Annotated in this window: 47 protein-coding genes and 2 pseudogenes; 36 read left to right on the top strand and 13 right to left on the bottom strand. The window is 69.3% G+C overall.

Features of this window, described 5'->3' with window-relative positions:
• Positions 1 to 420: 420 nt before the first annotated feature.
• Both ACFXJL_RS29585 and ACFXJL_RS29580 read left to right on the top strand, forming a co-directional pair.
• Positions 421 to 4,623 (top strand): Pls/PosA family non-ribosomal peptide synthetase, encoded by a 4,203-nt coding sequence (locus ACFXJL_RS29585; RefSeq protein ID WP_384697368.1) that lies wholly within the window; start codon positions 421 to 423, stop codon positions 4,621 to 4,623.
• On the top strand, positions 4,620 to 5,999 hold the full coding sequence (locus ACFXJL_RS29580; protein WP_384697365.1) for a M1 family metallopeptidase: 1,380 nt from the start codon (positions 4,620 to 4,622) through the stop codon (positions 5,997 to 5,999). Before ACFXJL_RS29585 ends, ACFXJL_RS29580 begins: the two co-directional genes overlap by 4 nt.
• A gap of 172 nt (positions 6,000 to 6,171) precedes the next feature.
• On the opposite strand, the gene ACFXJL_RS29575 is transcribed toward ACFXJL_RS29580, so the two are convergent.
• Positions 6,172 to 6,375 carry a cold-shock protein gene (locus ACFXJL_RS29575; protein WP_003967102.1) on the bottom strand — a complete coding sequence of 68 codons (204 nt, stop codon included), beginning with the start codon at positions 6,373 to 6,375 and terminating at the stop codon, positions 6,172 to 6,174.
• A 317-nt stretch (positions 6,376 to 6,692) separates the two neighbouring features.
• On the opposite strand from ACFXJL_RS29575, the gene ACFXJL_RS29570 reads away from it, so the two are divergent.
• The 5 genes from ACFXJL_RS29570 to ACFXJL_RS29550 all read left to right on the top strand — a co-directional run bounded on the left by ACFXJL_RS29570 (position 6,693) and on the right by ACFXJL_RS29550 (position 12,177).
• The gene (locus tag ACFXJL_RS29570) at positions 6,693 to 7,568 is read left to right on the top strand and encodes a menaquinone biosynthetic enzyme MqnA/MqnD family protein (RefSeq protein ID WP_384641874.1); all 876 of its coding nucleotides are present in this window, start codon (positions 6,693 to 6,695) and stop codon (positions 7,566 to 7,568) included.
• A gap of 169 nt (positions 7,569 to 7,737) precedes the next feature.
• Complete coding sequence (locus tag ACFXJL_RS29565; protein WP_384697362.1) at positions 7,738 to 9,495, top strand: protein kinase; 1,758 nt, start codon at positions 7,738 to 7,740, stop codon at positions 9,493 to 9,495.
• Between the two features lie 128 nt (positions 9,496 to 9,623).
• The gene (gene mqnC, locus ACFXJL_RS29560) at positions 9,624 to 10,823 is read left to right on the top strand and encodes a cyclic dehypoxanthinyl futalosine synthase (RefSeq protein ID WP_358880196.1); all 1,200 of its coding nucleotides are present in this window, start codon (positions 9,624 to 9,626) and stop codon (positions 10,821 to 10,823) included.
• A 36-nt stretch (positions 10,824 to 10,859) separates the two neighbouring features.
• Positions 10,860 to 11,450, top strand: a complete 591-nt coding sequence (locus ACFXJL_RS29555) for a hypothetical protein (protein ID WP_358880195.1) — start codon at positions 10,860 to 10,862, stop codon at positions 11,448 to 11,450.
• 31 nt (positions 11,451 to 11,481) lie between these two features.
• Entirely contained in the window at positions 11,482 to 12,177 is a 696-nt protein-coding gene (locus ACFXJL_RS29550) for a demethylmenaquinone methyltransferase (RefSeq protein ID WP_358880194.1), read from the top strand.
• Between the two features lie 207 nt (positions 12,178 to 12,384).
• On the opposite strand, the gene ACFXJL_RS29545 is transcribed toward ACFXJL_RS29550, so the two are convergent.
• Positions 12,385 to 12,891: a GNAT family N-acetyltransferase gene (locus ACFXJL_RS29545; protein WP_358880193.1), complete on the bottom strand. Its 507-nt coding sequence runs from the start codon at positions 12,889 to 12,891 to the stop codon at positions 12,385 to 12,387.
• A gap of 100 nt (positions 12,892 to 12,991) precedes the next feature.
• On the opposite strand from ACFXJL_RS29545, the gene ACFXJL_RS29540 reads away from it, so the two are divergent.
• Positions 12,992 to 14,278, top strand: a complete 1,287-nt coding sequence (locus tag ACFXJL_RS29540; protein WP_358880192.1) for a geranylgeranyl reductase family protein — start codon at positions 12,992 to 12,994, stop codon at positions 14,276 to 14,278.
• A 186-nt stretch (positions 14,279 to 14,464) separates the two neighbouring features.
• On the top strand, positions 14,465 to 14,767 hold the full coding sequence (locus tag ACFXJL_RS29535) for a hypothetical protein (protein WP_358880191.1): 303 nt from the start codon (positions 14,465 to 14,467) through the stop codon (positions 14,765 to 14,767).
• A gap of 77 nt (positions 14,768 to 14,844) precedes the next feature.
• Here ACFXJL_RS29535 and ACFXJL_RS29530 read toward each other — a convergent pair whose 3' ends face one another.
• Together ACFXJL_RS29530 and ACFXJL_RS29525 are read right to left on the bottom strand one after the other, a co-directional pair.
• Positions 14,845 to 15,039, bottom strand: coding sequence for a DUF397 domain-containing protein (locus ACFXJL_RS29530; protein ID WP_384697355.1), 195 nt, complete (start codon positions 15,037 to 15,039; stop codon positions 14,845 to 14,847).
• Between the two features lie 12 nt (positions 15,040 to 15,051).
• Positions 15,052 to 15,888: a helix-turn-helix domain-containing protein gene (locus ACFXJL_RS29525; RefSeq protein ID WP_384697352.1), complete on the bottom strand. Its 837-nt coding sequence runs from the start codon at positions 15,886 to 15,888 to the stop codon at positions 15,052 to 15,054.
• A gap of 242 nt (positions 15,889 to 16,130) precedes the next feature.
• Between ACFXJL_RS29525 and ACFXJL_RS29520 the strand changes: the two genes are divergently transcribed.
• The gene (locus ACFXJL_RS29520; RefSeq protein WP_384697349.1) at positions 16,131 to 16,598 is read left to right on the top strand and encodes an ATP-binding protein; all 468 of its coding nucleotides are present in this window, start codon (positions 16,131 to 16,133) and stop codon (positions 16,596 to 16,598) included.
• Positions 16,599 to 16,877: 279 nt separating this feature from the next.
• Here ACFXJL_RS29520 and ACFXJL_RS29515 read toward each other — a convergent pair whose 3' ends face one another.
• Positions 16,878 to 17,720 carry a C40 family peptidase gene (locus tag ACFXJL_RS29515; RefSeq protein WP_329022010.1) on the bottom strand — a complete coding sequence of 281 codons (843 nt, stop codon included), beginning with the start codon at positions 17,718 to 17,720 and terminating at the stop codon, positions 16,878 to 16,880.
• A 1,049-nt stretch (positions 17,721 to 18,769) separates the two neighbouring features.
• On the opposite strand from ACFXJL_RS29515, the gene ACFXJL_RS29510 reads away from it, so the two are divergent.
• From ACFXJL_RS29510 to nuoN, 14 genes are all read left to right on the top strand, one after another.
• Entirely contained in the window at positions 18,770 to 19,129 is a 360-nt protein-coding gene (locus ACFXJL_RS29510; RefSeq protein ID WP_030494815.1) for an NADH-quinone oxidoreductase subunit A, read from the top strand.
• Positions 19,130 to 19,147: 18 nt separating this feature from the next.
• Positions 19,148 to 19,702 (top strand): NADH-quinone oxidoreductase subunit B family protein, encoded by a 555-nt coding sequence (locus ACFXJL_RS29505; RefSeq protein WP_351499170.1) that lies wholly within the window; start codon positions 19,148 to 19,150, stop codon positions 19,700 to 19,702.
• Between the two features lie 88 nt (positions 19,703 to 19,790).
• Positions 19,791 to 20,519, top strand: a complete 729-nt coding sequence (locus tag ACFXJL_RS29500; protein ID WP_358880188.1) for an NADH-quinone oxidoreductase subunit C — start codon at positions 19,791 to 19,793, stop codon at positions 20,517 to 20,519.
• Positions 20,516 to 21,838 carry an NADH-quinone oxidoreductase subunit D gene (locus ACFXJL_RS29495; RefSeq protein ID WP_358880187.1) on the top strand — a complete coding sequence of 441 codons (1,323 nt, stop codon included), beginning with the start codon at positions 20,516 to 20,518 and terminating at the stop codon, positions 21,836 to 21,838. Before ACFXJL_RS29500 ends, ACFXJL_RS29495 begins: the two co-directional genes overlap by 4 nt.
• Positions 21,835 to 22,722, top strand: a complete 888-nt coding sequence (nuoE, locus tag ACFXJL_RS29490; protein ID WP_358880186.1) for an NADH-quinone oxidoreductase subunit NuoE — start codon at positions 21,835 to 21,837, stop codon at positions 22,720 to 22,722. The genes ACFXJL_RS29495 and nuoE overlap by 4 nt, the downstream gene beginning before the upstream one ends.
• Positions 22,722 to 24,098, top strand: a complete 1,377-nt coding sequence (gene nuoF, locus ACFXJL_RS29485) for an NADH-quinone oxidoreductase subunit NuoF (RefSeq protein ID WP_358880185.1) — start codon at positions 22,722 to 22,724, stop codon at positions 24,096 to 24,098. The genes nuoE and nuoF overlap by 1 nt, the downstream gene beginning before the upstream one ends.
• 85 nt (positions 24,099 to 24,183) lie before the next feature.
• Complete coding sequence (locus ACFXJL_RS29480) at positions 24,184 to 26,694, top strand: NADH-quinone oxidoreductase subunit G (RefSeq protein ID WP_358880184.1); 2,511 nt, start codon at positions 24,184 to 24,186, stop codon at positions 26,692 to 26,694.
• Positions 26,691 to 28,073 carry an NADH-quinone oxidoreductase subunit NuoH gene (gene nuoH, locus ACFXJL_RS29475; RefSeq protein WP_329022024.1) on the top strand — a complete coding sequence of 461 codons (1,383 nt, stop codon included), beginning with the start codon at positions 26,691 to 26,693 and terminating at the stop codon, positions 28,071 to 28,073. Before ACFXJL_RS29480 ends, nuoH begins: the two co-directional genes overlap by 4 nt.
• Complete coding sequence (gene nuoI / locus ACFXJL_RS29470; protein WP_358880183.1) at positions 28,066 to 28,704, top strand: NADH-quinone oxidoreductase subunit NuoI; 639 nt, start codon at positions 28,066 to 28,068, stop codon at positions 28,702 to 28,704. The genes nuoH and nuoI overlap by 8 nt, the downstream gene beginning before the upstream one ends.
• Entirely contained in the window at positions 28,701 to 29,594 is an 894-nt protein-coding gene (locus ACFXJL_RS29465) for an NADH-quinone oxidoreductase subunit J (RefSeq protein WP_358880182.1), read from the top strand. Before nuoI ends, ACFXJL_RS29465 begins: the two co-directional genes overlap by 4 nt.
• Positions 29,591 to 29,890 (top strand): NADH-quinone oxidoreductase subunit NuoK, encoded by a 300-nt coding sequence (gene nuoK / locus ACFXJL_RS29460; protein ID WP_329022030.1) that lies wholly within the window; start codon positions 29,591 to 29,593, stop codon positions 29,888 to 29,890. The genes ACFXJL_RS29465 and nuoK overlap by 4 nt, the downstream gene beginning before the upstream one ends.
• A 15-nt stretch (positions 29,891 to 29,905) precedes the next feature.
• Entirely contained in the window at positions 29,906 to 31,807 is a 1,902-nt protein-coding gene (gene nuoL / locus ACFXJL_RS29455) for an NADH-quinone oxidoreductase subunit L (RefSeq protein ID WP_358880181.1), read from the top strand.
• A 5-nt stretch (positions 31,808 to 31,812) separates the two neighbouring features.
• On the top strand, positions 31,813 to 33,384 hold the full coding sequence (locus tag ACFXJL_RS29450; protein WP_358880180.1) for an NADH-quinone oxidoreductase subunit M: 1,572 nt from the start codon (positions 31,813 to 31,815) through the stop codon (positions 33,382 to 33,384).
• The gene (gene nuoN, locus ACFXJL_RS29445) at positions 33,381 to 35,030 is read left to right on the top strand and encodes an NADH-quinone oxidoreductase subunit NuoN (RefSeq protein WP_358880179.1); all 1,650 of its coding nucleotides are present in this window, start codon (positions 33,381 to 33,383) and stop codon (positions 35,028 to 35,030) included. Before ACFXJL_RS29450 ends, nuoN begins: the two co-directional genes overlap by 4 nt.
• Before the next feature lie 65 nt (positions 35,031 to 35,095).
• Here nuoN and ACFXJL_RS29440 read toward each other — a convergent pair whose 3' ends face one another.
• The 4 genes from ACFXJL_RS29440 to ACFXJL_RS29425 all read right to left on the bottom strand — a co-directional run bounded on the left by ACFXJL_RS29440 (position 35,096) and on the right by ACFXJL_RS29425 (position 39,978).
• Positions 35,096 to 35,710 (bottom strand): Uma2 family endonuclease, encoded by a 615-nt coding sequence (locus ACFXJL_RS29440; protein WP_384697338.1) that lies wholly within the window; start codon positions 35,708 to 35,710, stop codon positions 35,096 to 35,098.
• Positions 35,711 to 35,821: 111 nt separating this feature from the next.
• Complete coding sequence (locus ACFXJL_RS29435) at positions 35,822 to 36,523, bottom strand: hypothetical protein (RefSeq protein ID WP_384697335.1); 702 nt, start codon at positions 36,521 to 36,523, stop codon at positions 35,822 to 35,824.
• 56 nt (positions 36,524 to 36,579) lie between these two features.
• Positions 36,580 to 37,812 carry a fumarylacetoacetase gene (gene fahA, locus ACFXJL_RS29430; protein WP_358880176.1) on the bottom strand — a complete coding sequence of 411 codons (1,233 nt, stop codon included), beginning with the start codon at positions 37,810 to 37,812 and terminating at the stop codon, positions 36,580 to 36,582.
• Positions 37,813 to 37,896: 84 nt separating this feature from the next.
• Complete coding sequence (locus ACFXJL_RS29425; protein ID WP_384697332.1) at positions 37,897 to 39,978, bottom strand: CocE/NonD family hydrolase; 2,082 nt, start codon at positions 39,976 to 39,978, stop codon at positions 37,897 to 37,899.
• Positions 39,979 to 40,125: 147 nt separating this feature from the next.
• On the opposite strand from ACFXJL_RS29425, the gene ACFXJL_RS29420 reads away from it, so the two are divergent.
• From ACFXJL_RS29420 to ACFXJL_RS29395, 6 genes are all read left to right on the top strand, one after another.
• Positions 40,126 to 41,136, top strand: a complete 1,011-nt coding sequence (locus ACFXJL_RS29420) for a polyprenyl synthetase family protein (RefSeq protein WP_358880175.1) — start codon at positions 40,126 to 40,128, stop codon at positions 41,134 to 41,136.
• Between the two features lie 257 nt (positions 41,137 to 41,393).
• The gene (locus ACFXJL_RS29415) at positions 41,394 to 42,419 is read left to right on the top strand and encodes a CHRD domain-containing protein (RefSeq protein ID WP_384697330.1); all 1,026 of its coding nucleotides are present in this window, start codon (positions 41,394 to 41,396) and stop codon (positions 42,417 to 42,419) included.
• A gap of 189 nt (positions 42,420 to 42,608) precedes the next feature.
• The gene (locus ACFXJL_RS29410; RefSeq protein WP_358880173.1) at positions 42,609 to 42,758 is read left to right on the top strand and encodes a hypothetical protein; all 150 of its coding nucleotides are present in this window, start codon (positions 42,609 to 42,611) and stop codon (positions 42,756 to 42,758) included.
• A 24-nt stretch (positions 42,759 to 42,782) separates the two neighbouring features.
• Positions 42,783 to 44,039, top strand: coding sequence for an outer membrane lipoprotein carrier protein LolA (locus ACFXJL_RS29405; RefSeq protein WP_384697327.1), 1,257 nt, complete (start codon positions 42,783 to 42,785; stop codon positions 44,037 to 44,039).
• A 105-nt stretch (positions 44,040 to 44,144) separates the two neighbouring features.
• Positions 44,145 to 45,080 (top strand): ABC transporter ATP-binding protein, encoded by a 936-nt coding sequence (locus tag ACFXJL_RS29400; protein ID WP_384697324.1) that lies wholly within the window; start codon positions 44,145 to 44,147, stop codon positions 45,078 to 45,080.
• The gene (locus tag ACFXJL_RS29395) at positions 45,067 to 46,056 is read left to right on the top strand and encodes an ABC transporter permease (protein WP_384697321.1); all 990 of its coding nucleotides are present in this window, start codon (positions 45,067 to 45,069) and stop codon (positions 46,054 to 46,056) included. The genes ACFXJL_RS29400 and ACFXJL_RS29395 overlap by 14 nt, the downstream gene beginning before the upstream one ends.
• Before the next feature lie 195 nt (positions 46,057 to 46,251).
• Here the strand turns inward: ACFXJL_RS29395 and ACFXJL_RS29390 are convergent, their stop codons facing one another.
• Entirely contained in the window at positions 46,252 to 47,574 is a 1,323-nt protein-coding gene (locus ACFXJL_RS29390; RefSeq protein WP_384697318.1) for a M28 family metallopeptidase, read from the bottom strand.
• A 373-nt stretch (positions 47,575 to 47,947) separates the two neighbouring features.
• Complete coding sequence (locus tag ACFXJL_RS29385) at positions 47,948 to 48,397, bottom strand: VOC family protein (RefSeq protein WP_358880168.1); 450 nt, start codon at positions 48,395 to 48,397, stop codon at positions 47,948 to 47,950.
• Positions 48,398 to 48,623: 226 nt separating this feature from the next.
• Here ACFXJL_RS29385 and ACFXJL_RS29380 point away from each other — a divergent pair.
• The 3 genes and pseudogenes from ACFXJL_RS29380 to ACFXJL_RS29370 form a co-directional block, all read left to right on the top strand.
• Positions 48,624 to 49,214, top strand: a pseudogene (locus tag ACFXJL_RS29380) (CGNR zinc finger domain-containing protein); the annotation flags it as partial.
• 45 nt (positions 49,215 to 49,259) lie between these two features.
• Positions 49,260 to 49,661, top strand: a complete 402-nt coding sequence (locus tag ACFXJL_RS29375; protein WP_358880238.1) for an SRPBCC domain-containing protein — start codon at positions 49,260 to 49,262, stop codon at positions 49,659 to 49,661.
• A gap of 222 nt (positions 49,662 to 49,883) precedes the next feature.
• Complete coding sequence (locus ACFXJL_RS29370; RefSeq protein WP_384697315.1) at positions 49,884 to 50,348, top strand: hypothetical protein; 465 nt, start codon at positions 49,884 to 49,886, stop codon at positions 50,346 to 50,348.
• A gap of 28 nt (positions 50,349 to 50,376) precedes the next feature.
• Here ACFXJL_RS29370 and rarD read toward each other — a convergent pair whose 3' ends face one another.
• Positions 50,377 to 51,420 carry an EamA family transporter RarD gene (rarD, locus tag ACFXJL_RS29365; protein WP_384697312.1) on the bottom strand — a complete coding sequence of 348 codons (1,044 nt, stop codon included), beginning with the start codon at positions 51,418 to 51,420 and terminating at the stop codon, positions 50,377 to 50,379.
• Between the two features lie 401 nt (positions 51,421 to 51,821).
• Between rarD and ACFXJL_RS29360 the strand changes: the two genes are divergently transcribed.
• From ACFXJL_RS29360 to ACFXJL_RS29350, 3 genes are all read left to right on the top strand, one after another.
• Positions 51,822 to 52,640, top strand: a complete 819-nt coding sequence (locus ACFXJL_RS29360; protein WP_384697309.1) for a hypothetical protein — start codon at positions 51,822 to 51,824, stop codon at positions 52,638 to 52,640.
• On the top strand, positions 52,637 to 54,829 hold the full coding sequence (locus ACFXJL_RS29355; protein ID WP_384697306.1) for a bifunctional serine/threonine-protein kinase/ABC transporter substrate-binding protein: 2,193 nt from the start codon (positions 52,637 to 52,639) through the stop codon (positions 54,827 to 54,829). Before ACFXJL_RS29360 ends, ACFXJL_RS29355 begins: the two co-directional genes overlap by 4 nt.
• A 74-nt stretch (positions 54,830 to 54,903) precedes the next feature.
• Positions 54,904 to 57,333 (top strand): bifunctional serine/threonine-protein kinase/ABC transporter substrate-binding protein, encoded by a 2,430-nt coding sequence (locus tag ACFXJL_RS29350; RefSeq protein WP_384697303.1) that lies wholly within the window; start codon positions 54,904 to 54,906, stop codon positions 57,331 to 57,333.
• Between the two features lie 84 nt (positions 57,334 to 57,417).
• Here ACFXJL_RS29350 and ACFXJL_RS29345 read toward each other — a convergent pair.
• Positions 57,418 to 57,671, bottom strand: a pseudogene (locus ACFXJL_RS29345) (2-oxoacid:ferredoxin oxidoreductase subunit beta); the annotation flags it as partial.

Raw genomic sequence — 57,671 nt, 5'->3', positions numbered from 1 at the left:
CGTGGGGCGGGACATCGTCTGGGGCGGGCGGGCATCAGGGGGAGCGAGGGCTCCTGCCGGGGGTCCTGTAGGGGGCTGTCGGCCCGGCTGGTCAGCCGGGCCCGACGCATGGGCCGCGGGGCTCTCGTCCCTGCACAGCCGTGTCGGGCCGTCTTGTGGATGTGGGGCCGGGGTGAACTGCTGCCCGGCGGCTCCCACACAGAGGGGCTCATGTGTCGCCCCCGGACTGTCCGCTCGCCCTCCTCAGAACAGGCAAATAGCTACATAGCCCAATAAACTCCCCGTCTGTCGTCTGTGGAGCAGCCCTCCGCAGCATGCGTTGGACGACGGACGGGAGCGAGACATGCAGCCGAAGCGGCTCCGGACCGCCCGGTACGAGCCGGATCGCCCCTGGCCGACGGCCAACCTTCGGTGCGACACATGACCGTCGCCCCGAACACGCCGATCGACCCCGCGCCCCTCCGCGGCGCCATCGCACACCCCGCGCTCTTCACCGGTGGACCCGCAGCCCCGCCCCGGACCCTCCTGGACGTCTTCGACGAGACCGTCCGCCGTCACCCCGATGGGCTCGCCATCGACGACGGTGTGGAGCGGTTGACCTACCGGACCCTGCGGGCACGGGTGCACGCACTGGGCCGACGGCTCGCCGCCATCGGGGTCGGCCGAGGAGACCGGGTCGGCGTCCGCGCACCCTCCGGCACGGCCGATCTGTATGTCTCGATCCTCGGCGTGCTCGCGGCGGGCGCCGCCTATGTGCCGGTCGACGCCGAAGACCCCCCGGAACGTGCCGCCCTGGTGTTCACCGAGGCGCGGGTGAAGGCGGTGATCGGAGCGGAGCGGACGATTGAGCCCCGGCCGTCGGACGCAGTGGTGGCGGACGCGGGGGCGGCCGATGCCGACGCGTGTGTACCGGCCCATGCGCCCGCTACCCACGGGAACGGGCCGCGCCCCTGTCCCGAGGACGACGCATGGATCATCTTCACCTCGGGCTCGACCGGTCGCCCCAAGGGCGTCGCCGTCTCCCACCGCTGCGCCGCCGCCCTGGTCGACGCCGAAGCCGGACTCTTCCTGCGCCGGGCGCCACTCGGCCCCGGTGACCGGGTGCTCGCCGGTCTCTCCGTGGCCTTCGACGCCTCCTGCGAGGAGATGTGGCTGGCCTGGCGGCACGGCGCCTGTCTGGTGCCCGCGCCGCGCTCCCTGGTGCGCGCCGGAGTGGACCTCGGACCGTGGCTGGCGCGGCAGCGGATCACCGTCGTCTCCACCGTGCCCACGCTCGCAGCGCTCTGGCCCGTGGAGGCGCTCGACGAGGTACGGCTATTGATCTTCGGCGGTGAGGCGTGCCCTCCCGAGCTCGCCCGGCGGATGGCCGTGTCCGGCCGGGAGGTCTGGAACACCTACGGCCCCACCGAGACCACCGTCGTCGCCTGTGCCGCCCGGCTGACCGGCGAGGGCCCGGTTCGCATCGGACTGCCGCTCGACGGCTGGACCCTGGCCGTCGTCGATCCGTCGGGTGCACCGGTCCCGATGGGCGGGAGCGGGGAACTCGTCATCGGCGGGGTGGGCCTCGCCCGCTATCTGGACCCGGTGAAGACCGCCGAGAAGTACGCCCCGCTGGCCGCACTGGGCTGGCCGCGCGCCTACCGCAGCGGTGATCTGGTGCGTGCCGACGAACTCGGCCTGATCTTCCTGGGGCGGGCGGACGACCAGGTCAAGTTGGGAGGGCGGCGGATCGAACTCGGTGAGATCGACGCGGCGCTGCGAGCCCTGCCCGGGGTGTCGGCGGCTGCCGCGGCACTGCGTACGACGGAGTCGGGGCACCCGGTGCTGGTCGGATATCTGGTGCCGAAGGCGTCCCGCACCGCCACCACCACCGCCACCACCGCCACGACCGCCGCCACCGCTGGAACTGCTGGAGCTGCGGGAACTGTCCCCTTCGACCGCACCGCCGCCCTGGACCACCTCCGGGCCGTCCTTCCCGCGCCGCTGGTGCCCCTCCTCGCCGTCGTGGACGACCTTCCCGTACGCACCTCAGGCAAGGTGGACCGGGACGCCCTGCCCTGGCCCCTGACCATTGCCGACCGGCCGACCGCAGGGTCGCAGCCGGCCGCAGTGACCCCCGTACCCCTCACCCCCGCCGAGGCATGGCTCGCCGCACACTGGTCCGAACTCCTCGGCACTCCGGTCACCGACCCCGAAGCCGACTTCTTCGCCCACGGCGGCGGCAGCCTCGCCGCAGCCCAACTCGTCTCGCGGATCCGGGAGCGCTACGGCACCGGGTCGGTCGCCGATGTCTACCGCCGTCCCCGACTGCACGACCTCGCCCTGACGCTGGGACCGGCGGACGCCATCGGACCGGAGCGCAGACGGGTACGTGCCGTCCCGCGCCGTGCGCAGGCCGTGCAGCTCGCCCTGCTCCTACCGCTGTACACGGTGGCCGGCCTGCGCTGGAGCGTCATCGCCGCCGCCGTGGGCCGGCTGCTGGGCTTCGGACCCGCCGTCTCCTGGTGGTGGATCGGGCTCGGGTGGCTGGCGTTCCTCAGCCCGCCCGGGCGGATCGCTATCGCGGCCGGAGGCGCCCGGCTGCTGCTGCGCGGGCTGCGCCCGGGCGCCCATGCCCGCGGCGGACCGGCCCATCTGCGGCTGTGGACGGCGGACCGGCTGGCCGAGATGAGCGGTGCGGTCCATCTCACCGGGCCCTGGCTCATCGTGTACGCCCGCGCCCTGGGCGCCCGGATCTCCGCGGACGTCGACCTCCATGCACTGCCGCCCGTGACCGGGTGGCTTCGGCTCGGCCGTGGCTGTGCCGTCGAACCCGAGGCCGATCTCTCCGGGTACTGGATCGATGGCGACCAGTTGCGGATCGGGCCGGTTCGGGTCGGTGCCGAGGCCGTCGTCGGAGCCCGCGCCACGCTGTTTCCGGGCGCCCGGATCGGCAAGCGGGCGAGGGTCGCTCCGGGGGCGGTGGTGACCGGGGCCGTGCCCGCGGGCGAGCGCTGGTCGGGGGCGCCCGCCACCCGTGCCGGCCGGGCCCGACGCACCGGAGGGCCCCGCCCGGAGCGCCGCCGCCGCTGGAGCGCTGCCTACGCCCTCGCTTCGCTGCTCCTCTCGCTGCTACCTGCGGTGGCGGTCGTGCCGGGACTGCTGGTGGTGAGGGCGTTCATGAACGGCACTGGTGGCATGAACAGCACAGACGGCATGAACGGCACGGACGGCATGAACAGCACTGATGGCAGGAACAGCACGGACGGCAGGAACAGCACGGACGGCATGCTCGGCCTCGGCGATGTGCTCGGAGCCTTCGCCGCACTGCCGCTCGCGACCGTCACCGTCGTGGTCGCGTACGCCTTCCTGACGTGGGTGGGCGTCCGGGTGCTCGGTCTCGGGCTGTGCGCGGGCAGCCATCCCCTGCACGGCCGGGTCGCCTGGCAGACCTGGGTGACCGAGCGGCTGATGGACATGGCCCGCACCCACCTCCAGCCGCTGTACGCCAGTCTGTTGACACCGGTGTGGCTGCGGGCGCTCGGGATGCGGATGGGGCGCGGGGTCGAGGCGTCCACCGTGTTGGCGGTACCGGCGATGACCTCGGTCGGCGACGGGGCGTTCCTCGCCGATGACACGATGGTCGGCCCGTACGAACTGGGCGGTGGGCGGCTGCGCATCGCCGCCGTCCGGATCGGCAAGCGGGCCTTCCTCGGCAACTCGGGGATGACCGCCGCCGGCCGTCGAGTGCCCAAGCGCGGTCTGGTCGGTGTGCTGTCGGCGGCGCCGAAGCGGGCCAAGGCGGGCAGTTCCTGGCTGGGCCTGCCACCGATGAAGCTGACGCGCCCCCCGACCGCGGCGGACGAGGCCCGCACCTTTTCCCCGCCGCGGCGGCTGAGATGGGCACGTGGGGCCGTCGAGCTTTGCAGAATCGTTCCGCTGATGTGCGGGGCGGCCCTTGCGCTCGCCTGGATCGTCGCGTTCTGCGCCCTGGCCGCACGACTGGGGCCACCCCTTGCGGTGCTCCTCGGCGGAGTGCTGCTCCTGATCTGCGGAGCAATCGCCGCCCTGCTCGCGATCGCCGCGAAATGGCTGCTGGTGGGCCGATTCACCCCGGGCGGACACCCCTTGTGGTCCGCGTTCGTCTGGCGCGACGAGTTGGCCGACTCCTTCGTGGAGAGCCTGGCGGTGCCCTGGCTCGTGGGTTCGCTCTCCGGTACCCCGCTCATGCCGCTGTGGCTGCGCTGTCTGGGAGCACGGCTGGGGCGCGGGGTCTGGTGCGAGACGTACTGGTTGCCCGAGCCGGACCTGGTCCGGGTGGGGGAGGGCGCCAGCATCAACCGCGGATGCGTCGTGCAGACCCACCTCTTCCACGACCGGATCATGCGTCTGGACGCCATTGCGCTCGAAGCGGGCACGACCCTCGGCCCGCACGTCATCGTCCTTCCGGGAGCGGTGATCGGACGGCGGGCGGTGATCGGCCCCGGGTCGCTGGTGATGAGCGGTGAACGGGTCCCGGCGCACAGCACCTGGCTGGGCAACCCCATCGCCGTCTGGAAGCGCGAGACCCCGGCGCCCACCACCGCCGCACCGGCGTCCCGACCGGGCGCGCTCCCCGCACCGACACCGGGCGGCGGCCCATGAACCGCGGGGGTCCCTCGCTGCCGGACGGTGACTCCGGCCGGGGCGCCGAGACGGCCGAAGTGCCCCGGCACGGTGACTACCTGCCCCAGTACGGCGATCGCCGCTTCCGTGCCCTGGCCTATGACCTGGCCCTGAACTGCGTTCCGCACACCGGTCGCATCACGGCCCGGGCCACCGTCAGCGCCGTCGCCCGGGAGCCGCTGCCCGAGATCGTCCTCAACCTCGGCCGCTTCCGCATCAGCAAGGTCCTCCTCGACGGCGCCAACCCGGGCCGCTACACCCACCGCGGGGACAAGCTGCGTATCCGCCCACCGCGCCCGCTTCCCGTGGGCACTCCGTTCACGGTGGAGGTCCGCTACGCCGGCGTACCCCGCCCCATCCGGAGCAGACAGTGGGGCGAACTGGGCTGGGAGCAGTTGGCCGAAGGGTCGCTGGTCGCCTCCCAGCCCCACGGCGCCCACTCCTGGTACCCGTGCAACGACCGGCCCGCCGACAAGGCGCGCTACCGGATCGCGATCACCGCACCCACCCCGTACGCGGTGGTCGCGAACGGCCGGCTCGTCTCCCGTACGGTCAGTGCGTCCACCACGACCTGGGTGTACGACCAGCCGGCTCCCATGGCCGCCTATCTGGCGACGGTGCAGATCGGGCCCTACGCCCTGGTCGCCCTGGCGGGGCCGGGGGCGGTGCCCCAACGGGCGGCCGTGCCCCCGGCGCTGCTCGGCGGCCGGTTCGAGCATGACTTCGCCCGACAGCCGCAGATGATGGAGCTGTTCCAGGACTTCTTCGGGCCCTACCCCTTCGACGAGTACGCCGTGGTGGTGACCCCCGATGAACTGGAGGTGCCGGTCGAGGCGCAGGGACTGTCCGTGTTCGGTGCGAACCACATCGACGGCCGGCGCGGTAGCGAGCGGTTGATCGCCCATGAGTTGGCGCACCAGTGGTTCGGCAACAGCCTCACGGCAGCGGACTGGCGGCACATCTGGCTCCACGAGGGCTTCGCCAAGTACGCGGAGTGGCTCTGGTCCGAGTTGTCGGGCGGCCCGGGCGCGGCGGTGCTGGCCGACAGGGCGCGCGGCCGACTGGCCCTGATGCCCCGGGACATCCTGATCGCCGACCCCGGACCGGAGCGTCTCTTCGACGAGCGCGTCTACGAACGGGGTGCGCTCACCTTGCACGCCCTGCGCACCCTGCTGGGCCTGGAGGCGTTCGGCGCGCTCCTGCGCGAGTGGACGACTGAGCACCGCCACGGCTCGGTGAGGACCGACCAGTTCCTGGCCCTCGCGGAACGGGGCTCCCCCCGTTCGCTGGACCGGTTCTTCCGAGCCTGGTTGTACGAGAGGGAATTGCCCGAGTTGCCCGATCAGCCGTCCTGACAATCCCGCGGGGCCCGGCCCATGAGTGCCGTATTCATCCCGCGGTGTGCCCCGCGCCGGGGCCACTCGGCCGGACTGTCGCGGGAAAGGCAGGAGCCCCGTTCCTGAAAAGGACGGAGCTCCTTGGGTACTGCTATTTAAGTCGGTTACGCGATCGCCAACCCGGACCCAATTAGGCCGGGGTGACGTTCTCCGCCTGCGGGCCCTTCGGGCCCTGGGTGACGTCGAAGTTCACGACCTGGTTCTCCTCAAGCGAGCGGAAACCAGACGCGTTGATCGCGGAGTAGTGGACGAAGACATCCGGGCCGCCGCCGTCCTGGGCGATGAAGCCGAAGCCCTTTTCAGCGTTGAACCACTTGACGGTTCCGGTAGCCATAAGCCCTCCTTGGGCCAAAGGGTTGCCCTGCTCCAGAACCTGCAAACAAGTCTGAAAACTACAAAAGCCTGCGGGTCACATGCTCCGCAGGCTCTGTACTGCAAGGGAAACCAAACTGCAACTTGCGTCGAGCCTAGCACGCACTGTGTTCGCAGCGGTAGAGGTAAAGATCACTTCACTCGGACGCTTGACTCGTTCCTCCGTACGCTGACGAACCGCAGCTCAACCGGTGCTTATGGCCCCCGGCGCCGGCCTGTGGCGCGACCCGCGCACGGCCCCGCGTACCCGGAGCGGCCCCACCGGACTAGCCTCACCTTGTGGACAGTCTCGGAGAAACCCCAGCAACCGACCACCCGCGCAGCCGGCCCCGGGTCGGACATATCCAGTTCCTCAACTGTCTCCCCCTCTACTGGGGGCTGGCCCGTACCGGAACGCTTCTTGACCTGGAGTTGACGAAGGACTCCCCGGAGAAGCTCAGCGAGCGGCTGGTGGCCGGTGAACTCGATATCGCGCCGATCACTCTGGTGGAGTTTCTGCGCAATGCCGATCAGCTGGTGGCATTTCCTGATCTGGCGGTCGGATGCCATGGCCCGGTGATGTCCTGTGTGATCGTCTCCCAGGTTCCCTTGGAGGATCTGCACAAAGCGCCCGTTGCACTCGGCTCCACATCGCGCACTTCGGTACGACTGGCACAACTGCTTCTTGCCGAACAGTTCAAGGTGGAACCGGACTATTTCACCTGCCCGCCCGATCTCGGTCTGATGATGCAAGAAGCACAGGCAGCCGTGTTGATCGGCGATGCCGCCCTGCGGGCTTCCCTGCACGACGCGCCGCGGCTCGGGCTCAAGGTCCATGACCTCGGTCAGATGTGGAAGGCGTGGACCGGGCTGCCCTTCGTCTTCGCCGTCTGGGCGGTGCGCAAGGAGTACCTGGCGCGTCACCCCGATCTGGTGCACGAGGTGCACGAGGCGTTCCTCACCTCGCGTGACGTCTCGCTCGAAGAGGTGGTCAAGGTGTCGGAGCAGGCGGCCCGTTGGGAGAGCTTCGACGCGGAGCTGCTGGAACGATACTTCCGGACGCTGGACTTCCGTTTCGGTCCGGAGCAACTCGCCGGTGTACAGGAGTTCGCGCGCCGCATCGGGACGACCACCGGCTTCGCACCGGACGTCCGGGTGGAGCTGCTGACCCGCTGAGAACCGTCTGCCCGCTCACCGGGGCCGTGGACCCGAGCCAGAGCGGGAACCCCCGCCCCGACCCCATCCACCGCCGAACCGCCGGACAATCCCCTGGGACCGTGCCCTTGGCGCCCCTACCCTGAATGCGGCAGAGGCGGACAGGTCGGCCGACCGGGGGAGTTCACAGATGCAGCCGCTCGATCCAGGGGACCCGCACACGATCGGCCCCTACCGGCTGCTCGGCCGGCTCGGCGCGGGCGGCATGGGACGCGTCTACCTCGGGCGCAGCTCAGGCGGTCGCACCGTCGCCGTCAAGGTCGTCCACCCCCACTTCGCGCTCGACGAGGAGTTCCGCGCCCGCTTCCGCCGCGAAGTCGCATCGGCGCGACGCGTCGGCGGCCAGTGGACCGCCCCCGTGCTCGAGGCCGACCCCGAAGCGGCCGTGCCCTGGGTCGCCACCGGATATGTCGCAGGCCCGGCACTCTCCCGGGCGGTCACCGATCATGGACCGCTGCCCGGCCCCGCGGTGCGCGCGCTCGGCGCCGGTCTCGCGGAGGCGCTCACCGCCGTACACGCCCTGGAGTTGGTCCACCGCGATGTGAAGCCGTCCAATGTGCTGCTCGCCCTCGACGGGCCACGGCTGATCGACTTCGGGATCGCCCGGGTCACGGACGGCACCGCCTCCCTCACCTCCACCGGCGTCTCCGTCGGCTCGCCCGGCTACATGTCCCCCGAGCAGATCCTGGGCAAGGGCATCACCGGCGCGGCCGATGTCTTCTCGCTGGGCGCGGTCCTCGCGTACGCGGCGACGGGCTCGGCCCCGTTCAGCGGTGACTCATCCGCCACCCTCCTGTACAAGGTGGTGCACGAGGAGCCGGAGCTCGACGGTCTCGACGGCCCGCTGAAGGAACTGGTCGCCGGCTGTCTCGCCAAGAACCCCCTCGCCCGCCCCTCCACCGCCGAGGTCGCCCGGCTGCTGGCGCCGGACGGCGCCGCAGTCCTGATCACCGGCGGATGGCTACCGGGCGCCCTGGTGGAGCAGGTCAGCCGCGCCGCGGTGGAACTGCTCGGTCTGGAACCCGCCGAACCGGCACCGGGACCGGCCGGATCGCTGTCCGGGCCGGTGGCCTTCAGCAGCCCGTCCGTGCGCGGAGCCGAGGCGGTTGCGCAAGGCGCGGCCGACCCCCGCCAGCAGGGCGGAGCACCCGGGGTCGGGAGCGCGGGTCCCGTGGGCACCGCGCACGCGCCGGCAGCCGCAACGACCGGCTTCGGCCCGCCGATCGAACCCGTGCACCCCTTCCCCCCGGCCTTCGGCGCCGCCCAGCAGACGCCCCCACCGGTCGGGCCCACGGCCCCGGCCACCGACGGCACCTCGCCGACCCGCCCCCGCCGCAAGATCAGCTGCACCCTCACCCTCACCCTGGCCGCGGCACTGGCCGGCGTCACCTTCGGCGTCGGCTTCCTCGCCGACCTCTGGCCCTCCGACGGCTCCGACAAGGACGAGGGCCCGTCCTCGGATGTCGCCGCCCGCCCGACCACACCGAGCAGCCCGCCCCCCACCGCGCCCGGCGCCCGGGGCGACGCCGTACCGCCCGCGTTCATCGGCACCTGGAAGGGGCCGTTCACCATCAGCCTGGCGGGTGCCGAACTCAAGGCCGGCACCTTCACCGTCGTGCTCCACCAGGGCAAGCAGGGCGCTCGGATAGGGACCGCGGCCCAGTACGACGCCCTCGGCAACCTCACCTGCACCGACAACCTCGTCCTGCGCCGGGCCACCACCACCGAACTGGTCACCGACGGCACTTCCAACGGCGAGGCGGGCAACAAGTGCACCCCCGGCGCCCACAAGGTCACGCTGAAACGGGCCGGCGAAACGCTGCGCTACACCTCGGACGAACCCCGCGCCGGCGACCCCCGCGCCACCCTGGAGCGCACCACCGACTGATCCGCTTGGGGGGGCGCGTGCGACCGGCCATGGTCCGTGCCGGGCCCTGACGTAGGCTGGACCGGCCCGCAGAACGTCCGACGGAGCCTTGCCCGAGGCTCTGGAGAACCACCGAAAGGTGACACCCGGTGACCGAGAAGGCCGACCTTCAGTCCGTGCTGGACCGCGCTGCCGAGGGCGGGCGAATCACCCCCGAAGAGGCGCTCGACCTCTACCGCTCCGCCCCGCTGCACGCACTGGGCAGCGCGGCCGACGCCGTGCGCCGCCGCCGCTACGCGGGCACCGAGCACATCGCGACGTACATCATCGAACGCAACATCAACTACACCAACGTCTGCGTCACCGCCTGCAAGTTCTGCGCCTTCTACGCCGCCCCGAAGGACACCAAGAAGAGCTGGACCCGCGATCTCGACGACATCCTGCGGCGCTGCGCCGAGACCGTCGAACTCGGCGGCACCCAGATCATGTTCCAGGGCGGACACCACCCCGACTTCGGTGTGGAGTACTACGAGGAGCACTTCGCGGCGATCAAGTCGGCCTTCCCCCAATTGGTGATCCACTCCCTCGGGGCCTCCGAGGTCGAGCACATGGCGAAGATCTCCGGGGTCTCGGTCGAAGAGGCCATCCAGCGCATCCACACCGCGGGCCTCGACTCCTTCGCCGGCGCGGGCGCCGAACTGCTGCCCGCCCGCCCGCGCAAGGCCATCGCCCCGCTCAAGGAGTCCGGCGAACGCTGGCTGGAGATCATGGAGACCGCACACGGGCTGGGCGTCGAGTCGACGTCCACGATGCTGATGGGCACCGGCGAGACCAACGCCGAGCGCATCGAGCACCTTCGGATGATCCGTGAGACGCAGGACCGGACGGGCGGCTTCCGGGCCTTCATCCCGTACACCTACCAGCCCGAGAACAACCGTCTGAAGGGGCAGACCCAGGCGACGCTCTTCGAGTACCTGCGGATGATCGCCATCGCCCGGCTGTTCTTCGACAACGTGGCCCACATCCAGGGCTCCTGGCTGACCACCGGCAAGGAGGTCGGCCAGTTGTCGCTGCACTACGGTGCCGACGACCTCGGTTCGATCATGCTGGAGGAGAACGTGGTCTCCTCGGCGGGCGCCAAGCACCGCTCCAACCGGCAGGAGATCATCGACCTGATCCGCAAGTCGGGTCGGGTGCCGGCGCAGCGGGCCACCACGTACGAGCACCTCGTGGTCCACGACGACCCGGCGAACGACCCCGTCGACGAGCGGGTCGTCTCGCACATCTCCTCGACCGCCATCGAGGGCGGCACCGCCCATCCGGAGCTCAAGCTCCTGAACGCCAACTGATCTCGACGTGCTGACGACCCGCGCGGCGGACGCCCCGTGCTGACGATCCACACCGCCGATGCGGTCCTCGGCCACCCCGGTCACCAGGCCGTGCTCGTCGACGGCGGCCGGATCGTGGCGATCGGCTCGCCCGAAGGACTCACCGTCACCCACCTCCGGGCCAGGGTCCGACGCTGGCCCGGACTGCTGACCCCCGGACTGCGGGAGCCGGCCGCCGCCGCGCTGTTGCAGGCCGCCTACCACCCCGACCCGCGGGAGGCAGCCGAACTCGGCACCGAACCGCTCACCGGCGACGAACTGGTCGCACTCGGCATGGACGAGACCCGGTGGGGGCACAGTGCGCGGCGCGGTCTCCAACGACTGCTGTCCCGGGGCACCACGGCGGTGACCGGTCCCTTCGAACGCCCTGCGGTCCGTACCGCCGTGACCCGTTCGGGGCTGCGGGTGCGCGAGCCCGCACCGGCAGGGGACCCGGTCCCCGAGTTGGTGTACGACGGCGAACTGAAGGTCGGCTCCCCGGCCGACTTCGCGGTCTTCGCGATCAAGGGCAAGAAGCTCACACCGGATGACACGCCGCGCTGCGTCGCCACCGTTCTGGGCGGCAGACTGCTGTACCGCCGAGCATGATCACCGAGGGTGCCCTGCTTGAATGGGGAGCGTGAACCGAGCATCCCTGGAAAAGCAGCCGCACGAAGTCGCCTCGATGTTCGACGCCGTGGCGGCGAACTACGACCTCACCAATGATGTTCTGTCCTTCGGTCAGGACCGGCGCTGGCGCAAGCACGTCGCCCGGGCCGTGGACGCCCGCCCGGGGCAGAAGGTCCTCGACCTGGCCGCAGGCACCGGTACGTCCTCGCTGCCGTTCGTGGAGGCGGGCGCCTACGTGGTGCCGTGCGACTTCTCCCAGGGCATGCTGCGGGAGGGCAAGAAGCGCCACCCATGGCTTCCGCTGACCGCCGGCGACGGGACGAAACTGCCGTTCGCGGACGATGTCTTCGACGCGGTGACCATCTCCTTCGGGCTGCGCAACATCGCCGACACCGGATTGGCGCTGCGCGAGATGCTCCGGGTCACCAAGCCGGGCGGCCGGATCGTGATCTGCGAGTTCTCGCACCCGACCTGGGCGCCCTTCCGGACCGCGTACGAGGAGTACCTGATGCGGGCGCTGCCCCCGGTGGCGCGGGCGGTCTCCTCCAACCCGGACGCGTACGTCTATCTCGCCGAGTCCATCCAGTCCTGGCCCGAGCAGCCCCAGTTGGCGCGCATGTTGCAGGAAGCGGGTTGGGAGAAGGCGGCGTGGCGCAATCTGTCGGGCGGCATCGTGGCACTGCACCGGGGATTCAAGCCTGCCTGAGCGGCACCGGCAACGGCAACGGCGCCGAGTCCGGGCGGCAAGGGTCACGCGGCGGTCGTACGGTTCCCGAGCGCAGGCTGTGCGGTGCCTGTGCCCCGCGGGGCACAGGCCGACCCCTGCCCGAATCGGGTCGCCGGTCTTCGTTCCATCGGTTCCGGACGGTCCGCACACCGTCCTCCCGGTCGCGCACTGGCCAGGGGATCCGCGCTACAGATCCAGCCGGAAGCAGTACCCCTCGCGCTGGGACTCCGGCGTCCGGAAGGTCTCGACCCGGTCCATCCCCAGCCGTCTGGTCACGGCTATCGACCTTTCGTTGCGGGCGTCCACCATGGCCACCACCCGCGGCACGCCGGCCGCCCGCACCCGCTCCAACGTGGTGTGGGCAGCGGCGGTCGCATACCCCTTGCCCCATGCGGACCGGGCCAGCCGCCAGCCGATCTCGATCTCGCCCGCCGGTCCGAAGTCCGCGTACGGCCACGGCTGGGCCCCGGTGAATCCGACCACGTCACCGTCCTCGTCGAGCACCGTCCACAGGCAGAATCCGCGCTCGGCGTCATGCCGGCGCTGCCGTGCGGTCAACTCCTGGTAGGCCGACAGTTCGTCCCGGCCGCCGTGGAACTCCATGACTTCCGGGTCGGCGAACACACGATGCCAGGCGTACGCATCCTCATCGGTGGGCACACGCAGTCTGACGGCGGGGAGAAGCCTGCTCATAGGGGAGCCCTTCGGTCGAGGGAACGGCACTCACCCATAGACTGCACATGTCCTGTGCTTTTTAGGCACGCGAATATTGAGTCGTACGGGAGAACCAGCCGTGACCGAGCCCCTCTCCGAACACAGCGCCGATGTGATCGTCGTCGGGGCTGGCCCGGCCGGCTCCACCGCCGCTTACTACCTCGCCAAGGCCGGACTGGATGTCCTGCTGCTGGAAAAGACGGCGTTCCCCCGGGAGAAGGTCTGCGGCGACGGACTCACTCCGCGCGCCACCAAGCAGTTGGTGGCCATGGGGATCGACGTCTCCGAAGAGGCCGGCTGGCTGCGGAACAAGGGCCTGCGGATCATCGGCGGCGGGGTGCGCCTCCAGCTCGATTGGCCAGAACTCGCCTCGTATCCGGACTACGGACTGGTCCGCAAGCGCGACGACTTCGACGAGCAGTTGGCCCGGCAGGCGCAGAAGGCAGGCGCCCGCCTGTACGAGCGCTGCAATGTGGGCGCCCCGATCATCGACGACCGTACGGGCAAGATCACCGGGGTGCAGGCCAAGCTCGGCGAGGAGAAGGTCCCGGTCACCTTCCACGCACCGCTCGTGGTCGCCGCCGACGGAAACTCCTCGCGCATCTCCCTCGGGATGGGGCTGCACCGCCGTGAGGACCGCCCGATGGGCGTCGCCGTACGCACGTACTTCACCTCGCCCCGCCACGAGGACGACTATCTGGAGTCCTGGCTTGAGCTGTGGGACCGCCGCGGCCCGGGTGAGGACCGGTTGCTGCCCGGCTACGGCTGGATCTTCGGCATGGGCGACGGCACCTCCAACGTCGGCCTCGGCGTCCTCAACACCTCCTCCTCCTTCAAGGAGCTGGACTGGCGCGAGGTCCTCAAGGCGTGGTGCGCCTCGATGCCCGAGGAGTGGGGCTACACCGAGGACAACATGACGGGCCCGATCCGCGGCGCCGCGCTGCCGATGGCCTTCAACCGGCAGCCCCACTACACCCGCGGACTGCTGCTCATCGGTGACGCGGGCGGCCTGGTGAACCCCTTCAACGGCGAAGGCATCGCCTACGCCATGGAGTCCGCCCAGATCGCGGCCGATGTGATCGTCCAGGCACACGCCCGGGCCACCCCCGCCCATCGCGAACTGGCCCTCCAGCGCTATCCGAAGGTCCTCAAGGACACCTACGGCGGGTACTACACGCTGGGCCGGGCGTTCGTGAAGCTGATCGGCAACCCGCAGGTCATGAAGATCGCCACGCAGCGCGGTCTGACGCATCCGTTGCTGATGCGGTTCACGCTGAAGATGCTGGCGAACCTCACCGACCCCACGGGCGGCGACGCGATGGACCGCATCATCAACGGCCTCTCCAAGGTCGCCCCGAAGGCATAGCCACTCGAACGACCACCGCCCGGCCGCTCGTGGTTCGCCCCACGAACGGCCGGGCGGTGTCCGTCACGGATGCCGTACGGGCCGCTGCGGCAAGGTGCCGCGGGGTCGATGGGGCGCGATCGCCCACCGAAATAGGCGCAGTCGACCGTCTGTTCCACCTCGGCCGCTGCCCTTAGCGTGGAGTACGTGGACGAGGACGAGGACCGACGGTTGGGGCGGATCGCCCCGGACATCTCCCATATGTCGATCGGCCTGCTGCGCAAGGTCGTTGGCGTCTACCCGGAAGAACGCATCGCGGAAGAGGCGTTGGGCACCGCGGACCGGGTGCTGGAGCAGTACGGAACGGACGGGCTGCGGGTGCTCGTGATGAGCCTCACGGGCTGGGCCGCCGTCCAGATCGAGAAGGAAGCCCAGCTGACGGGCCGCACCCATGAAGCCCTGCTGGACGACATGGACCTCACTAGATTCGAGACCAATCCGGACGGGTGACGCCGCGGTGTTGTCCGAAACAAGGGCAATTCACCAGCCGATTCGGCTTAAAAAGCTGCCAGTTGGCAGGTGCAGTGTCAGATGAGGTGATCCCAATCGCCCGCTTTGATGCTCTGCACGAGGGCGGCGAACTGAGTCGGCGTCATGGTGATGCTCTCGCTTGGAGATTGACTCTCACGTACGCGTATGACCTGTCCGTCTTCTTTGACCTGGACGCAGTTGTTGCCACCTCCGGCACAAAAGGAGGACTGCTGCCAAGACGTGTCCGGCATTTTGGTGACCCTTCACAATGCGTGCATGATGCTTCTGATGATGTCGCGGGACTTCTCTTCGCTCAGACTACGGTCTTCCATTGCTGACAATAGGTCGCGGTAAGCATTGAGTTGGCTCTCGGCGTCCAGAAACAGCGGTCCGTGTGTGGAGTCCAGATGCACGGTATCGAGTCGGGGAATAGGCCCACCGGCCATCAGGATGGCCTGCCCGGACCCTGCGAAGCCCTCCGCTGAAAAGGCGAGCACCTTGATCGTGCAGTTCGGACGTTCAGACAAGCACAACAGGTGCTTGAGTTGCGTTCGAGTGGTGTTGGCTCCGCCGAACTTCATGCGCAACGCGGCTTCGTGGATCACGGCGCTGAACCGTGGAGACTCATCGCCGTCGAGCACTTTCGCCCTCTTCATGCGATGCGCAATCCGGGTATCGATGTCCTCCGGCGCCAGTGGCGGAAACCCGAACTCGAAGATTGCGCGGGCGTAGTCCTCGGTCTGCATCAAACCTGGAAGATGCGCGACCTGGTAGGTCCTCAGGAATCGCGCCTTGCGTTCCAGTTCCACAAGGTCGAGAAACCCCGCTGGGAGGATCCCCCGGTACTCCTCCTGCCACCCCTTCTCATGGTCCGTGGCCATGGCGACAAGGGCGGCTACGTACTCGTTGTCTGAGCAGCCGTAGGTATTGGCAAGAACCCGCAGTCTCTCCGCACTCACACCGAATCGCGCGGTCTCCATATGGCTGATCTTGGTGTGATCGATGCCGAGGATCGCCGCGGCCTCGCGGGCGTTCAGCCCTGCCGCCTCTCGCATCTTCCGTAACTCGGCGCCCAGCCGGCGCTGGCGAGCGGTGGTCACAGTCCTTGGTGGCATGGACGCCAGTCTGCCCCCAACGGGTGAAAGTCTCCAAGGAGCTATGTTGTTCCGCGGGTTGGTAGCTACCTTGTTCCTGTGAGTCATACGGTGCTCACAGCACCGCGTGCAGCGTAGGAACTTGCCGAAGTGCAGCCGCTGGTGTGTGCCCTTGTGCAGGGGTGCACGAACCATGAGCGGCCGGGCCACGGTGGCGTGAAGCGCGGATCCCATCCCTCATTCGGGAGATGCCCATGCAACCCTCAACAGTCTTACGATCGCCTGCCGACCGTCTGTCGTCCGGTTCGCGCAGATTGCGCCTAGCGGTCCCGAACACCCGCACGGCCGCCAGAGCGGCTCGGCACTGGCTCGCCGCGGTCCTGCGGGGAAGTCCCCATTCCCAACTCGGCGATGACGCGATGCTCTGTCTCTCGGAGCTGGTCACCAACGCGCATCGACACACAAGCACGCCCACCATCCGCGTACAGGCGCTCATCGCCGTGGAGTTCGTGGTGGTTCGGGTGCGGGACAACCATCCTGAGCCGCTGCCCCCGGCCCCCGAAACGGGTCGTCCGGGCGACGAAGGTGAGTGCGGCCGTGGTCTTGCGCTCGTCGAGGCGTGCGCCGATGCCTGGGGCGTGACCTTCTTCGGCGGTGCGCGCCTGAGAGGGAAGTCGGTCTGGTTCAAACTGCTCGCCCGCGAGGGGCCAGGATGAGGGCCGATGCCCCAATTGCGCCCGTACCGACATTGCTCACCGCGTCGTGCGTGAGCTGTCGGGGGCTCACCGCCGCACCGATCCGCGGAGAGTCCGACCGGTAGGCGTGTCCTCGGTGCGTGCCCGCCGTCGTCCCCGGGCCGGTCCCCTAAGCGTTGGTACTCCGACGCGTTGGAACCCGACGCGTTGGAGTTCGCGGAGGGGTGAGCACACATGACGATGGGGTCGACGGGGCCCTCGCCCGTCGACCCCATCGGCCAACTCACCGGTTCTTGTGAATCAGAGCACGCGCACCGCGCCCGTCGCGGGGTAGCCCGAAAGGTCCTGGATGACCACGCCCTTGCTGGGGTTGGCCGCGTCCAGATACTTGCCGTCGCCGATGTAGACACCCGTGTGGTACGCGCTGCCCGCGGCACCCCAGTACAGGATGTCTCCGACCTGGAGGTTGCTGGTGCCGACCTGCCTGCCCGCGGTCGACTGGTCCTGCGAGACACGGGGGAGCTCGATGTTGACCTGGCGGAAGGCCGCCCGGACCAGGCTGGAGCAGTCCCATGAGTTGGGGCCCGTCGCGCCCATCACATAGGCGTCGCCGACCTGGGCCCGCAGGAAGGCGATGACCGTACCGACGGAGCCGCTCGCCTGCTGGGAGGACTGGTTGGACGACTGCGCCGTGGAGGAGTTGGAAGAAGAGGAGGAGGACTTGGAGCCCACAGAGGCGAGCTGGGTGCGCTCAGCGGTGCGGGAAGCGCGCTCCTGGGCCTCGGCGCGCTTCTTCGCCTCGGCCTTCTCAGCCTCCGCCTTGCGGACCGCCTCGGCCTTCGCCTTCGTGGCGTCCTTCTGGGCCTTGGTGGCGGCAGCGTTCTCCTGGACCTGGAGTTCCAGGTCGAAGGCGACCTGCTGCTGCGCCTGAGCGGTCTGCTCGAACGTCTTGGCGAGGCCCGCGGGGTTGATCGTGGGCATCTCGATGGTCTCGGTCACCGGCTCGGCATTCGCCGGTCCAGCGGCGCCGGCCACTGCGATGGTGCTGAGGACGCCACCGGCAACTCCGGCACGGAGCGCCATCGTGGAGGCGCTACGACGGCGGGGCTTCCGGTGGCTGGGTATGTGAGCGGTGTGGGGCATAGGAACAACCGCTACCAGCCACATACGGTTCCCATCAAGAAACGTGTGTTGCGCCACAGTTACGAGCGGAATCACTCCCTCCGCTCGATGGCGACATTTATTGACGCCGTAACGGGCAATACGGACAGGGGTGTTCAGGGCTGTGATCATGCCCTTTTGGGAAAAGGTCCGAATTGCCCCTCGCCTACCATTGGTTAAGACCGTTGGCCAAGCCCGGCTTTCCTCGCGATTCAAGCCTGTGATGCAGGTCACAGAATGAATGGCGCCATGGCGGTGAGAGTGACGGATCGTCAGATGAATTGCTCCATGGCGCATGGATGCCGGAAAGGCGTCGGCGATCTTCGGGGTGAGGGATGAGCAAGGGCCGTGGCGATCTCCGCGCGTCAAGAGTGGTCGCTTATTGCGATCTTCGGGCCGCAACTCCCCGTGGTGACCCTGGGAATGCCGACCGCATCACAGAGTAACGAGGGGTCCATTCGGCAATGCGGGCGGGGTGCCTCTTTTCTGAGGGTCCCCTCAGCGCTTTTCCGCGCACCTCTCGGTGGTGATGGAGTCACCGTCCGTGCACCGGGTGTTACCACGGTGTCCGTCAGATCGGCGTGAAGGTCCGCCCGAGATCGTGAACGCGTGCACGCGCTCCGCTCCCGCCGCCCCCTCGCTCACACCGGCCCGAGGAGCCCCTTCGGGCGGGTGATGCGATGGCACTATCACCCCTCGGCGACGGGTGCGAATTTGCTTAGGCATGCCTTGCCTTGATAAAGCAGACCCCCTTTCACCAGCCACGACACCATCGGTTGTCACTTCTGGTGACCACTCGCGCGCTTCACGTATGAAGATCACCTCTCATCCGGCTTGGCGGTCCTTCGTCGGGTGGTGGAGATCACAAGGGCGGTTACCGACCCCGTGTCGCAGATCACAGACCGGCGGGCATAGGATGCGGGGCAGTCGGGCTTGTGAACTGCCTCACATGAACACGATCTTCGAGGCGGCTCGAAAAAGACGCCCGGTGCGGTCCACGCGGTCAAGGACGACTGGAAGGAGCGAGGAGGGTGAATGCTTACGCGCCCATCCTTGTACTCGGCGCCCTCGGGGCAGGGTTTGCGATCTTCTCCGTGGTCATGGCCACGCTAATCGGCCCCAAAAGGTACAACCGGGCAAAGCTTGAAGCGTATGAGTGCGGCATCGAGCCGACTCCGACGCCGGCCGGTGGCGGTCGCTTTCCCATCAAGTACTACCTGACGGCGATGCTGTTCATCGTCTTCGATATCGAGATCGTCTTCCTCTACCCCTGGGCGGTCACCTTCGACGCCCTGGGGCTTTTCGGGCTCGTGGAGATGCTGCTCTTCGTGCTCACCGTCTTCGTCGCCTATGCGTATGTATGGCGACGCGGCGGCCTGGAATGGGACTGAGGGGCTGAGAGGCACCAAATGGGACTCGAAGAGAAGCTGCCGAGCGGATTTCTGCTGACGACTGTCGAGCAGGCCGCGGGCTGGGTGCGCAAGGCATCCGTCTTCCCGGCGACCTTCGGACTGGCCTGCTGCGCCATCGAGATGATGACGACGGGCGCGGGCCGATACGACCTCGCCCGGTTCGGCATGGAGGTCTTCCGCGGTTCGCCGCGACAGGCCGATCTGATGATCGTGGCGGGCCGGGTCAGCCAGAAGATGGCCCCCGTCCTGCGACAGGTCTACGACCAGATGCCCAACCCCAAGTGGGTCATCTCCATGGGTGTTTGCGCATCGTCGGGCGGCATGTTCAACAACTACGCCATCGTGCAGGGCGTTGACCACATCGTCCCGGTCGACATCTATCTGCCCGGTTGCCCGCCCCGCCCCGAGATGTTGATGGACGCGATTCTGAAACTCCATCAGAAGATCCAGTCCACCAAGCTCGGGGTCAACGCGGAGGAAGCCGCCCGCGAGGCGGAGGAGGCGGCCCTCAAGGCGCTCCCCCTGATCGAGATGAAGGGGTTGCTCCGATGAGCCGCGTACCTGCGGCCCCGGTGCCGCACCTCGCGCAGGCGGTGCCTGCGTGCCGCACGGGCCAAGAAGCCACCGAAGAGGTACAGCGATGACCGACCAGCCGAATCCCGAGAAGGAACTGAGCGAACAGAACCTTCCGGGCCAGCGCGGCGACCACGGCGAGGAGATCCGCGTCCAACGCGGCATGTTCGGCGCCAACAACGGCGGTGACACCTCCGGTTACGGTGGTCTCGTCCGCTCCGTGCGTCTGCCGGGGCCGGCCAGCCGCCCCTACGGCGGCTACTTCGACGAAGTGGCCGACGAGTTGGAAGGCGCGCTGGAGGAGCAGGGGCTCGTCCCCGAGAACGCCATCGACAAGACGGTGGTGGACCGGGGCGAGTTGACCTTCCACATCGAGCGCGAGCACCTGCTGACCGTCGCCCGCACCCTGCGCGACGATCCCGCCCTGCGGTTCGAACTGTGTACGGGGGTGAGCGGGGTGCACTACCCGGACGACAAGGGCCGGGAACTGCACGCCGTTTACCACCTGCGGTCGCTTACCCACGGTCGGTTGATCCGCGTGGAGGTCTCCGCGCCGGACAGCGACCCGCACGTCCCGTCACTGGTCTCGATCTACCCGACCAACGACTGGCACGAGCGCGAGACGTACGACTTCTTCGGGCTGATCTTCGACGGCCACCCCGCCCTCACCCGGATCATGATGCCGGACGACTGGCAGGGCTTTCCCCAGCGCAAGGACTATCCGCTCGGTGGTATCGCCGTCGAATACAAGGGCGCTCAGATTCCGGCTCCTGACCAGCGGAGGTCGTACTCATGAGCACATCGCACGCATCTCCCCGCGAGACCACCGAGGGAACCGTCTACACGGTCACCGGCGGTGACTGGGACGAGGTCGTCGAGAGCGCGGCCAAGGCCGACGACGAGCGGATCGTCGTCAACATGGGCCCGCAGCACCCCTCCACACACGGTGTGCTCCGGCTGATCCTGGAGATCGACGGCGAGACCGTCACCGAGTCCCGCTGTGGCATCGGCTACCTCCACACCGGCATCGAGAAGAACCTCGAATACCGGACCTGGACCCAGGGCACCACCTTCGTCACGCGCATGGACTACCTCACCCCGTTCTTCAACGAGGCGGCGTACTGCCTGGCCGTGGAGAAGCTGCTCGGCATCGAGGACCAGATCCCGGATCGGGCGACCGTCATCCGCGTTCTGCTGATGGAGCTCAACCGGCTCTCGTCCCACCTGGTCTGCATCGCCACCGGCGGTATGGAACTGGGCGCCACCACGATCATGATCTATGGCTTCCGGGACCGCGAACTGATCCTGGACCTCTTCGAACTGATCACGGGCCTTCGGATGAACCACGCGTTCATCCGCCCCGGTGGCCTCGCCCAGGACCTGCCCCCGGGCACCATCGACCAACTGCGCGACTTCCTGAAGACCATGAAGAAGAACCTGCCGGAGTACGACAAGCTCGCCACCGGCAACCCCATCTTCAAGGCCCGTATGCAGGACATCGGCTATCTCGACCTCACCGGATGCATGGCGCTCGGCGCCACCGGACCGATCCTGCGCTCGGCCGGTCTCGCGCACGACCTCCGCAAGACCGACCCGTACTGCGGCTACGAGAACTACGAGTTTGACGTGCCGACCGCCGACTCCTGCGACTCCTACGGCCGGTTCCTGATCCGGCTGGAGGAGATGCGCCAGTCGCTGCGGATCGTCGAGCAGTGCATCGCCCGGCTGGAGCCGGGACCGGTCATGGTCGCCGACAAGAAGATCGCCTGGCCGGCGCAGTTGGCACTCGGTCCGGACGGGCTCGGCAACTCCCTGGACCACATCAAGAAGATCATGGGCACCTCCATGGAAGCCCTGATCCACCACTTCAAATTGGTGACCGAGGGATTCCGGGTCCCGCCGGGACAGGCGTACGCCGCCGTGGAGTCGCCCAAGGGCGAACTGGGCGCGCACGTCGTCTCCGACGGCGGCACCCGCCCCTACCGGGTCCACTTCCGCGACCCGTCCTTCACCAACCTCCAGTCCATGGCAGCGATGTGCGAAGGCGGCCAGGTCGCCGATGTCATCGTCGCCGTCGCGTCCATCGACCCCGTGATGGGAGGCGTCGACCGATGAAGACCGAGCCGGCCCAGCCCAACCAAGAGGTGCAGCTGGGAATGCCCCAGCTCCCCGCACCCGACTACCCGGCCGACGTACGCGCCCGGTTGGAGGCGGACGCCAAGGAGGTCATCTCCCGCTACCCGGACTCCCGTTCCGCGCTGCTGCCCCTGCTGCACCTGGTCCAGTCCGAGGAGGGCTTCGTCTCCCGGACCGGCATGCGCTTCTGCGCCGAAGTGCTGGAACTGACGACCGCCGAGGTCACCGCGGTCGCCACCTTCTACAGCATGTACCGGCGCAAGCCGTCGGGTGAGTACCAGGTGGGCGTCTGCACCAACACGCTGTGCGCCGTCATGGGCGGCGACGCGATCTTCGAGGACCTCAAGCAGCACCTCGACGTGGGCAACAACGAGACCACCGACGACGGCAAGGTCACGCTGGAGCACATCGAGTGCAACGCGGCCTGCGACTTCGCCCCCGTGGTGATGGTCAACTGGGAGTTCTTCGACAACCAGACGCCGCAGTCCGCACGGCAGTTGGTCGACGACCTGCGGGCCGGGCGCCCGGTGGAGCCGACCCGCGGGGCGACGCTGTGCTCCTTCAAGGAGACCTCGCGCATCCTCGCCGGCTTCCCCGACGAGCGGCCCGGCGCCGTGGACGCGACCGGCGGCGCCGGCCCCGCGTCCCTGATCGGGCTGCGACTGGCCAAGGGCGAGCCGATCCCCGCCCGTGTGGTCTCCCCGCGCGGCGGACCGCAGGACCGCACCCACCACGGGGCGGACGGCGCGAGCGATGAGCAGAGGTCGGCGTCCCAGCACCTCAGCTCCCATGACGCGCCCCAAAGGACCTCGGACTCCGACCCGAGCCACCCGGCCGGACCCGTCACCGAGGAGGGGGAGTGATGACGTTGGCACCCGAATACGGTGGGACCTCCCGCCCCGGAGCCGGAGCGGAGACGAGCCCCGAGAAGCTGCTCGCTCCCGTGCTCTCCGCCTTCTGGGACGACCCCAAGTCCTGGACGCTGGAGACCTATCGACGGCACGAGGGCTACGAGGGACTGCGCAAGGCCCTCGCGATGCCCCCGGACGACCTGATCGCGTACGTCAAGGACTCCGGTCTGCGCGGACGCGGCGGCGCCGGCTTCCCCACCGGGATGAAGTGGCAGTTCATTCCGCAGGGGGACGGCAAGCCTCACTATCTTGTTGTCAACGCCGATGAATCGGAGCCCGGGACCTGCAAGGACATCCCGCTCCTCTTCGCCAACCCGCACTCCCTCATCGAGGGAATGGTGATCGCCTGCTACGCGATCCGTTCGAACCACGCCTTCATCTATCTGCGCGGTGAGGTCGTCCCCGTACTGCGGCGACTGCACGAGGCGGTGCGCGAGGCGTACGAAGCGGGCTACCTCGGCAAGAACATCCTCGGCAGCGGACTCGACCTCGAACTCACCGTGCACGCCGGCGCCGGGGCGTACATCTGCGGTGAAGAGACCGCACTGCTGGATTCACTGGAGGGTCGCCGCGGCCAACCCCGGCTGCGACCCCCTTTCCCCGCGGTCGCCGGTCTGTACGCGTGCCCCACTGTGGTGAACAACGTCGAATCCATCGCTTCGGTTCCCGCGATCCTGCAACGCGGCAAGGACTGGTTCAAATCGATGGGGAGCGAGAAGTCCCCCGGCTTCACGCTCTACTCCCTCAGCGGCCATGTCTCGGGACCCGGCCAGTACGAGGCGCCGCTCGGGATCACCCTGCGCCAACTGCTCGACATGAGCGGTGGGATGCGCCCCGGACACCGACTGAAGTTCTGGACCCCCGGCGGATCGTCCACCCCGATCCTCACCGACGAGCACCTCGACGTACCGCTCGACTACGAGGGCGTCGCCGGGGCCGGTTCCATGCTCGGGACCAAGGCGCTCCAGTGCTTCGACGAGACGACCTGCGTGGTGCGGGCCGTCACCCGCTGGACCGAGTTCTACGCCCACGAGTCCTGCGGCAAGTGCACGCCCTGCCGCGAAGGAACGTACTGGCTGGTCCAGTTGCTGCGGGACATCGAGGCGGGCAAGGGCCTGATGTCCGACCTCGACAAGCTCAACGACATCGCCGACAACATCAACGGCAAGTCCTTCTGTGCGCTCGGCGACGGTGCCGCGTCCCCGATCTTCTCGTCGCTCCAGTACTTCCGCGACGAGTACGAGCAGCACATCACCGGGCGCGGCTGTCCCTTCGACCCCGCGAAGACCACCGCGTGGGCCGACAAGCACCTGGAGGTGTCCGCATGACCGTGGCGCACGCGCCGAGTGCCGGCGCAGTCCGACCTGCGAGCGGAGCACGACAGTCCGACTCGCACCGCGCGGAGGTGTGGGCATGACCGTCACCACGTCCAACCCGGCCGGAGGCGGCGCAGCCGTCCCGCCCGAGGACCTTGTCTCGGTGACCATCGACGGCGTCCAGATCAGCGTGCCCAAGGGCACGCTCGTGATCCGGGCCGCCGAACTCATCGGTGTCGAGATCCCCCGGTTCTGCGACCACCCCCTCCTCGACCCCGCCGGCGCCTGTCGCCAGTGCATCGTCGAGGTCGAGGGCCAGCGCAAGCCGATGGCCTCCTGCACCATCACCTGCACCGACGGCATGGTCGTCAAGTCGCAGCTCAGCTCGCCCGTCGCCGAGAAGGCGCAAAAGGGCGTGATGGAGCTGCTCCTGATCAACCACCCGTTGGACTGCCCCGTCTGCGACAAGGGCGGCGAATGCCCGCTCCAGAACCAGGCGATGTCCCACGGCGACGCCGAGTCCCGCTTCGAGGGCAAGAAGCGGACGTTCGAGAAGCCGGTGCCGATCTCCACCCAGGTGCTCCTGGACCGCGAGCGTTGCGTCCTGTGCGCGCGCTGCACCCGGTTCTCCAACCAGATCGCCGGCGACCCGATGATCGAGCTGATCGAGCGGGGCGCCCTCCAGCAGGTCGGTACCGGTGAGGGCGACCCGTTCGAGTCGTACTTCTCTGGCAACACCATCCAGATCTGCCCGGTCGGCGCGCTCACATCGGCGGCGTACCGCTTCCGCTCCCGGCCCTTCGACCTGGTCTCCACACCCAGCGTGTGCGAGCACTGCTCGGGCGGCTGCGCGACCCGCACCGACCACCGGCGCGGCAAGGTGATGCGCAAGCTCGCCGCCGACGACCCCGAGGTCAACGAGGAGTGGATCTGCGACAAGGGCCGGTTCGGCTTCCGCTACGCACAGCAGCGGGACCGACTCACCACCCCGCTGGTGCGCGACGCTGACGGCGTCCTCCAGCCGGCGAGTTGGCCGGAGGCACTGGCCAAGGCGGCCGAGGGACTGGGCGCCGCCCGCGGTAGGGCGGGCGTGCTGGCCGGTGGCCGGCTCACCGTCGAGGACTCCTATGCGTACGCCAAGTTCGCCCGGGTCGCCCTCGACACCAACGACATCGACTTCCGGGCCCGGGTCCACTCGTCCGAGGAGGCCGACTTCCTGGCCGCCCGGGTCGCGGGCCACGGGCGGGACCTCGATGGACGCGGCGTCACCTACTCCGTGCTGGAGAAGGCACCCGCGGTCCTGCTCGTCGGCTTCGAGTCCGAGGAGGAGGCCCCCGGGGTCTTCCTGCGGCTGCGCAAGGCCCATCGCCAGCGCGGTCAGCGCACCTACGCACTCGCCAGCCACGCCACCCGCGGGCTCGCGAAGGCCGGCGGCACCCTGCTCCCGGCCGCACCCGGCACCGAGACCGAGTGGCTGGACGCGCTCGCGGGCGGGGTGGGGCTCGACGGCGAAGGCGCCGCGGCGGCCGAAGCGCTGCGCGGTGACGGTGCGGTGATCGTCGTCGGCGAGCGACTCGCGGGCGTACCCGGAGGACTCACCTCCGTCGTACGGACCGCGACCGCGACCGGCGCCCGACTGGTGTGGATCCCACGCCGGGCCGGCGAACGCGGCGCGATCGAGGCCGGAGCGATCCCCTCCCTGCTGCCCGGCGGCCGTCCGGCCACCGACCCGCAGGCACGGGAAGAGACCGCCGAGGTCTGGCGGGTGCGCGAACTGCCGCACCGCTACGGCCGCGACACCGGCCAGATCATCGAGGCCGCGGCCAACGGTGAACTCGGCGCGCTGCTGGTGGCGGGTGTCGAGGTGGCTGACCTGCCCGATCCGACGTTGGCCCGCGCCGCCCTGGACGCGGTCGGCTTCCTCGTCTCGCTGGAGCTGCGGCCGAGCGAAGTGACCGACCGGGCCGACGTGGTCTTCCCGGTCGCCGCGGTCGCCGAGAAGCCCGGCACCTTCCTCAACTGGGAGGGCAGGGCCCGGATGTTCGACGCGGCGCTCAAGCCCGAGCAGATGACGCGCACCCTCGCACCCAATGACGCGCGGGTGCTCCACATGCTCGCCGACGAGATGGACGTCTTCTTCGGACTCCCCGACCTCGTCTCCGTACGCCGGGAACTGGACCGGTTCGCCGGCTGGACCGGTGCGCGGGCGTCCGAGCCGATGCACTCCGCCCGGCCGGTTCCCCGCGCCGGCGAGGGCGAGGCCGTACTCGCCGGACACCGGCTCCTGCTCGACCAGGGGCTGCTCCAGCAGGGCGATGCGGCACTCGCCGGAACGCGGCACGCGGCCGTCGCTCGGCTCTCCGCCGCCACCGCTGCGGCGACCGGCGTCAAGAACGGCGACGACCTGGCCGTCAGCGGCCCGGCCGGCACCGTTCGACTGCCGCTCCAGGTGACCGAGATGCCCGACCGCGTGGTGTGGCTGCCACTGAACTCGGTGGGCGGCGGAGTCGCTTCCGACACCGGAGCCCACCCCGGCGAGCTCGTCCGCATCGGACCGGCGCCGGCACCCTCGGATGCCGCAACGGACGCGCCGGAGGTGCGCTCATGATCGCCGAGGTCCAGTTCCTCGCGGCGGAGGACCTGTCGATGTTCGGGCGCGATCCCTGGTGGCTCGTCGCCATCAAGGCCGTGTTCTGCTTCGCCTTCCTCATGGTCACCGTGCTGCTCTCCATCGTGTGGGAGCGCAAGGTCGTCGCCTGGATGCAGCTGCGCATCGGGCCCAACCGGCACGGCCCCTGGGGCATGCTCCAGTCGCTCGCCGACGGCATCAAGCTGATGCTCAAGGAAGACGTCATCGTCAAGCGCGCGGACAAGGTGGTGTACATCCTCGCGCCGATCATCGCCGCCGCGCCCGCCTTCATGGCGATCGCGGTCATTCCCTTCGGGCCGTCGGGCAATGAGGTGTCCATCTTCGGCCACCGCACGACGATGCAGCTCACCGACCTGCCGATCGCGATGCTCTACGTCCTCGCGATCGCATCGGTCGGCATCTACGGCATCGTGCTCGCCGGTTGGTCGTCCGGCTCCACCTATCCGCTGCTCGGCGGACTGCGCTCCTGCGCCCAGATGATCTCGTACGAGATCGCGATGGGCGCGGCGTTCGCCTCCGTCTTCCTCTACTCCGGGTCGATGTCGACCTCGGCGATCGTGGAGGCGCAGGCGGACCGGTGGTTCGTGATCCTGCTACCGGTCTCCTTCATCATCTACGTCATCACGATGGTGGGCGAGACCAACCGCGCCCCCTTCGACATGCCGGAGTCCGAAGGCGACCTGGTCGGCGGCTTCAACACCGAGTACAGCTCCATCAAGTTCGCGATGTTCATGCTCGCCGAGTACGTCAACATGGTCACCGTCTCCGCCGTCTCGGTGACCCTCTTCCTCGGCGGCTGGCGCGCCCCCTACCCGATCTCCACCTTCTGGGAGGGCGCGAACCACGGCTGGTGGCCGATGCTCTGGTTCATCATCAAGGTCCAGTTGCTGCTGTTCTTCTTCATCTGGCTGCGCGGCACGCTGCCCCGGGTCCGCTACGACCAGCTGATGAAGCTGGGGTGGAAGGTCCTGATCCCGGTCTCGGTGCTCTGGCTGATGCTGGTGGCCACCGTGCGAGCGCTGCGGAACGAGGACTACCAGTTCCAGGAGATCTTGCTGTACGTGGGCGGCGCGGTCATTGCCGTACTCCTGCTGTCCCTGGTCGTGGACATGTTCCGCGGCAAGAAGGACAAGCAGGAGCGCGAGGCGGAAGCCGCCGCGAAGAACGCCGACTTCGACCCCATGGCCGGTGGCTACCCGGTTCCGCCGCTGCCCGGCCAGACCCTGCCGCCCGTACCGCGCAGGCGTCCGCGCCGGGAGCGCGAGTTGATTGTCAGTGGCGGCCCGGACACTTCGAGTGACGGACCTCGTGACGGAAAGGAGGCTGACGGTGTCTGAGGCATCCGAGGGCAAGTTCCACAATCCCGTCGCCGGCTTCGGCGTGACCTTCAAGGCCATGTTCAAGCGGCGGCTGACCGAGCAGTACCCGGAGCAGCAGAAGGTCACCGCTCCGCGTTTCCACGGACGGCACCAGCTCAACCGTCACCCCGACGGTCTGGAGAAGTGCGTCGGTTGCGAGCTGTGCGCCTGGGCCTGTCCGGCCGACGCGATCTACGTGGAGGGCGCGGACAACACCGAGGAGGAGCGCTACTCCCCGGGCGAGCGCTACGGCCGCGTCTACCAGATCAACTACGCCCGCTGCATCCTGTGCGGGCTGTGCATCGAAGCCTGCCCCACCCGCGCGCTGACCATGACCAACGAGTTCGAGTTGGCGGACAGCTCCCGCGAGAACCTCATCTACACCAAGGAGCAACTGCTCGCCGGTCTGGACGAGGGCATGGTGGACGCGCCGCACTCGATCTTCCCCGGTATGAACGAGGGCGACTACTACCGGGGGTTGGTCACCGAAGCCGCCCCCGGCACCGTCCAGCAGAAAGCCGCCTCCAAGGCCCCCGAGGGGGACAAGCCGCAGGACGCCGCCACCTCAGGTGAGGGCGAGCCGGCCGGGCACAAGGCGGTCGGCGCATGAACGCCCTGAACACACTCGCCGCGAGCACCACGTCCACCGGCGAGGCCGTGCAGTTCTGGATCCTCGGGACGGTCGCGGTGATCGGTGCGCTGTGCACCATCTTGATGAGGCGGGCCGTGCACAGCGCGCTCTGCCTCGCCGGAACCATGATCATCCTGGCGGTCTTCTACCTCGCCAACGGGGCGTACTTCCTCGGCATCGTCCAGGTCGTCGTCTACACCGGCGCGATCATGATGCTGTTCCTCTTCGTCGTCATGCTCGTCGGTGTCACCGCAGCCGACTCCCTCAAGGAGACCTTGAAGGGCCAGCGTTGGCTCGCAGCGCTCTGCGGCCTCGGCTTCGGAGTCCTGCTGATCGCCGGCATCGGCAACGCCTCGCTGAACAACTTCACCGGGCTGAGCGCGGCCAACGGCGCCTACGGCGGCAATGTCGAGGGGCTCGCCGCCCTGATCTTCACCAAGTACGTCTTCGCCTTCGAGATCACCGGTGCGCTGCTGATCTCGGCGACCGTCGGCGCGATGGTGCTCACCCACCGGGAGCGCACCGAGCGGGCCAAGACCCAGCGCGAACTCGCCGAAGACCGGGTCCGCGAGGGCAAGCACCTGCCGCCGCTGCCCGCACCCGGCGTCTACGCCCGGCACAACGCCGTGGACATCGCCGGACTGCTCCCCGACGGCACCCCGTCCGACCTCACCGTCAGCAAGACCCTGCGGGATCGCGGCCAGATCCGCGATGTCTCCCAGCAGGCGCTGGACGACCTCAAGGCCCTCGAACAGCGCTCCGAGGAGCGGCTCGGGCGCAAGGGGCTCGCCCGTGAGGGCGGCGGGGCGGATGCGGACCGGAGTGACGGCGCCGCACCCGACCGGGACGAAGAGGAGGCCACACGGTGAATCCGGTCAACTACCTCTATCTCGCCGCCCTGCTGTTCACCATCGGCGCGGCCGGTGTGCTCCTGCGACGCAACGCCATCGTCGTGTTCATGTGCATCGAGCTCATGCTCAACGCCTGCAATCTCGCGCTCGTCACCTTCTCCCGGATGCACGGCAACCTCGACGGCCAGATCATCGCCTTCTTCACGATGGTCGTCGCCGCCGCAGAAGTCGTGGTCGGGCTGGCGATCATCGTGTCGCTGTTCCGTTCCCGCCACTCGGCCTCGGTCGACGACGCCAGCCTGATGAAGCTGTGAGGGGCTGACTGATCCGTGGAAAATCTCATTGCGCTGCTCATCGCGGCGCCACTGCTCGGAGCGGCGGTGCTGCTGTGCGGCGGGCGACGACTCGATCGCACCGGCCATCTGCTGGGCACCGCACTCTCCGGCACCTCGTTCCTCATCGGTGCGGTGCTGTTCATCGACATGCTCACCAAGAGCGCCGACGAACGGGCCCTGCACCAGAAGCTGTTCACCTGGATCGACGTCGGCGGCTTCCAGGCCGACATCGCCTTCCAGCTCGACCAGCTCTCGATGACGTTCGTCCTGCTGATCACCGGCGTGGGCACCCTGATCCACGTCTACTCCATCGGGTACATGGAGCACGACGAGCGGCGCCGCCGCTTCTTCGGCTATCTGAACCTCTTCCTCGCGGCGATGCTGCTGCTGGTCCTCGCGGACAACTACCTGCTGCTGTACTTCGGCTGGGAGGGCGTCGGCCTCGCCTCGTACCTCCTGATCGGCTTCTGGCAGCACAAGCCGAGTGCGGCGACCGCGGCGAAGAAGGCGTTCCTCGTCAACCGCGTCGGTGACATCGGCCTGTCCATCGCGATCATGCTGATGTTCACCACCTTCGGGACCTTCGCCTTCGGGCCGGTCCTCGGGTCGGTCGGCGAGACCAGCGAGGGCATGCTCACCGCGATCGGTCTGATGCTGCTGCTGGCCGCCTGCGGCAAGTCGGCGCAGGTGCCGCTCCAGTCCTGGCTGGGGGACGCGATGGAGGGCCCGACCCCGGTCTCCGCCCTGATCCACGCGGCCACCATGGTCACCGCGGGCGTCTACCTCATCGTGCGGTCGGGGGCGATCTTCAACGCCGCGCCCGACGCACAGTTGGTCGTCGTCATCGTCGGTGCGGTCACGCTGATGTTCGGTGCGATCGTCGGTTGCGCCAAGGACGACATCAAGAAGGCGCTGGCCGGCTCGACGATGTCGCAGATCGGCTACATGATCCTGGCTGCTGGCCTCGGGCCCATCGGCTATGTCTTCGCGATCATGCACCTGGTGACGCACGGCTTCTTCAAGGCCGGCCTGTTCCTCGGTGCCGGTTCGGTCATGCACGGCATGAACGACGAGGTCGACATGCGCAAGTACGGTGGCCTGCGGAAACACATGCCGGTCACCTTCGTCACCTTCGGACTGGGCTACCTCGCCATCATCGGCTTCCCGGGCCTGTCCGGCTTCTTCTCCAAGGACATGATCATCGAGGCGGCCTTCGCCAAGGGCGGCACCGAGGGCTGGATCCTCGGCTCCATCACCCTGTTGGGCGCCGCGATCACCGCGTTCTACATGACGCGCGTGATGCTGATGACCTTCTTCGGTGAGAAGCGCTGGCAGCCGGACGCCGAAGGGCATCTGCCCCATCCGCACGAGTCCCCGAAGTCCATGACCATCCCCATGATCATCCTGGCCTTCGGCTCGGTCTTCGCGGGCGGCATCTTCGGCATCGGCGACCGCTTCCTCAACTGGCTCGAACCGGTCACCGGTTGGGACCACGGCCATGCGCCGATCAGCGCCACCACCGTCACCGGAGCGACCGTCGTCGCCCTGCTGATCGGTGTCTCGATCGCCTGGGTGATGTACGGGCGCAAGTCCCGGCCCGTTCCGGTCGTCGCCCCCCGCGGCTCGGTGCTCACCCGCGCCGCCCGCCGCGATCTGCTCCAGGACGACTTCAACCACGTGGTCCTGGTCCGCGGCGGCGAACACCTCACCCGCTCGCTCGTCTACGTCGACCACACCCTGGTCGACGGCGTGGTCAACGGCACGGCCGCCTCGGTCGGCGGGCTCTCGGGCCGACTGCGCAAGCTCCAAAACGGCTACGCCCGCTCGTACGCCGTCTCGATGTTCGGAGGTACGGCGGTGCTGATCGCCGCGACCCTGCTGATGAGGGCGGTGTAACTGACATGTCCTTCCCGCTCCTCACGGCGACAGCGGCGCTCCCGGCAATCGGTGCGATCGCCACGGCCGCCGTTCCCGCAGCGCGCAGGACCACGGCCAAGTGGATGGCGCTCGGGTTCTCGCTCGCCACCTTCGTACTGGCCGCGCTGGTCGTCGTGCGGTTCGAGCCCGGTGGCGATCGCTACCAGCTCACCGAATCGCACTCCTGGATCAAGGACTTCGGCGTCCGCTACGAGCTCGGCGTGGACGGCATCGGAGTCGTCCTCATCGCGCTCACCGCGCTGCTGGTGCCCTTCGTGATCCTCGCCGGCTGGCACGACGCCGACCCGCTGGAGAACTCCAGCTCCCGTTGGCGTCCCACCCAGGGCTTCTTCGCCCTGATCCTGATGGTGGAAGCGATGGTGATCCTCTCCTTCGAGGCCACCGACGTCTTCCTCTTCTACATCCTCTTCGAAGCCATGCTGATCCCGATGTACTTCCTCATCGGAGGCTTCGGGGACCGGGCACACTCCGGCAGTGACGCGGCGGCGGCCACCCAACGCTCGTACGCGGCGGTCAAGTTCCTCCTCTACAACCTCGTCGGCGGACTGATCATGCTGGCGGCGGTCATCGGGCTCTACGTCGTCGCGGGGAGCTTCTCGCTCTCCGAGATCGCCGCGGCCCGGGCGAGCGGCGAACTCGACATGGCCACCAACACCGAGCGGCTGCTGTTCCTCGGCTTCTTCTTCGCCTTCGCGATCAAGGCGCCACTATGGCCGCTGCACACCTGGCTGCCGAACGCGATGGGAGAGGCGACCGCACCGGTCGCCGTCCTGATCACCGCGGTCGTGGACAAGGTCGGCACCTTCGCGATGCTGCGCTTCTGCCTCCAGCTCTTCCCGGAGGCATCGAAGTGGGCCACCCCGGTCATCATCGTCCTGGCGCTGATCAGCATCGTGTACGGGGCGCTGCTCGCGGTCGGCCAGCGAGACATCAAACGCCTGGTCGCCTATGCCTCGATCTCGCACTTCGGCTTCATCATCCTGGGCATCTTCGCGATGACCTCCCAGGGGCAGTCGGGTGCGACGCTCTACATGGTCAACCACGGGATCTCGACGGCCGCCCTGATGCTGGTCGCCGGCTTCCTGATCACCCGTCGCGGCTCGCGGCTCATCGCGGACTACGGCGGAGTGCAGAAGGTCGCACCCGTGCTGGCGGGCACCTTCCTCATCGGCGGTCTGGCGACCCTGTCCCTGCCGGGACTGTCACCGTTCGTCAGTGAGTTCCTGGTCCTCGTCGGCACCTTCGCCCGCTATCCGGTGGCGGGCATCATCGCCACCTCGGGCATCGTGCTCGCCGCGCTCTACGTCCTCGTCCTCTACCAGCGGACGATGACCGGGCCGGTGAAGGCCGAGATCCAGGGGATGCCCGACCTCAGGGTGCGTGAGCTGGTCGTCGTCACCCCGCTGATCGCGCTGCTGCTGTTCTTCGGCGTCTTCCCGAAGCCGCTGACGGACATCGTCAACCCCGCGGTCGAGCACACCATGTCCGACGTGGAGAAGAAGGACCCCCGGCCCGAGGTGGAGGCAGCCAAGTGAGTGCTACAGGTGTCCACAGCCTGTGGACAACGGCGGCCGGTCCGATCGACCAGATCAAGGCCCCCGACATCGAGTACGCCCAACTCGCCCCCGTACTGATCGTCGTGGGAGCGGCGATCGTGGGGCTGCTGATCGAGGCGTTCATGCCGCGCAAGGCGCGGTACCACGCCCAGGTCTTCCTCACCGTCCTGGCGATCGTGGCCTCCTTCGCGGCGGTCCTCGGCCTCGCCGAGGCCGGCTACGGCACCACCAAGGTGCGGATCGCCGCCATGGGCGCCATCGCCATCGACGGACCGACGCTCTTCCTGCAAGGGACGATCCTGCTGGCTTCGCTGGTGGCGATCTTCACCTTCGCCGAGCGCAAGCTCGACCCCGAGGTGAACGGCCACCAGATCGACGCCTTCGCCGCCCAGGGCGCGGCCGTGCCCGGCAGCGACAACGAGAAGTCCGCGGTCCGGGCCGGATTCACCATCACCGAGGTCTACCCGCTGACCCTCTTCGCCATCGCGGGCCTGCTGGTCTTCCCCGCGGCGAACGATCTGCTGACCCTCTTCATCGCCCTGGAAGTCTTCTCGCTCCCGCTCTACCTCCTGTGCGCACTGGCCCGCCGCAAGCGGCTGATGTCACAGGAAGCAGCCGTGAAGTACTTCCTGCTGGGCGCGTTCTCCTCGGCGTTCCTGCTGTTCGGGATCGCCCTGGTCTACGGATACGCGGGCTCCGTCTCGTACGCCAAGATCGCCGATGTCGTCGACGGCAGCATCCGCACCATCGACCCGGTCCTCGCGGACACCATGGGCAATGACGCACTGCTGCTCATCGGTAGCGCCATGATCCTGATGGGCCTGCTGTTCAAGGTCGGCGCGGTGCCGTTCCACATGTGGACCCCGGACGTCTACCAGGGCGCACCCACACCGGTGACCGGCTTCATGGCCGCGGCCACCAAAGTGGCTGCCTTCGGTGCCCTGCTGCGACTGCTGTACGTGGTCCTGCCGGGCATGAGTTGGGACTGGCGCCCGGTCATGTGGGGCGTCGCGATCATCACCATGCTCGGTGGTGCGATCGTCGCCATCACCCAGACGGACATCAAGCGGCTGCTGGCCTACTCGTCGATCGCCCACGCCGGCTTCATCCTGGCCGGTGTGATCGCGTTGACGCCCGACGGCATCTCGTCGGTGCTGTTCTACCTGGGCGCGTACTCGTTCGTGACGATCGGTGCGTTCGCCGTGGTCACCCTGGTGCGCGACGCGGGCGGTGAGGCCACCCACCTCTCCAAGTGGGCCGGTCTCGGCAGGCGTTCGCCGCTGGTGGCCGCCGTGTTCGCGGTCTTCCTGCTGGCCTTCGCCGGGATTCCGCTGACCTCCGGCTTCTCCGGCAAGTTCGCGGTGTTCAAGGCCGCGGCCGAAGGAGGCGCCGGCGCGCTGGTCGTGGTCGGTGTGATCTCGTCCGCGATCGCCGCGTTCTTCTACATCCGGGTGATCGTGCTGATGTTCTTCAGCGAGCCGAAGGCGGACGGCCCCACCGTCGCCGTGCCGTCGGCGATGACGATGATGGCCATCGGCATGGGAGTGGTGGTGACGCTGGTCCTCGGCGTGGCCCCGCAGTACTTCCTGGACCTGGCGAGCAGCGCGGGCGTGTTCGTGCGCTGATCACCGCGTGAAATGCGCGTGGGCCCGACATCCGTGGGGGATGTCGGGCCCACGCGCGTCCGGTCTCAGGGGCGGGGGGCGTGCCTGCGCCGGGGTGCGATCTCGGTGAGATCCAGATCGACGACGAAGGGGACCGAGACCTTCATCCGGTCGTGGAAGATGCCGGTGCTGGTGTACTGGCCGCTGGCCGGTTCCCGCTCGAAGACATAGACGACGGCCGAGCCGCCGTTGTTCTCGACCCGCCAGTAGTGCGGGATGCCGGCACGGGCGTACTTGAGGGGCTTGGCCTCACGGTCACGGGACAGCGAGTCGGGTGAGACGACCTCGATCGCGAGGAGCACTGCCGCGGCAGGCAACCGGGTCTGTGCCGAATCCACCACGGCATCCGCCCGGACGACGACGACATCGGGCTCGGGCCGATTCTGCCGGTCGATGTCGATGGTGAGTTCGCGGAACACCTCGAAGTCCTCGGGAACGACCGAGAGTAGTTGCCACTTGAGGAAGTCAATCGCCCGCTCATGAAAGATGGATTGCGGACCGGCGAAGACAAGGCTCCCGTCGATCAGCTCCGTGTGCGGAGGCAGGTTCGGAAGCGTGTCCAGGTCGTCGGCGGTCCATCCACCGGGCGGAGGGGTCGGCCAGGTGGTCGTGGGTTCCGGGGCCCCGGGTTCGACGCTCATCACTCCTCCCATGGGAGGAGTCTCGCGGGACGGTTCAACCCAGCGGGCCGCTAGAGGAACGGCCTCCCGCGAACGGGTGACGAGTGGCGCCGTCGTTGACGCGGTGAGGGCTCAGCCGTGGGTCGTCAGGGCATGGGCGAAGCGGTTGCTCACCGATGCGACGATTCGCTGGTCGGGGGCTCGCCAGCTCTCGAAGCTGCCGTCGACGGCCGCCGCGACGAGCGCCCGGGCCCGCTCGTCCGGGAGGCCGTGATGGGACAGGAACCAGCTCAGCACCTGCTCGCAGTGGCCGTGCCAGCCGCTCTGGGCCTCGCTGCGCTCGGCGACCAGGGCGACCAGATCGCTGCACGCCCGCGCCCAGTGCCGGGGATCGGGCGCGGGCCGTGCGGGCGGGGCCAGTGCGGCGAAGTGGTCGGCCAACTCCTCCAGCCAGTCGCGCCACTCCTGGAGGGCTTCCAGCACCAGCGCCGCGGTGTCGGCCGGGGTGCTGACCGAGTGGAGCGCGCAGCACCAGGAGCACACCACACCCCCGTCGCGATCCCCTTCCCCCACGGTCCAGTTCCAGCCGGCTGCCCAGCTGCCGAAACGGTCCACCAGAAGATCGGTGACGGGGTCGATCGCATCCCAGACCGGTTTGCGGTCGACCCACCGTCTTCTGTGGAGGGCTTTGGCATCCGGCACCAGCGGAATGATCAGCGCGGCCAACTCGGCGGATGCGCGCTCCCCGAGGCGGTGGGGGTGCCGCTGGGGATCGACGGCGGCCCAGGGCAGTTCCCGTATCCGCACCTTCTGCGATCCCTCGTTACCCGCCATACCGCCAGCCTTCAGCAGCGTGGGGACCGTTCCAACCGATTTTGCGCCGCGTAGATCTATGTAGAGGGCACGATTCGGCCAGTGACCTCGCCCAGCCCCACCCGTACGCCGTCGGGACCCGGTGCCCAGGCCGTCATGGTCACCACATCGCCGTCCTCCAGGAACGTCCGCTTCCCCTCGGGGAGTTCCAGCGGGTCGCGGCCGTTCCACGTCAGCTCCAGCAGGGAGCCCCGCTGGTGGACCTCGGGCCCGCTGACGGTCCCGGAGCCGTAGAGGTCTCCCGTACGCAGGGAGGCGCCGTTGGCGGTCATCTGGGCGAGTTGCTGGGCCGCGGTCCAGTACATGGTCGCGAAGGGCGGCTCCGCGATCACATGGCCGTTGACGGCGACCGTGATCCGGATGTCGTAGCCGCCCTTGTCCTCCTCGTCCGCGTCATCGAGGTAGGGAAGCAGCGGCACATCACGCGCCGGGGGATCGGTGCGGGCCGCCTCCACCGCCTCCAGCGGCGTCACCCACGCCGACACGGACGTGGCGAACGACTTGCCGAGGAAGGGGCCGAGCGGCACGTACTCCCACGCCTGGATGTCCCGCGCCGACCAGTCGTTGAGCAGGAAGAGCCCGAAGACGTGGTCGGGGAAGTCGCCGAGCGCCACCGAACTGCCCTGCGCCGATGGCGTACCGACGACGAAGCCGACCTCGGCTTCGATGTCCAGCTTCACCGTGGGTCCGAAGACCGGCAGCGGATCAGTGGGCGCCTTGCGCTGCCCGTGGGGGCGCACGACCTCGGTCCCGGAGACGACCACCGTGCCCGACCTGCCGTGATAACCGATCGGCAGATGCTTCCAGTTGGGGGTCAGCGCATCGCCGTCCGGGCGGAAGATCCGGCCGACGTTGGTGGCGTGGTGCTCACTGGCGTAGAAGTCGACGTAGTCGCCGATCTCGTACGGCAGGTGCAGGGTCACCTCGTCCAGCGGGTGCAACAGCGGCTCTATCGAAGGCCGGTGGGCCGGGACGGTCACCCACGCCGTCAGGGCCCTGCGCACATCGCGCCACGCCGTCCGGCCGGCTGCCAGCAGCGGATTGAGGTTCGGCTGCGCCAGCAGGGCCGCGTACGGGGAGCCGAGGGCCTGTGCCGCCGCTCCCACGTCGAGCACATGGTTCCCGAGTCGCACCCCGAGCCGGCGCCGATCGGGTTCGGCGGCGCTCGTGAAGACGCCGTACGGGAGGTTGTGCGGGCCGAAGGGGTCGCCCTCGGCCAGGTCGAGCGGGCTCTGTTGGGTGGGTGCCATGGGGGCCTGCCTCGCTTTCCACGGTGTTGGGGACACGTTACGTGGACGTGTGCCCCGCACGGCAGAGCGTGATCCTCTGGCAGGTCAGGGCAGCTTTTGCTGCCAGGTCCTATGGAAGACGATCTCGGGTCCCGAGCGGCACACCACCTCGTCCCGGGTGACGAATCCGGATTCGTCCCGGGTGAGAGCCGAGTGCGTTTCGACGCTCACGTCCCAGAGGGCATCGGGGCGGTGGAGCCGGATCGTGCGGTGGGCGTCGACCCCGGGGCCGCGGGCGCTGTGGACATCGAGGGCCTCGACGGTGACCTCCAGCCCGTCGGGGTGGCGGAACGTGCCGACGCCGTGCGGAACCGTCTCCAGTCGCGGCCCCGTCGTCTCGTCCTGGACCGTCCGTCGTCCCGGGCGCGGTGGATCGAGGGTCGCCGGGGAACTGATGCCGAGTGGTTCGGCCTGCTCGGGCGCGTCGAACGGCCAGGGGCCCTCTTCGGACGACGGGTGTACGCGTACGGGAAGTTCGAGGCGGGAGCCCTCGGGGTGGAGGGTGCCGGGCGCGTCCATCGGTCCGGGGCAGTGCCACGGCCAGTACGGGCAGGACAGTGCCAGCCGGATGCGATGCCCCGGGGCGAAGGCGTACCCGGTGCCATCCAGCGGAAAGACGGGCGCGTGCTCGGTGCTGCCGGGGCTTGCGGGCAGCGTCAGCACGCCGGACGTGACGAGGGTGGGCGACCCGTCGGGGGCGACGTCCCAGAGCCGCGCCACCACATGGCTGCTGGCCTTTTGAGGTTTCTCCGGTTGCAGCCGCAGGGTGACGCGGGGGTGTCCCAGGACCTCTACGGGCTCGGTGCCGGTGGGGAAGTCCCAGCAGATCGCCCGTGTGTCGTCGGCGAGCGGATCGGCCGCCTCCGGTGAGGGCAGACCCGAGCGGGGCACATCGGGTACGAGGGTCACGGGCAGACCGTGCAGGGGGTACGCCGTCCGGGTGAGGTCGAGGGGCGGCCAGCGGGTGTCGGCGGCCCAGTGCGCCCGGTGGCCGCCGATCCAGCAGCGCAGCAGGGGCTCACCCGGCGTCCCGACGTCGGCGTCGGGGGTCCGGAGGTGCCGGTCGAACCAGCGGAGGGTCTCCTGGAGGAAGCCGATCGCCGGTCCGGGGATGCCGTGGTCGGGGTAGTGGGCGGCGGACCAGGGGCCGATCAGCCCGCGGACGCGATCGGGGGGCGCCGCCCCTGCCACCCGGGCGAGGACGTCGTCATGGCCCGGTGCGCGCCAGCCGCTGACGACGAGGACCGGCGGGGGTTGTCCACCTGCGGGGAGCTGTGCGTCGGGCGGCGGTGGCTCGTCGGGGCAGCGCGGGGTGAGGGCCGCCAGCCGGTTCAGCCACAGCGCGCGCCAGGAGGCGTCGGTGTGGTGGGGGTCCGGGGGCAGACACAGGGCCGCGAGGAGATCGGCGGATCGGGAGAGCGTCGCATCTGCGGGGACGGCAGCGGGGACGGCAACCGGGACCGCGTCGCACACGGCTGGGGACACGGCTGGGGACGGGTTCGCGGGGGAGCGGGCGTGGTCGGGACGGGCGGGTGCGGTGTCCACGGGCGCCTGCTGCGGGGCGCAGACCGCCACGACCGCGCCGAGCGGCCCCGGCGCCAGGGCCGCCAGTCGAAGTGCCCAACCCGCGCCGGCGCCGAGCCCGAAGGCACCGATCCGGCCGTTGCACCAGGGCTGCGCCGCCAGCCAGGCGATCACGGCCAGGCCGTCGGGCAGCGCGGCCGATGCGTCCGGGATGCCCTGGCTGCTGCCGTGTCCCCGGGCGTCGACCCGGACCGAGGCATAGCCCTGCCCCGCGTACCAGGGGTGACGTTGGGCGTCCCGGGCAGCCGTTGAGTCGCCGAGCCGGTCGGGCGCGTACTCCAGGAGCGCGGGGACAGGCTCAGGAGTGAGGGGCCGCCAGACGCGTGCGTACAGCATCGAGCTCTCGTGGGTGCCACTGGCGGCCAGCGGGATCCACAGGTCCTCGTGGCTGGTTTCATAGGGGAATCGACGGCGATGGCGCATGGCGGGCCTCGGTGCGCTGGGCGGCGCGGGTGCAGCCCGTTCGCCGTCCGGTCGGGTCCGGTCTCCGGTCCTGCCCTGGTCCGGTCGCCGTCCTTCGCCGATCACACCGAGCGAGCCCATCCCTGGTCGTATGTTCTGATCACGAACATACCGTCGGTGGCGGGAAGGCGCTCATGGTGATCGAAACGCGACCGGATACGCTGACTTGAGTGAATCCAGCGACAGATCGACAATCCGTGTGATTATCAGCAGACAGGAGACTCCCTCGTGACCGTCGTCGGGCCGTTCGGGCTGAGCGTGCGGGACCAGGCTCTTGAGGCCGATGTCCAGACGGGACTGTCAGCCGTTGAGGCGGGTCTGCTCGATGCCACCAAGAGCGAGGTGCCCTTCATCACGGATGCGGCGCAGCATCTCGTGCGGGCCGGAGGCAAGCGCTTCAGGCCACTGCTGGTGATGTTGGCGGCACAGTTCGGCGATCCGTACGCCCCCGGCGTGGTGCCGTCCGCGGTCGTCGTGGAGCTCACCCACCTGGCGACGCTGTACCACGACGACGTGATGGACGAGGCCGAGGTGCGGCGCGGTGTCGCCAGTGCCAACGCCCGCTGGGGCAATTCGGTGGCCGTCCTCACGGGCGACTTCCTGTTCGCCCGGGCCTCCCACATCCTCGCCGACCTCGGTCCGGAGGCCGTGCGCATCCAGGCCGAGGCGTTCGAGCGGCTGGTCACCGGCCAGATCCTGGAGACCGCGGGCCCGCGCGACGGCCGGGACCCGGTGGAGCACTATCTCGATGTGATCGGTGGCAAGACCGGCTCGCTGATCGCCGTGTCGGGCCGGTTCGGCGCGATGATGTCGGGGGCCGACGAGCGGGTGGTGGACATCCTCACCCAGTACGGCGAGCGACTCGGTGTCGCCTTCCAACTCGCCGACGACGTACTGGACATCGCCAGCGACTCCCATGAGTCGGGCAAGACACCCGGTACGGATCTACGCGAGGGCATCCCCACGCTGCCGGTACTCCATCTCCGGGCGCGGGCGCAGGCCCAGGGCCTGCCGGAGGACCTGGAGTTGGTCGAACTCCTCGACGGCGATCTGACGGACGAGACACGACACGGCGAGGCCCTGCGGCTGCTGCGCCTCCACCCGGCGCTGGAGCAGGCGCGTCGGGACACCGTCCGCTATGCGCAGGAGGCGCGGGCCGTGCTGGCGCCGCTGCCCGAGTGCTATGCGAAGGCGGCCCTGGAAGAGCTGTGCGACGCGGTGGTACACCGCGCCGGATAGCCGAATAGCCAGTTAGCCAGATACGTGGTGCACGGTGTGTCCCGGTCGCTGGCCGGCTATCGCATCGGGCTCATGGCTCATTGCTCGTCGGGTGCGTCGGGCTGAATCCTGGACCCGGGTGCAAGGCCGTACGGAGTGTGACCCGGGTCAGGGCCGTGGATTGTGTCGGTGGATTGAGTCCGACCTGAGATCTGAACCGTACTGGTGCGTAGAAGCCAACGCACGGGGCGTCAGGCTCAGTAGGGGGAGATCTACTGATGAAGTGCACCAAGAACCTCGTGATCGGTACCACGGCCGTGATGGCGGCGGCCGGATTAGGGCTTTCGGTCCTGCCCGCGTTCGCGGCCGACGGCGGACAGCCCACGGGCGGTGCCACCCACGCGGGGCACGGGGACGCCGATGTGCGGCCCGGGCGCGGCGGGAGCACCGCTGAGGAGAGCGACTCCCGGGGCGCGGCCCTGTTCGTGGCCAGTCTGAACGGTGCGAACGAGGTCCCCGTACCGTCCGGGCCCGCCGTCGGCGACCGCGACGGCGCAGCACTGCAATTCGTGAAGGTGCACGGGATGCGGGTTTCCGTCGCGGTGAAGTTCCGCGGCACGGACAAGCCCACCGCGCTCCACATCCACCGGGGAGCCAGGGGCACCAACGGTGTGCTGAAGATCGACTTCACCCCTTTGCTGGCCCGCAGCGCCCCGCCCGTCAAGGGATGGGAGGGCGCGGTGACCGGGACCGTCACGGTGAAGGACAAGGCCCTCCTCGATGCGTTTCGCACCAACCCCAACGACCACTACGCCAACCTTCACACCGCCCGATTCCCCGGCGGGGCCGTCCGCGCCCAGTTCCACAAGGTGACCACGGCGTTCCCCTTCGACAAGGCCCTGGTGAACCTCCAGGCGTCCGTCATCAGGGGACGCCAGATCTACCGCTGCCAGCAGGCCGCGGACGGTACGTACGCGTTCGGGCAGTACGACGTCCGCGCCACGCTCCGGGGGCCCATCGCCCATGCGTTCGTCGCACCCGGTACGGGCACGCCCCGGTGGACCGCACCCGATCGCAGCGCGGTCACCGGCACCCTGATCAGCCGAACACCCCACGGCGATGGCAACATCCCCGAACTCGACCTCAGGGCCACGCAGTACGGCGCGAAGAAGGGGCTGCTCGCCCGCACCCAGGAGATCCTGCGGTTGAACACGGTGGGCGGGGTCGCCCCGGCGGGGACCTGCCTCAAGGGCGCGGTCATCACCGTCCCCTACCGCGCCGACTACGTCTTCATCCAGAGGTAGTCGACCCGTCCGGCGCCGACCGCGCCTCCTCCTGGAGTGCCCCCGCAGCGGGCGAAAGAGCCTCCCGGAACCGCAGCCCGGCGCCTCCCCCTACTGGATGGGGGAGGCGCCGGACCCGTTCGTCATCCCTCAGCAGTACGACGACTTGCACCCGGGGACTGACGCCTTAGGTGCCGATGATTTGGTCAGATGGATAACACCACAGCAGAGCGAGACGACAGCGGAACAGCAGCCGGACGCAGAGCGGGACGGCAGCCGGGCGACGAGAAGGCCCTGACCGGGCGGCACGGCGCGGCGACGGTCCACCGGCGCCCGGCTGTTGAGCGAGACCGCTTCTGACCGACCACGGAGGTAGGGCACACCATGGCACCGAACGACAGCGCACAGAGCACCGACGAGGCGAAGGGCTTCAGCGCGGGGCGCCGGAGGGCGGCGCGCTACTTCGTCCCGGTCGCGGTGGCCGGAGTGGCGGCGGCGACCATCGGGCTCGTCCCGGCACTCGCCGCCTCCGGTGACCCCGATCTGCCGAAGATCAGCGCACAGGAGCTGATCGAGAAGATCGCCGCATCGGACACCGAGCAGCTCTCCGGCATGGTGAAGACCCAGACGGACCTCGGTCTTCCCGCGATCAGCGCCCTCGCCGACGGTCTGGCATCCGAGGCGGGCGGAGCGAGCTCATCCGCCTCGCCCGACGGCAAGCTGATGGAGCTGGCGACCGGATCGCACACGCTGCGCGTCGCGATCGACGGCCCCGACCGCCAGAAGGTCTCCATCCTGGAGAAGAACGCCGAGTACAGCCTGATCCACAACGCCGGCGAGGTCTGGGCCTACGACAGCGGGTCGAACGAGGTCTTCCACGCCAAGGAGGCGCACGGGAAGAAGGACGGCTCGGGCGCCGGGGACGACGGGCCCGCAGCGGAACTGCCCACCACCCCCAAGGACTTCGCCGAAGAGGCCCTGAAGGCCGCGGGCACCACCACATCGGTGTCCGTCGACGGCACCGCACAGGTCGCCGGGCGCGACGCCTACCAGCTGGTCATCAAGCCCAAGCAGAGCGGCTCGACGATCGGCTCGGTCAAGGTCGCGGTCGATGCCAAGACCGGCACCCCGCTGAAGTTCACCCTGAACTCCAGCGGCGGCGGCAAGGCCATCTTCGACGTCGGCTTCACCAAGGTCGACTTCGCCAAGCCGGCCGCGTCCACCTTCGACTTCACCCCGCCGAAGGGCGCGAAGGTCACCGAGGCGGACGAGCTGGAGAAGCAGACGGAGGGCACATCGCCCAAGGACGCCCCCCAGGGCCTGCCGAAGGGGACGGGTCTGGACTTCCTGCCGGGCGCCGGTGGGGCCGAGGGCTTCGACGTCATCGGCGAGGGCTGGACCGCCATCGCGAAGGCCAAGACCCCCGGCGGCGAGGGCTTCACCCCGCCCGAGGGCGAGGACGTTCCGGCCGAGGCCACGGACTTCCTGGACGCCCTCGGCGACGAGGTCAAGGGCGACTTCGGCACGGGCACCGTCTTCAAGACCCGGCTGGTCAATGCGCTGATCACCGACGACGGCGAGGTCTACGTCGGTGCGGTGACCAAGGACGCCCTGGTGAAGGCCGCCAACGCCGACAAGTAGGCCGTGACGGCGCCCGACGCCGACCCGGCCGGGACACGAACCCTCCGCCCCGCCGTACACCCGTACGGTGGGGCGGAGGGCTGAACGAGCGGAACGAGGAGCCGGATGACAGCAGTGATCGAGACACACGGTCTCACCAAGCGCTATCGCGGCGGTCAACTCGCCGTCGACCGACTCGATCTGATCGTGCCCGCGGGGAGCGTCTTCGGCTTCCTCGGCCCCAATGGCTCGGGCAAGACCACCACCATCCGGATGCTGATGGGGCTGATCGAACCGACCGCGGGCAGCGCCCATGTGCTGGGCGGGCCGATGCCGAAGGCCGTAGGGTCCGTGCTTCCCCAGGTCGGCGCATTGATCGAAGGGCCGGCGCTCTACGGGTTCCTGAGCGGTCGGGACAATCTGGCGCGCTATGACTCCGCCGACCCCACCGCCGATCCCCGCACCCGCAGGGCGCGGGTGGCCGCAGCGCTCGATCGCGTCGGGCTGACCTCTGCCGCCGGCAAGAAGGCCAAGGCGTACTCACTCGGCATGAAGCAGCGTCTGGGCCTCGCCGCCGCGCTGCTCCAACCACGCAGGCTCCTCGTCCTGGACGAACCCACGAACGGCCTCGACCCCCAGGGCATGCGGGAGATTCGGTCCCTCGTCCGTGAGCTGGCCGCGGACGGGACCACCGTCTTCCTCTCGTCCCACCTCCTCGACGAGATCGAGCAGGTGTGCAGCCATGCGGCGGTGATGGCCCAGGGACGGCTGCTCACCCAAGGGCCGGTGGCAGAGTTGGCGGCCAGGGCGCGCGGCCGGCTCACCGTCACCACTCCCGACCCGGTCGACGCGGCCCGCCTCCTCAAGGAACTCGGCATCACCGGAGTCAGCGTCGAAGAGGACCGGGTGACCGGCGATCCCCCCGACGGCGGCGAACTGTCCGACCTCAGCGCGGCACTCGTCCACGCAGGGGTGCGGGTACGGGGATTCGGCATCGAGCGGGCGTCGCTTGAGGACGCGTTCCTCGCACTGACAGGAGAGGGTTTCGATGTCGCGGGCTGAGCACACGGACACCGGGCGGGCCTCGATCGGCACCGCCGCGCCGGATGGGACTGCCCTGGATGGCACCACGCCGGATGGGACTGCCCTGGATGGGACCGCCACGATCGCCGCCCCACCAGCAGCGGGGTCGCACCCATGGCTGTGGACCCTCGGGCTCTTCACCTCCGAGGTGTCGATCACCCTCCGGCGCTGGCGCACCCTGGCCCTGCTCGCGGTGCTGGCGGCCGTACCCGTACTGCTCGGCATCGCCGTGTGGGTGGAGACCGACGGCGGCGGGGGGTCGGTGGAGAGCCAGGGCGGCGAAGGGCCCGCCTTCATCGCCCAGATCACCAACAACGGCCTCTTCCTGGTCTTCGCTGCGCTCGCCGCAACCCTCCCGGTCTTCCTTCCGATGGCGGTCGGCGTGGTGGCGGGAGACGCGATCGCGGGCGAGGCGAGCGCCGGCACCCTGCGCTACCTCCTGGTCGCTCCGGCCGGGCGCACTCGACTGCTGCTCGCCAAGTACGCCTCCGTGCTGGTCTTCTGCATGATCGCCACCCTGGTCGTGGCCGCATCGGCGCTCGCCGTGGGAGCGCTGCTGTTTCCACTGGGCGAGGTCACCACCATCTCCGGTACGACGATCTCCTTCGGCGAGGGGCTGCTGCGGGCGGTGCTGATCGCGGGTGTCGTCGCGGCTTCACTGGCGGGCATCGCCGCCATCGGGCTCTTCGTCTCCACGTTGGTCGGCAGTGGCATCGCGGCCATGGCGACGACGGTCGGGCTGCTGATCACCGTGCAGATCCTGGACACGATTCCGCAGTTGGACGCCCTGCACCCGTATCTGTTCCCGCACCACTGGATGTCGTTCTCGGATCTGATGCGTGAGCCGCTGTACTGGGACGAGGTGCGGCAGAACCTCGAACTCCAGGCCCTGTACGTGGTGGTGTTCGGCTCGGCGGCCTGGGCGCGCTTCACCACGAAGGACATCGACAGCTGAGCCGGCGGGATTCTCGCGCGGCTGTCGCGGCTGTCGCGGCCCGGGCACGGACATGACTGCATACGCGCGCATATGGGTGGATGCGCGCGTATGCAGTCTGTGGGGGGCGCGGGGTGGCTGGCGGCGGGGATATGGGCGGGTGACGCCGCGGACGCGTCCTCGGGGGTGGTGCAGGCCGTGGCCCTGGGCCGCGTCCTAGAAGGTCAGCTTCCAGCTGTCGATGAAGCCGGTGTCATTGGCGGCGATGTCCTGGACGCGGAGCTTCCAGTCTCCGTTCGCCGGCTCGCTGGAGGCGTTCACGGTGTAGTTGGCGATGACGTTGTCCGCCGAGTCGTTGGCGCTGGAGTTCTTGAGCCGGTAGGCGCTGCCGTCGGGTGCCACCAGATCGATGACGAGGTCACCGCGCCAGGTGTGCTTGATGTCCACACCGACGGCGAGCGCGGCGGGCGCGTTGCCGGTACGACCCGAGACGGTCACCGTGGAGGTCACGGCCGCGCCGTTGTCGGGGATCGTGACGTTGGCGGTGTTCTCGTAGGTGGTGCCAGGGGGGACCGTCGTACCGGTGGCCAGCGTCCATATGGAGTGGGCTATCGCATCGCTGTTGCGGTCCAGCGCGGTGTCGTTGATGTTGGCGGTGGTGTCGCACGCCGAGTGGTAGCAGCGGTCGAACGCCTGGCCTGAGGTGCCGCCCCACTTCTGGGCCTGGGCCGCGGTCTTGAGCCGGCCCGCTCCGGTGAACAGTCCGCCGACCGCTATGCCCACGTTCTTGAACGACGCGTGGTCGGAGCGGCCGTCGCCCTCGGTCTCGATCTCGGTGGGGACGCCGAGGCCCGAGAAGTAGTCCTTGAAGACCTTCTCCAACGCCACGTTGTCGTCATAGACGAAGTAGCCCGGGTTCGGGGAGCCGATCATGTCGAAGTTGAGGTAGCCGGAGATCTTGGTGCGCTCGGCGGTGGGGAGGCTGCTGACGTAGTGGCGGGAGCCGATCAGACCCAACTCCTCGGCGCCCCACCAGCCGAATCGCAGCTTCTTGGTGGGTTGCAGACCCGCGCGGGAGACGGCGAGGGCGGTTTCGAGTACGCCGGCCGAGCCTGAACCGTTGTCGTTGATGCCGGCGCCGGAGGCCACCGAGTCGAGATGGGCGCCGGCCATCAGCACCTGGTTGGGGTCGCCGCCGGGCCACTCGGCGATCAGGTTGTAGCCGATCGCCCCGCTGGTGGTGAACTGCTGCACGGTGGTGGTGTATCCGGCGGCGTCCAGCTTCGCCTTCACATAGTCGATGGAGGCCCGGTAGCCGGGGCGGCCGTGGGCGCGGTTGCCGCCGTTGGCGGTGGCTATCGACTGGAACTGCGAGAGGTGCGCCTTCACATTGGCCAGTGGTATGTCGGGGGCCGCGAGCGCGGCTTTCGCCGGGGCCGCGGCCGGTTGGGCGATGGCGGCGGGCGCCGCGGTGGAGAGCAGCCCGGCCAGTGCCATGACGGCGACCGCGGCGGTGCGTCTGGGAACGGAGATCTTCATGTGGGGGCTCCGGTATTCCGTACGGGGACAAGACGGAACGTGCGAGCGCCTGGAGGGGGCGGTTCCAGGGCAGCTTTGGGGCGGTGGGGCGGCGGCGCTGAACCATGGGTCGCGAACGGTCCGTGCATCAGTGGCATGCAGTGACACGGAAATGCGTGGGGAGGCGCATTTCCGTGCACTGAGTGGCGCGGTGTGTGCATGAGAGTTCAGCGACTGTTCGACATACCGTCAAGGGCGGAAACCGGTCAGTTGTGTTCGAATATCGGGCTCCGGGCGCTGCTTCGGTGAGAGCGGGCCCCTGACCTGCACTGCCCTACGGGGGCGGCCGGATGGGCGGTCCGGCCGCCCCCGCAGGGCAGGTGACGTGTTCGACCTACTGCACGCAGAACTCGTTCCCCTCGGGATCTGCCATGGTCGTCCACCGTCCACCGGGCTGGTCCTGTTCGGCGAGCACCGTTGCGCCCAGCGCCTCCAGTCGGGCCACTTCGGCCGCCCGGCGCTCGGTGCCCGGGTGGAGGTCCAGGTGCAGTCGGTTCTTCACCGTCTTGGCCTCCGGGACGCGCTGGAACAGCAGTCGACGACCAAGACCCACTCCGTTCGTCGAGTCGAAGGGGTCGTCCGGATGCCGGACGGCGGCGTAATCCAGCCATGCGTCACGGCCGTGGGCCTGGACCGTGGAGTCGGGCGGGAGTTGTCCGTACTCCCTCAGGCGCGCGATGAGGGCGCTGTGGTCCTCCCGTTCGTACCCGAGCGCCTCCGACCAGAAGTCGGCCTGGGTGTGGGGGTCTGACGCATCGATGACGAGCTTCCAGTCAAGTGCCATGAAACCAGTTATAGGGGTTACGTCTGATGAACTGCAAGCAAGTGGGGGTGGGTGTTCGCGCGTTGATGCACGCGGAGGGAGCGGCTGGGCGAATGGGGTGCACGCGATGTCAGTCGCTCGGGGAAGCAGTCGTACGCCCCGATGTCATGGGACGTACGGGCCGGCAGGGTCGCCCCTGGTGGCCCGTGACCGTAGCCATCCTGCTGAAACCGCTTATAGTGGTTACGTGAGTGATTCCGCGCGAGGACTGACCCTGCACACGAGGGAAGGAAATGCCTTCCGCTTCGACCCCGGCTCGCTCTGCCTTGAGTTGCTGGTCACGGGCGGCCCAGGTCCGCTCGCGCACTACGAAGTGCTGTACGAACCGGCCGATCTGGTGCGCTGGGCGAAGGAGAGCCGCCTTCCCCGCGGGCTCGACCCGGTGGTGACCCCGGACGAGGTCGGGAGCGCACGACTGCTGCGGGACGCCCTGCACCGGATCACCGTGGCCCGGGTCGAGGGCCGGACACTGCCCGTCGACGATCTGGCCACCGTCAATGCCGCGGCCGGTCAGGCACCGCCGGTACCCCGCCTCACTCCGGGGGGCGACCACGGTTGGGTCCCGGGGGCGACCGGCACCCAACTGCTGTCGGCCGTCGCCCGCGACGCCGTCGAACTGCTCACCGGACCCTTCGCCCACCGCTTCCGCGAGTGCGGCGCGGGCAACTGCCGGCTGCTCTTCGTCGACACATCCCGGCCCGGTCGTCGCCGCTGGTGCGCGATGGAGCACTGCGGAAACCGGCACAAGGTCCGGGCGCACCGGGCCCGGCTCCCCGACCGTCCCACATCCCCCCGCCCCCTCGAACGCGATGGAGGAGAAGCCATGCCGACCGGACTGACACAGGACGCGGGCTGGCAGATCGGCGTGTCCAAGACGCTGCCGCTACCCGTGTCCGCCGTATGGGACTTCGTCGCGAGCCCCGAGGGGATCGCCCTGTGGCTGGGGGAGTTGTCGGACGGCGCCGACCTGCCCCGAGAGAAGGGGGCGAGCTACGAGACAGTCGACGGCATCGCGGGCGAGGTGCGCGGCTATCGGCCAGGCGATCGCATCCGGCTGACGTACGGGTCGACGACCCTCCAGGTCGCCGTCACCTCCTCGGGCGAAGGGCGATCCGTCCTGCGGTTCCACCAGGAGCGGATGGCGGACGCACAGGAGCGCGAACACCAGCGGACCCATTGGCGGTCGGTGATGGAACGGGTGGTGGCCGTCCTGGTGGCGGACTGAAATCCCCGGCTCTCCGGGGCCGATGGCACACCGTCACCCGCCGCGCCGTCCAGATGGGCGAAGGCCCGCCGACCGTCTCTGCGCGCGTCCGGATCGCAGGAGCGCGTCACCCACATCGGGCATACGGTCCCCCGCGCCGCAGAACCACAGGAACGAGTGAGACCTTCCGTCGACCGGGCGTGTACCGGGCGGTGAGCGCGAGGCTCACGAGACAGTGGGCGGATGCACTCGCGCCCCCTCCTCCTGTCCTTGTCCGCCGTCGCGTTGGTCGGTCTCACCGCGTGCATGTCCGTGTCCCCCGAACCCGCGGAGCGACCCACCGCACCCCGGGTGACCCCGGCCGGGGATCGCTCACCCCTTCCCGGCGGGGCCAGACCGACCCCGGTGGACGTGCACGGGAAGGTGGCGGACGCCACTACCCCCGCCGGCTCGAAGCGCGCCCGCGATGCGGAGAGCAGCGCGGCCTCCGATGCGAAGGCACGACCAGCCGCAGAGGACCCCGCAGCAGTGCCCTCGCAGGGCGGACGCCAGGCACCTGCGGGTCGACCGAACCCCGCGGTACCCCGTCCTGCCCTGCCCGCCGTGCCGAAGACCGGCGCCGAGGGCGAGATGAAGGAGTTGTGCGATGCCTCCAGCGGCATCACCGACCCGAGTGTGACCGGTCTCTGCCGGGGCGCCTACGGCTGAGTCGCCCGCGCCCGCCCCGGCGCCTTGCTCACCCGGATGAGGTGCCGTTGTCCCGAGTACCCCCGAGGACGGCGCTCTCGCCGTCGGTGTCCGTCGGCCGCTCGACCGAAAGGTCGACGGGCGGCTGGGGGACCGGCAGCGGCTCCACCGCGCTCCCTCGGGCGACCAGCCGTGCCGCTGCCACCTTCGTACGCCGTGCCGCACGGAGGGCGTCCCAGGTCAGGACGGTGAGTGCCAGCCAGACCAGCGCGAAGCCGGCCCAACGCTCGGCGGGCATGGCCTCCTTGAAGTACAGGACCCCGAGCAGGAACTGGAAGACGGGGGCCAGGTACTGGAGCAGTCCCAAGGTGGACAGGGGTACCCGGATGGCCGCGGCTCCGAAGAAGACCAGGGGGATCGCCGTCACCAGTCCGGTGGTCGCGAGCAGGGCGATGTGCCCCGGCCCCTGGGAGCCGATGGTCGACTCGCCCCGGGCGCCGAGCCACAACAGATAGCCGAGGGCCGGGAGGAAGAGGACCGCGGTCTCCGCGGCGAGCGATTCAAGACCCCCGATGTTGATCTTCTTCTTCGCCAGTCCGTAGAGGGCGAAGGAGAACGCCAGGACGAGCGAGACCCACGGCACCTGGCCGTAGCCCACGGCGAGGACCAGTACGGCCGCGCAGCCGGTGCCCACCGCCGCCCACTGGGCCGGCCGCAGTCGCTCCTTGAGGAGGAGGACGCCGATGGCGATGGTGACCAGGGGGTTGATGAAGTAGCCGAGTGACGCTTCGACGACCCGATCGTCGTTGACGGCCCAGATGTACACGCCCCAGTTGATGCTGATCACCACGGCGGCGACGGTGATCAGGGCGAGCTTGCGGGGGTCGCCCAGCAGGTCCCGTATCCACTTCCACCGGTTCAGTGCCAGCAGCGCGACGACGACCACGACCAGGGACCACGTCATCCGGTGGGCGAGGATCTCGGTCGCTCCCGCCGGTTTCAGGAGCGGCCAGAACAGGGGCACCAGCCCCCACATGCCGTAGGCACCCATCCCGTAGAGCAGCCCCGCCCGCTGTTCGCCGTCCTGCTTCACGCGTCCTCCAGGTCCCTGTCCCACACCTGTTCGAAGGTACGCGCGCCCGCCCTGAACTGTCATGTCCGTATTGCCATACGGTCATGACCGACTGTGGGTGCCGACGCTGCCCGTCGCACGACCGGAACCGAGGGGGATCCGCTCGGGCGGCGCCCCGAGACGTCAGGAGTCATACGAAGGCATACGACCGAGAAAGGGCCGAATGAAACCGTTGGGGCCGTGTGGGCGTCGAAGGCGGCAGAGAGATCCGGGACCTGCGGCCTTCCCGGTCAGTGACGATCTTCGACGCACCTTCGGGCGCATCACGTCACCGGCCCCGCGGTCCACGGCCGGCCAAGAGCGGCCGTCCTGGCCCCGGATGAGGATCCTGGCGACAATGGGGGAACGCGGTGGGGGGAACCATGGCGTACAGAAGGGCCCTGCGCACCAGCTGCGGGGTGCTGGTGTGCGCGGTGCTGTGGACCGGGTGTTCGGGCGAAGGGTCCGAGGAGCCGACCGAGACCAAGGGCGGTGGCGCATCGAGCGGAGCCGCGCCGAGCGGATCGGAGGCCCCCGCGCCAGGGCCGAGCAAGCTCGACTTCAGGCCCGACCCGGCCAAGGCCCCCAAGACCGAGGCCGATGCCAGGAGGCTCGCTGAGGCCGCGATCGCCGGCCCCGAACTCTGGGGCCCCGGTTTTGTGAAGCGCACCCCCTTCCTGAGCGCACCAGGTCACTGGCCCGTCCTCGACGACGGCTGCGTCTGGCAGGGCGGTACCCGACCGCCCGGAGTGCTCTACAGCCTCACCTCCTACAGCGAACGGCCGGGAGCTTCGGGCAAGGCCCCGCTACGGGTCGCCGCGACGATCACCGTGCACCGCGATGCCGAGGGCGCCGACTGGGAGATGGCGGACACCCTGGAGGAGGCACTGCGCTGCCCCGAGCAGAAGTTGCGGGAGGGCGAGCGCATCACCCAACTGATGTCCCTCGGCTCGGTCTACGGCACCGGGAGCAACTTCACATCCGAGGACTCCATCGGCGAGATCGGCAAGTACCACAACGCCGCAGTCGGCGGGCCGCCCCAGGAGTACGGCTGGTTCCAGTCCCGGTTGGGACAGGTCACCGTCGCCCTCGTCACCAAGGGCGCCGAGGGGTTCTCCCCCCAGGAGATCGCCACCAGCAGGGTCGAGGTCATGGTGCGCATGATGGGCCGCGTGGAGAAGCAGTTGGCGGGGTCGGAATGAGCTCCTTCGAACAGCAGCCCGGCTCCCTCCAGCGCCTCCTGCCCACGGATCCCTCCACCATCGCCGGATACCGACTGCTCGGCCGACTCGGCGCGGGCGGCATGGGCGTGGTCTACCTCGGTCGTACGGATACGGGCGAACTGGCCGCCGTCAAGGTGACCCACTCCGACCAGGCCGAAGACCCCGACTTCCGGGCCCGTTTCCGCCGCGAGGTGGAGACCGCCCGGCAGGTCTCCAGCCCCTGGGCCGTCCCCGTCACCGCCGCCGACCCCGACGCCCCCGAACCGTGGCTCGCCACCGCCTTCGTCCCCGGGCCCTCCCTGGCCGAAGCCATCGCCGCGCACGGCCCGCTGCCCACCCGCAGCGCGCGACTGCTCGGCGCGGCCATCGCCCGCGCGCTCGCCGCGGTCCACACGGCTGGTCTGGTCCACCGCGATGTGAAACCGGGCAACGTACTGCTCGCCGTGGACGGCCCGCGACTGATCGACTTCGGCATCGCCCGCAGCACCGGGGACACCGCGCTCACCGCCACCGACATGGTCGTGGGCACCCCCGGCTTCCTGGCCCCCGAGCAGGCCGAGGCACGCGGCGCCGAGATCGGCCCGCCGAGCGACGTCTTCGCGCTGGGCTGCCTCCTCGTCTACACGGTCACCGGCCGACTGCCCTTCGGCACGGGCGCGGTGGACGCCCTCCTGTACCGAACCGTCCATGACGACCCGGACCTCAGCGGGATCGAGGACGACCTCGCCACCCTGCTCGGCGCCTGTCTGGCCAAGGATCCGCAACAGCGGCCCACGGCCGGGCAACTTGCCGAACGGCTCGTCGAGGACGCACCGCTCGGCGCCGACTGGCTGCCCGCCGACGTCATCCGCACCATCGCCGAGCGATCCGCACGGATGCTCGCCCTCCCCGACATCGAGGAGACCCGCGCCCCCACCGCCCAGGCCGCCCCGAACCGGCGCGGACTCCTGCTCGGCGCGGGGGCCGTGGTACTCGCCGCGGGCGGCGGCTGGGGAGCGTGGGCCGCACTGGGCGGCAGCGAGGACGGCAACAAGGCCGGGCCGTCACCGCGGAAGCGACGGCATGTGATCGGTGTGCAGGCCGATCTCACCGGACCCCAGCAGGCGATGGGCATCGAGCAGGAGCGGGGAGCGCGCCTCGCGGTGGAGTCGTACAACACCCGCGAGGACAAGCCGTTCCCCCTGCAACTGGAGGTGGTGGACGACGCGGGGAACACCACGAAGGCGTCCACGGTCGGCAGACGGCTGGCGGAGGACCGGGACGTCCTCGCGGTCCTCGGCTCCACCGGCGACTACACCACCCAGGCCGCACTGCCCGCCTTCAACGAGGCGGGCACGGCCCTGATGACCGTCTCGGCCGGACTGAACCTGCTGACCACGGGTACGCCGCCGAACCTGGCGATCATCCGCACCTGTCCCTCGCACCCCATCGCGGGCTCGCAGTTGGCCTACCTCCTACAGAGCTACTTCCTCCAGGGGAAGGTCACCGACCCGGTCCCCGGCCTCCTCCAGGACCGGGAGGACGACTCCTACGCCTGGCAGTACATCACCATGATCAACCACACCATGCGCACGCTCTACGGCCACCGTTGCCACCCCCGCGTCATCCCCGCCGGCATTGACGCCTACGAGCCGATCATCAAGGAGATGCTGGCCGCGGGCATCGACGCCTTCGTCCACGGTGGCTTGCTGCCCTCCGCGGTCCACTGCGCCCGTGCCCTTGCCGACGCGGGGTTCGAAGGCCCACGGGTGGGCGGACCGTACCTGCTCACACCGGAGTTCATCCGGCAGGCGGGGAAGGCCGCCGAAGGATGGGTGGTGGCGGCTCCGGTGCTCGACCCGCTGGTCCACGCACCGGCGAAGCGCTTCACCGCCGCCTACCGCAAGCGATACGGCACCGCCCCCCGGTACTACGCGGGCGAGTCCTACGATGCGGTCTCCATGATGATCGACGAAGTGGTGCGGGCGGCCCGGGGCAGCGCTCTCCCCGACCCCTCCGCGGTGCTGACCGGCCTGCGGAAGAAGACGTTCGACGGGGTCATGGGCGCCTACCAGTTCGACGCCGCCACCGGCGACCTCAAGAGTCCGAGGACCCAGCTGTACGTGGTCGAGGGCGGGCGGTTCAACCATGTGATGGCGGCCCCGGCGAAGGATCCGGGGAAGGGCTGAGCCTTCGCCGTGGCAGTCCGCGAATCGGTCCCCAGGTGGAATCTGCGTACCGAGAGTCGAGAAGGGGGTGACGGATGGAGCCGTTGAGGACCGGTGATCCGTCCTCGATCGCCGGGTACCGGCTGCTCGGCCGACTCGGCGCGGGCGGCATGGGCGTGGTCTACCTCGGCCGGTCCGACCGCGGTGCGCTCGCCGCGATCAAGGTGATCCGGGCGGAACACGCGGCGGACCCCGGCTTCCGGGCCCGCTTCCGACGGGAGACGGAGACGGCCCGGCGGATCACCGGCCGTTGGGTCGTCCGGGTGGTGGGCGCCGACCCCGAGGCGCGTGAGCCCTGGCTCGCGACGGAGTTCGTCCCCGGGCCCTCGCTCTCGGAGGCGGTCGCCGTCCATGGGGCCCTGCCCGAGCACACGGTTCGGGCCCTGGGCGTCCGGCTCGCCGAAGCCCTCACCGACGTACATCGGACGGGGTTGGTCCACCGCGATGTGAAACCGGGCAATGTACTGCTGGCGTTGGACGGTCCCCGCCTGATCGACTTCGGTATCGCGCGCTCGGCGGGGGCGACCGCACTCACCGCCACCGATGCCATGATCGGCTCGCCCGGCTATCTCTCGCCGGAGCAGGCGAAGTTGACCGGAGAAGCTGAGATCGGCTCGGCCAGCGATGTCTTCTCGCTGGGGTGCGTGCTCGCCTACGCCACCACCGGTCGCCGACCGTTCGGTTCGGGCACGGTGGCCGCCATCGTCTTCCGTACCGTCCACGAGGAACCGGACCTCGACGGAATCCCCCCGGCGCTGCTGGCGCTGGTCAGGGCGTGCCTCAACAAGGACCCCGCGGAACGTCCCACGGCGGCACAGGTCAGAGCGGGTCTGCGAGGACCGGGGGCCAAGGGCGCTGCGCCCGGTCGCCAGCCCCCGACCGACGCCATCCCGGACAGGGCTCCCGCTGCCGGTACCGTCTCGGATAGGGCTCCCGCGGCCGACGCCGTGGTGCCCGACCCCAGGGAGGCGTTCGGCCGGGCCCCGGAGACGGGAACGGACCGTGCGACGACCGATGGTGGCGAAGGCACGGGCCCCGACCGCACGAGGAACGACGAGCCCCCTGTGCCCTCTGTGTCCTCCGTGTCCTCCGTGTCCACTGAGCCCGATGGGGAGCTGGGTACCGCGGCGGGGGACTGGCTGCCGGAGGGCCTGCCCGCACTGATCGCGCAGCGCTCCTCGCGCGTACTCGACCTACCGGTGCCCGAACCCACGGTGGTCGTGCCCGCCCGGAGTGAGCGGCCTTCGCGCCGCCGGTTCCTGCTGTTCGGGTCGGCCGCGGCGGTGGCCACGGCCGGTGGTGCGGCGGCCTGGCTCGCCAACCGTCCGTCCAACGACGGCACGGGGGTGAACGGCGGGCGGAAAGGCCCCTTGCCGCGTCATCTCATCGGGATCCAGACAGATCTGAGCGGACCCCACCGAGCGGACGGCCGCGCACAGGAGTTGGGCGCGCGGCTGGCGGTGAAGGCGTTCAACGCACGCCGTGACCGGCCCTTCGACCTCGGGCTCACGGTGCTGGACGACGCCGGTGACCCCGGCCGGGCCGTGGCGGTGGCGGACCGGCTCCTGGCGAACGCATCCGTGGTGGCCGGCCTGGGGCTGACGAACATCGCCGTCGCCCGGGCCGTCCTTCCGCGGTACACCAGCCGTCAACTGCCCGTCCTCAGCGTGGTCGTCGGCACCGGCACGCTCGCGCTCCCAGGTGCTACGAGCTACTTCGAACTACGCCCTGTCGACAACATGCTGATCACGCCGGTCAATTGGTACTTCGCACTGCGCGGCACCCGGCGGGTGGCGGCCATCGAGGACGGTGCGGGCGACCAGGCGTCCTGGAACATCGGCAGGGCCTTGCGGGATACGAAGTCGACGATGGGCGACATCACCTTCAGCAAGATCGCGGCCGACAGCGATGACTTCGCGTCGGTCGTCCGGGACGCCCTGGCCACCGGGCCGGACGGGGTGGTCTACGTGGGGAACTCGCCCGCCCGCGCCGCGCTCGCCGCCCGGGCCCTGCGCGACCAGGGGTTCACCGGCCCGAGGGGGGCCATTCAGCCCGTGCTGGACCAGGCGTTCCTGACCGGAGCGGGGCCGGCGGCCGAGGGTTGGGTCTTCGGGACGACCTATGCCGACGCGACTCAGTTGAAGGGCGCCGAGAACTTCTGCGCCGCGTATCGAAGGCTCGCGAAGACTTCCACGGTCGAACGCTTCGCCGTGGAGGCGTACGACGCGGTGCACTTCATCGCCCGGGGGATCGAGGAACTGAACACGGACCGGTTTCCGCACGGCGCGTTGCAGAGCCGGTTGCGCACGCTCGCCTACAGCGGAGTCGGCAAGTCCATCGCATTCCGGTCGACGACCACGATGTTCGACGAGGCAGCCGGCCGGGTGGGGATGTATCTGCACAGGATCGAGGGGGGAAGGGCCCGCTTCCTCGGCCCGTACCTCCAGGTGACCGCGGGCACCTGACGGGAGAGCGGGGCGAGCCCTTGAAGGAGGGCGCTTCCGTCGGAAGCGCCCCGGCTGCCGCTCGACCACGTGCGGCGATGCCTGCTAGCCGACCACGGTCCAGGTGTCCTTGCCCGCGAGCAACGAACCCAGATCGCCTTTGCCGAGTTGTTCGGTGGCGGTGTCGAGTTGGTTGTTCATGAGGGTGTCGTAGACGGGGCGTTGGGTGCTGCGGAAGACACCGATGGGTGTGTGGTGCAGGGTGTCGGGGTGGGCGAGGCGGGAGAGGGCGAAGGCGGTGGTGGGGTTGGGGTTGTGGGCGTTGTGGGTGAGGATGTGGGGTTCGTTTTCCGGGGTGA

The organism is Streptomyces sp. NPDC059256, assembly GCF_042753785.1.
In the GTDB taxonomy this organism is placed as follows: Bacteria; Actinomycetota; Actinomycetes; order Streptomycetales; family Streptomycetaceae; genus Streptomyces.
This window is presented reverse-complemented; position numbering and strand designations above follow the sequence as displayed.

Bases quoted from the DNA above. Each gene is read 5' to 3' on its own strand.
- ACFXJL_RS29585 (WP_384697368.1), top strand. From the start codon at position 421: ATGACCGTCGCCCCGAACACGCCGATCGACCCCGCGCCCCTCCGCGGC.
- ACFXJL_RS29580 (WP_384697365.1), top strand. From the start codon at position 4,620: ATGAACCGCGGGGGTCCCTCGCTGCCGGACGGTGACTCCGGCCGGGGC.
- ACFXJL_RS29575 (WP_003967102.1), bottom strand. From the start codon at position 6,375: ATGGCTACCGGAACCGTCAAGTGGTTCAACGCTGAAAAGGGCTTCGGC.
- ACFXJL_RS29565 (WP_384697362.1), top strand. From the start codon at position 7,738: ATGCAGCCGCTCGATCCAGGGGACCCGCACACGATCGGCCCCTACCGG.
- ACFXJL_RS29545 (WP_358880193.1), bottom strand. From the start codon at position 12,891: ATGAGCAGGCTTCTCCCCGCCGTCAGACTGCGTGTGCCCACCGATGAG.
- ACFXJL_RS29530 (WP_384697355.1), bottom strand. From the start codon at position 15,039: ATGCCGGACACGTCTTGGCAGCAGTCCTCCTTTTGTGCCGGAGGTGGC.
- ACFXJL_RS29520 (WP_384697349.1), top strand. From the start codon at position 16,131: ATGCCCATGCAACCCTCAACAGTCTTACGATCGCCTGCCGACCGTCTG.
- ACFXJL_RS29515 (WP_329022010.1), bottom strand. From the start codon at position 17,720: ATGCCCCACACCGCTCACATACCCAGCCACCGGAAGCCCCGCCGTCGT.
- ACFXJL_RS29505 (WP_351499170.1), top strand. From the start codon at position 19,148: ATGGGACTCGAAGAGAAGCTGCCGAGCGGATTTCTGCTGACGACTGTC.
- ACFXJL_RS29500 (WP_358880188.1), top strand. From the start codon at position 19,791: ATGACCGACCAGCCGAATCCCGAGAAGGAACTGAGCGAACAGAACCTT.
- ACFXJL_RS29495 (WP_358880187.1), top strand. From the start codon at position 20,516: ATGAGCACATCGCACGCATCTCCCCGCGAGACCACCGAGGGAACCGTC.
- nuoE (WP_358880186.1), top strand. From the start codon at position 21,835: ATGAAGACCGAGCCGGCCCAGCCCAACCAAGAGGTGCAGCTGGGAATG.
- nuoF (WP_358880185.1), top strand. From the start codon at position 22,722: ATGACGTTGGCACCCGAATACGGTGGGACCTCCCGCCCCGGAGCCGGA.
- ACFXJL_RS29480 (WP_358880184.1), top strand. From the start codon at position 24,184: ATGACCGTCACCACGTCCAACCCGGCCGGAGGCGGCGCAGCCGTCCCG.
- nuoH (WP_329022024.1), top strand. From the start codon at position 26,691: ATGATCGCCGAGGTCCAGTTCCTCGCGGCGGAGGACCTGTCGATGTTC.
- ACFXJL_RS29465 (WP_358880182.1), top strand. From the start codon at position 28,701: ATGAACGCCCTGAACACACTCGCCGCGAGCACCACGTCCACCGGCGAG.
- ACFXJL_RS29450 (WP_358880180.1), top strand. From the start codon at position 31,813: ATGTCCTTCCCGCTCCTCACGGCGACAGCGGCGCTCCCGGCAATCGGT.
- ACFXJL_RS29440 (WP_384697338.1), bottom strand. From the start codon at position 35,710: ATGAGCGTCGAACCCGGGGCCCCGGAACCCACGACCACCTGGCCGACC.
- ACFXJL_RS29435 (WP_384697335.1), bottom strand. From the start codon at position 36,523: ATGGCGGGTAACGAGGGATCGCAGAAGGTGCGGATACGGGAACTGCCC.
- fahA (WP_358880176.1), bottom strand. From the start codon at position 37,812: ATGGCACCCACCCAACAGAGCCCGCTCGACCTGGCCGAGGGCGACCCC.
- ACFXJL_RS29425 (WP_384697332.1), bottom strand. From the start codon at position 39,978: ATGGGCTCGCTCGGTGTGATCGGCGAAGGACGGCGACCGGACCAGGGC.
- ACFXJL_RS29415 (WP_384697330.1), top strand. From the start codon at position 41,394: ATGAAGTGCACCAAGAACCTCGTGATCGGTACCACGGCCGTGATGGCG.
- ACFXJL_RS29410 (WP_358880173.1), top strand. From the start codon at position 42,609: ATGGATAACACCACAGCAGAGCGAGACGACAGCGGAACAGCAGCCGGA.
- ACFXJL_RS29405 (WP_384697327.1), top strand. From the start codon at position 42,783: ATGGCACCGAACGACAGCGCACAGAGCACCGACGAGGCGAAGGGCTTC.
- ACFXJL_RS29400 (WP_384697324.1), top strand. From the start codon at position 44,145: ATGACAGCAGTGATCGAGACACACGGTCTCACCAAGCGCTATCGCGGC.
- ACFXJL_RS29395 (WP_384697321.1), top strand. From the start codon at position 45,067: ATGTCGCGGGCTGAGCACACGGACACCGGGCGGGCCTCGATCGGCACC.
- ACFXJL_RS29390 (WP_384697318.1), bottom strand. From the start codon at position 47,574: ATGAAGATCTCCGTTCCCAGACGCACCGCCGCGGTCGCCGTCATGGCA.
- ACFXJL_RS29385 (WP_358880168.1), bottom strand. From the start codon at position 48,397: ATGGCACTTGACTGGAAGCTCGTCATCGATGCGTCAGACCCCCACACC.
- ACFXJL_RS29375 (WP_358880238.1), top strand. From the start codon at position 49,260: ATGCCGACCGGACTGACACAGGACGCGGGCTGGCAGATCGGCGTGTCC.
- ACFXJL_RS29370 (WP_384697315.1), top strand. From the start codon at position 49,884: ATGCACTCGCGCCCCCTCCTCCTGTCCTTGTCCGCCGTCGCGTTGGTC.
- ACFXJL_RS29360 (WP_384697309.1), top strand. From the start codon at position 51,822: ATGGCGTACAGAAGGGCCCTGCGCACCAGCTGCGGGGTGCTGGTGTGC.
- ACFXJL_RS29355 (WP_384697306.1), top strand. From the start codon at position 52,637: ATGAGCTCCTTCGAACAGCAGCCCGGCTCCCTCCAGCGCCTCCTGCCC.
- ACFXJL_RS29350 (WP_384697303.1), top strand. From the start codon at position 54,904: ATGGAGCCGTTGAGGACCGGTGATCCGTCCTCGATCGCCGGGTACCGG.